The following is a 57,267-nucleotide window of genomic DNA, read 5'->3' as shown; positions in this document are numbered from 1 at the left end:
CGGCAGGTACGGGTCGCCGAAGGCGTTCACCGAGCCGCGGGTGTCGCAGCCCCGGCAGGTCCAGGTGAAGCCGTCGACCTCGTACCAGCGGTCGCTGATGTAGGGGCGGCCCTGGGCGGTGTAGTTGGTGGTGAACCGGCGGGTCGTCAGGTCGACGTGGGCGCCGCCGACGGTCAGGTAGCGGGCGAGGACGCCCTCGGGCCAGGCGGTGGCCCAGGTGGTGCTGGTGCTCATCGGGGATTCCCTTCCGGGTTGGTCGCTGGTGTCGGTCAGGCGGTGCGGTGGTGCCGGATCTCGTCGAAGCCCTCGTTGGGCAGCGTGAGGCGGGCGGCGCGGGCCATCGCGTGCTGCCAGCGCAGGACGTCCTCGGGCACGCGCTCGTGGTCCGGGCGCAGGGCGTTGCGGGCCAGGCAGGTCGGCAGTGGCGCGTCCACCCAGGCCGCGACGCAGCGCCGGCCGTACTGGTGCGCCAGCTCCACCAGCTGGAGGCGGTGCAGTTGCTCGACCGAGGTGTTGTCCACGATCGACGTCCTGGCCCTGCGCAGGCGCATGCCGAGGATCTGGTGCTGAAGCAGGACCGCGTCAGCAGTTGCGTCCTGATCTCCCGGGGCCGAGGCAACGGCGCGCAGCCGGTCCAGGCTGACGATCTGGTGCGCGGGAACGGCGGCGAGCAGGCTCGACTTGCCGCTCGCCGAGCAACCGACCATCACGACCAGGTCGCCGGGCTTGATCGGGCCGAGGACGCCTTCGGGGGCGGTGCTGTGCTTCATGGGGCTGGCCTTCCAGATGTCGGCGGGCGGGTGTCAGCGGGCGAGGACGGCGGCGGCCACGGTTTCGAAGGCGTGGTGGACGGCGCCGTCCATGCAGTACGCGCCGTTCATGCCGTGGTCGGCGAGGCGGTAGAAGTTGCCCTTGCCGATGGCGTCGGCGAACCGCTGGAGGAGCCCGCCCGGAACCCTTCGGTCGATGGCGTAATGCGTCAGACCCGAGATGGCGAGGGCGGCGGCGACCTGGCCAGGGCGCAGCCGCATACCGAGCGCGCGGGCGCCGAGGAGGACGGCGGTGGCCTGGGTGGCCGAGTAGGTCAGGCAGTGGACCGCGCACGCCTTGCGGCCGGCGGCGGTGCCGTGGACGGTGCCGTCGTCGCCGGTGACCGGTGCCGCGTCGGTGGCGCCCTTCGTACGGGCGCAGTGGTCGCTCTGCACGAGGTGGTCACCGACGTCGGCTCCGGCGCGCAGCAGGGCGTAGGCGGCGGCGAAGCGGGCGGCGGGAGCGTTGGGGGTGGTCTTCACGGGTGCCTCCGGATTCGTGTGTCGGCCGGGCGGCCGCGCCGCGCACCACGGCGCCCCGCCGTCCGGGCCTGGTGGGCACGGAGGCGGGACGCGGTGGTGGGCAGCGTCAGGGCCCGGACGAAGGTCAGAGGTGCTGGAGCTCGGGGGTGCTCTTGGCGGCGGGCAGGGCGAGGGAGGCGGCGGCCGCCACGCGCTGGCGCAGGTCCTCAGCGGTTCGCAGGGCGTCGAGCAGTTCCCGGTAGAGCGCGTACTGGCCCGGGTTGCCGAGGTCGAGGTTGATCTCGGCCGCGGCCGCGAGGCTGCACAGGTAGACGACGATGTCGGCGCTCTCCTGGTGCAGGTCGACCAGCCCGGGCTGGAACGCGAGCAGGCTGGTCATCTTCCGCAGGGCGGCGCGGAGGTCGGCATCGTGGCCGGCGCGGGCAGCGTCGAGGTTGGCCTCCAAGGCAGCGGCCAGGGCGGCCGGGTCGTGCAGGGCGAGCTCGTAGCCGAGGCGGCGCATCAGGCGGGCGGGCAGGAAGCGGAGCAGCCGGTTCACGGGATCTCCAGGAGGTGGTGGCGGATGTCGGCCGGGCGGCCGCGCCGCGCACCACGGCGCCCCGCCGCCGGGCCTGGTGGGCACGGGGCGGGGCGCGGTGGTGGGCAGCGTCAGGGCCCGGGACGGCGGTCAGTCGAGTCCGGCGCGTAGCTCGTCGGCGCGGGCCTGGGCGGCCTGCGCGGCCTGGGGGTTGAGGGCGGCTCCTCGGGCCGCGGTGGGGCGGCGCGGTCGCAGGCCACCCGCCGCCACGGTCAGTCAGTGGTGGCCTGCTGCTCGAAGTGGTCGGCGAGGTGGCGCAGGATGCCGACCACGGTGGCGGCCGGGATCCTGCCGTGGACGTCGGCGACGCTGTTCTTGTCGACGGTGATGATCAGCGGGTAGTCGTCGGTGTTGATCACCTTGACGTCGAAGTCGGGCACGGTTGCCTCTCGGTGAGCTGGTCGGGGCAGGGGAGCGGCCGGGACCGCGCGGGCGGTCCCGGCCGGGGCGGCTGGTCAGAAGTCGTGGTCGTCGCCGAGTTCGCAGGCCATGTCGTAGCTGTCGCGCAGGTGGCGCGCGGCACGGCGCAGCAGGGCGGGCTGGTCGGCGTGGTGGGCTTCGGTGAGGAGCCGTGCGGCGGATTCGAGGGTCTCGGCGTCCTGGTCGTGGCGGACTCGGTCGAGGAAGGCGGCGGCGTCGTTTACGAGCTCGATCAGCGTGGTGGTGTCGATGCTGGTCGGGTCGGCGGGGACGGTGGGGTTGCTGTCCTGGCGGGCGATGTAGGCGAGGTGGCGGCCGTGGCGCTGGGCCAGGCTGGCGAAGGTCCGGGTGGCGGTGGTGGTCTTGGGCACGGTGGCTCCCTGGTGGCTGGTGTCGGCCGGGTGGCCGCGCCGCACACCGGCCCCGCCCCCTGCGGCCCGGCTGGGTGCCGGGCTGCGGGGTGGGGCCGGTGGTCAGCGTGATGACCCGGACGGGATCAGTGGGAGAGGCTGTAGACGAGCAGGGCGAGCACCGCCAGGGCCAGGAGGACGGCCTTCGGCGAGATGCCTCTGGAGGCCTCCAGGCGTTTGATCTCGGCGTAGATCGCGTCGCATTCCTTGGTCAGGCCGTCGTGGGCGAAGGTGCCAGGCACCGAGTTGGCGAGGGTCGCGGAGCGGGCGTGGTGCAGCTGGCGAAGTTCGGCAAGTCGTGTGTCACGGGATATGGACCAGGCCATCGGGCGGGTGCCCCTTTCGGATGGGCGGATGGGTGGGTGTGGTGGCGGCCGGCCCGGCACGCTTGGGCGCGCCGGACCGCCCGGGTCGTGGTGGTGCTACTGCTCCCGGGCCGGGTCGGTGTCCTGAGCGGGACCGGGCTGCGCGGGGATGGTGACGTTGATGGTCGGAGCGGCGACCTCGTTGCGGGGCATGTTGTAGATGACCGGGCGCAGCGAGAAGGACAGCCCGCGCAGGGCGAACAGGGAGACGAAGGCGATGGCGGCGGCGGTGATGCCGACGGCGACCGGGCGCCCGGCGGGGTCGGTGCCAGCCCAGACCATCGCGAGGGCGGCGCACGACCAGGCGGTCCACGCCAGGCGCGCGGTGGCGCCCCTGGTGACGAACGCGATCAGAGCGGCAGCCAGGCCGGTGGCCTTCCACAGGGTGTAGGCCGCGGTGCCCGTGACGGGCAGGACGCCAGCCGTGCGGGCAGCCAGGTAGCGGTGAACGGGGTCGGTGACGGTCCGTACGAGGCCGGTGCTGTGGGCGGGCAGGGTGGTCGGCAGGTGAACCGCGTTCACCAGGTCGGTGAGCGCGGTCAGGAGGATGCCGCCGGCGGCGGCGAGCAGCAGCACGCCGGCGGTGAGGGCGAGCAGGTAGACGACGGCCTTGATCCACGGCTGGGCGTCGTCCCAGTCGCCGTTCAGCGCGGCGAGGACTTCACGGCGGCGCCGGTCCAGGACGCTGCCGGGGGCGGTGAGCTTGCGGGCGCGCTGGGCGGCGGCGGCACGCAGCGTGCCGGGGGCGTCGCCGGCCTTCGGGTCGGGCTGCTCCTGGCCGAAGGGGGCGAACGGGTTGGGCCGGCTGGGCTGGTTCATGGCGTGGTCCTGTTCTCGGGTTGGTGGCGCGGACGCCGGGGCGGATGCACATCGGATTGGGGTGTGGCCGGTCGGCCGACGTCGCCCCCGGACGCACCGCGCCCGCCCGGCCGATTCGGCGGGGCGGGCGCAGGCGGGCCGGGGACGAGGCCGGGCGGCCGGTCAGTCCTGCGCGCCGCCGGGCAGGGCGGGGGTGTCGGTGCCGGTCACCGCGGTGGTGCGCTGGGCGGCGATCCACGCACCGGCGGCGGTCATGATCCGGCCGTCGTCGAGCGCGGTGAGCGGGGCGGTGTCGATGTCGTGCATGAACTCGGCCGGGTCGAAGGGCCGGGTGTACAGGACGGGGGCCTTGTCGATGACCGCGCCGCTGGCCAGGACGAGGAGCTTGAGCTTCCCCGGGGCGTACAGGCCCCAGTCGCCCAGGACGCGGCAGATCAGGGTGTGGTCGTTCTCGCCCTTGAGGTAGCGGTCGATGTCGCGGTAGAGCACGTAGTCGCCCGTGGCGGGGGTGGAGGTCTTGGTGCGGGCGGGCTGGACGGAGGGCTGGTTCACGGCGGTTTCCCTTCACACGGCGGGGTCGGCCGGTCGGCCGGCGACGTCCCCGGACGCGCCGCGCCCGCCTCGCCGGTTCGGCGGGGCGGGCGCAGGCGGGCCGGGGGCGAGACCGGTGGACCGGCTGGTCAGCCGTTGTGGTTGCTGATGGAGCCGCGCCAGCCGGCGGACTGCTTGCCGATGGTCGTGGTGTGGGTGCGGTGGACCAGGGCCAGCACCGTGCCGGTCGCGCTGGCGCCCTCGCCGGCGGCGTTCGCGCTCGCCCCGGCGCCGGTGCCGGCCGCAACGGAGCGCAGCTTGCCGAGCAGCCCGGAGACGCCGAGCACGACCAGGGCGACCAGGAGCGCGGCCCACTTGAGGAGGTCACCGATCTGGCCGGCGTGCGGGGCGACCTCGGCGACGGCGGCGCCGAGCATCCACACCGCGCCACCGGCCGCGAGGGCGGCGATCGAGCCGTACAGGACGTACTGGCGCACCGCCAGCGACAGGCCCGGGTCGACGGCCGGCGCGGCCGCGACGGGGGCGGGGCCCAGGGCGTCGATGGCCCGGCGGTGGTCGGCCATGCGGGCCGCCATGGCCTCCAGATGGGCGCTCACGTCGAAGACGGGCACGGCGGTGGCCTGGCCGTCGACGATCGCGGGCACGCAGGTTGCGTCCCCGCAGTCCGCGTTCAGCGGCACGGCGACGAGCTGCCCGTTCATGGTGGTGGGCGCGTAGCCGCGCTCCAGGAGGATGACCTGCGAGTCGTGGTTCGGGGTGTGGTCGGTGCCGGGCACGGGGTCTCCTTCGGGGAAGCGGGTGGGCGGGGCGCCGCGGCGCCTTCTCGGGCCGCCGGATGTGCCCGCGCCGGTGGCGGGCGCATCCGGCGGCCCTGGGAGAGGCCGGGAGCGGTTACTGCTTGGGGAGGCGGCGGTCGCCGTTGATGCGGCGGGTGGGGCCGGCGGCGAGGATCTCCCGGATCAGGCGGGCTGCTTCGGGGGACTGCTTGCCGCTGCGCACCTGGCCGATCAGGAGCTCGGCCTCGTCGACCATGACGATGGTGTGGGGCGGGCCGGGCTGCAGCTGCGGCCGGCGGGGCGCGGCGGGCAGTGCCCTGCGGTGGCGCAGCTGCATCGCCTCCCGCAGGGCGGTGAGCGCCCGGACGGTCTCCTCGGCGGTGTTGTTGAAGGGGCGGGGTCGCATGCGCGGGTCGTGGGCGGCCTCGGCGAGGAGCAGGTCGACGGGCCCGAGCGGGGCGGCGGGTGTGCGGCGGGTGTCCATGGGCGGGGTCCTTCCCGGTCGGTGCGGGGGCGGTTGGCGGGTGGTCAGAAGCGGATGCTGGCGAGGAGGTGGACCGCGCCGCCGAGAAAGGCCTGGATCGTCGGGGCGGCGCCGGTGGTGGCGAGGCTGAAGCCGAAGGCGCCGACGGTCAGGCTGGGCAGGATCCGCAGCCGGCCGAACCGGTAGAGAACGACGACGACGATGCCGAGCACGGCGGTGAGGGAGGCGGTGACGATCACGGTTGGCTCCTGGCGGCGTGTGGGAACGGGTGCGGGTGAAGGGCTGCCGGGCGGGCCGACGGTGCGTCAGGCAGGTGGCCGGCAGACGGTGGAGCGGGAGAGAGGGTGCACGGCGTGGGGTTCATCCGGCGTGAGGGGTTCGTCTTCGAGCAGGTGGTCTCGGACGACAACGTGATCTACGACGCGTACACGGACGACGACGGGGTGGTGCACCTGTCGGACGACTACGAGCCAGGCCTGGAGATCCGCGTGGCCGGGGTCGTGATCGGCGGGTTCATCTACGAGGCCCGCACCGACGAGTGGGGCCGGGTGTACCTGGTGGACGACGAGGACTACTGCTGAGCCCTCGCCGTCCCGCCCTTTACTCGCGCAGGCCCCGCAGGGCATTGCGGACGCTGCCGAGGCCGACCTGGCGGCCGCCGTCGGCGTTGACGGCCGCGAGGATCTCGTGGATGTCCAGGTCCTCGCCGTCGGTGTTCTCCAGGACGGCCTGGACGCGGCCGGCGAGGGTGAGGCGGGAGGCCGGCCGCGGCTCGCGCACCGGGGTGGGGATGACCGGGACCGGCGCGCTGCGCGCCCGACCACCGCCGTTGCCTCCCCGGTTCCCTCCCCCGCCGTTGCCGGCCCGTCCCCGGCCGCCTGCGCCGCCGCCTTCGGGGTCGTCGACCTTCTCCGGGCAGGCCAGCTGGTAGGCCTCCAGGCCGTCCAGCTTCTTGACGTAGGCCTCGCCCGCGGCCTCCCAGGACTCCTCTTCGAGTACCTGGTGCGGGCCGTCGCCGTACAGGGCGAGCATCTCGGGGTCCAGGCCCTCGGTCGGCACCGGGGAGCCGACGCGGAAGAACCGCATCCGCGCCGTCGGCGACGGGCCGGACAGCAGGTAGCCGCTGCCCTGGGTGCCGGGCCGGTCCTCGTCCTCCACCGTGGTGTCGAACTGGGAGACCAGTTTGGCGGCGCCCGCATACTTCGGGATGGAGGCGAGCTTCTGCCCGGCGGGCAGCAGGCCGTCGGAGACCAGCTGGCGCATCAGGTTCGACGTCCAGCGCAGGAGGATGACTTCGCCCTCCTTGAGCATGGAGCGCAGGGTGTCGGAGCCGCCGAGCTCCTCGAGGTGGCCGGCCTGGGCGAACAGCGCGATCCCCATCCCAAGGCTCCGGCCGGTGCGGCCGATGTCCTTGATGTAGAACGTCGCCTCGTCCCGGTACGGGGCGCCCTTCTCCAGCAGCCGGTTCGCCTCGTCCACCACCATGTACATCAGCGGATCGGGCCGGTTCATCAGGAACTTGGAGCGCCCGGCCTCGGCGTAGCGGCGCTCGCGCTCCTTCATGATGTTCCAGTAGGTGCGCAGCTGGGCGATGGCGCCTTCCTGCGTGTAGACGCACCAGTCGACGTTGTCGCGGGCCTCGGGTGCGGACTGGCCGCCCTTGAGGTCGGCGTAGAACACGCCGACGCCGGAGCGCTTCATGGCGGCGAGGATGATCTGCCCGCCGGTGGACTTGCCGGCGCCGGTGGTGCCGAAGAGCAGCATGCGCTGCGCCGAGCCGGACTTCGGGTCGTACAGGCGCAGCTTGGTGGGGCGGCCGTTGTGGTAGCTGCCGATCCAGATCCGGCCGGTGACGTCCATGACCAGGCAGTCGGGGTCGGGCATGAGGACGTCGGCGAGCGGGTCGTAGGGGTAGATGGTGACCAGGGCCCGGCTGCCCATGATCTCGATCGACAGCCGGGAGGGGTCGTCGATGTTCATGGCGTCGGCCAGGCGGGCCGGGTCGCAGGTGATGATGTCGCCGGGCGGGGCCTGGACGGTCAGTTCGTAGATGGTGCCGCTCACGGGAGTTCCTTGGTGAGGTTGGTGACGGGGACCTTGCGGATCTCGGTGATCTGGGTGCCGGGCATGCCCTTGGGGGCGATGTTCTGGACCCAGTTGGTGTAGGGGTCGATGACCTGCTGCGGCGCGATGCCGACGTACAGGCGCCGGATGCTGGCGCCGTGGCCCTTGACCTTGGTGACGGTGATCTCCTCCTCGTCCCAGTCCAGGAGCGCCGAGAGGGCGGTGATGGAGATCGTGGGCACCGGCGTGCCGGGGGCTGCGGCGCGGATCAGCGCGGTCATGGACTTCTCGCCGGTGCGCTCCACGTCGGTCAGGACGGTGCCGGGGGCGACACCGCCCTCGACGGCGACCCGCTGCGCCCACCACAGGGACATCGGGTGGTTGGAGCCGGCCACCGCGAGGTCGGCGGCCTGCTGCTCCTGGACCTGCTGGACGGCCTGCGGGGTGAGGGAGCGTTCGCGGCCGGCCAGGACGCGGGCCATGCGGGCCGGGCGGACCTTCCAGGTGGCGACCGCCCAGAGCGCGTCCAGCGCGAACTCCCACCAGGTGGGGCTGGCGTGGACCAGGTGCTCGGTGACGAGCAGGCCGGCGGCGCTGACGGGGGAGGCGAGGTAGAGGGCGGTGGCGGCGTCGCGGACGCGGCCTGCGGGCAGGGTCGCGGACCATGCCAGGCCCCAGGCGGTGGCGGCTCCGGCGCCGGCGAGTGTGACGGCGAAGGGGAGGGTGTCGGTGGTGAGGGCGCCGACCGCAAGGCCTGCAGTGCCGGCGAGGGTGGCGGTGCGGCCGACGTAGCCGCGGGCGACGGCGATGCGCCCGCGCAGCGGGCCGAGGGACATCAACGGGGGTGCTCCTTCGCGGGTGCCGCCGGGGAAGCGGCGGGGATTCGGGGGTGCGAAGGGGCGGCCGGCACCGGCCTGGCGGGGCGGCACCGGCCGCCCCGAGGGGGTCAGCGGTTGGCGTAGAACTCGCGGTCGGCCATGTCGCCTTCCTTGTTGGCGATCGCGTCGTCGACCGGCCCGTAGTCGGCCTCGTGCGCATCCGCCGTCTGTTGGAAGAGGGTGGAGAGCTCGGCGGTGGCGGTGGCCATGGCCTCGGCTTCCTCCAGGACGGAGAGCATGACCGCGGCGGCGTCGCGGTGTTCGCCGACGGTGTCCCGGTCGACGTTCATCCCGGCGGCCTGGTCGGCGAGGCGCTGTACCGACGTCGCGCAGCTCTCGACGTACTCGTAGGTGCCGGTGACCTTCTCGGACAGGTGGGCCAGGCGCGCCGCGGCGATGGCGAGCTGGGTGATGACGACGCCGTAGCTGACGGCGTCGTGGATCATCTCGCCGGCGGCGGCGAGCGCCCCGCCGGTGGAGGCGACCTCGCCGCCGGGGGGCCGGTCGGTGGGGGCGTCGTGGACGGCGGCCGGCGCGTGGCTGGTGACCGGCGCGAGGTCGGTGTCGGACATCAGGCGGGTCCTCCTTACTTCTGGTGGTAGTCGCGCTCGGCGGGTGCGGCGTGGCCCATGTCGCGGGTGGTGTCGGCGACCTGCTGGTCGCGGCGGGCCGCGTTGGTCCCGGCCACGGCGATGGCCTCGGCGGCGGCCGGGATCTTCTCGGCGACCGCGTCGGCCTTCGCCTTGACCTCCTCGGCCTTCTCGATGAGGGAGGCGACCAGGCCCTCCAGGACGCCGGGCACCTTCAGGGCCAGGACTTTGGCGTGCAGGGCCTCCAGGCGGCCGAGCAGCTTCTCGCAGCCCTCCGCCGCCTCGCGCGCGTCGTCGGCGCCCGCGAGGATCTCCTCCGCCATGTCGGCATCCGCCTCGATGACGTCGTAGATCGTCAGATCCGAGTCGCCGGCGTACTGGGCTCCGGCCGCCGCTCTGGGCGCGGGGATGGTCACGGGTCGTCCTCCAGTCGGTGATGCCGGGGGCATCGGGTTGGGGCGGGTCGTGCCCGGCCGGGTGTGCGGGTTGCTGTACGGGGCGCGGGGCAGGGCGGCCTGGCCGCGGCCGATGGCGGGGGCGGCCTTGTCGGGGTCGGGCCGGTCGTAGCGGCGCACCTTGTGCTCCGGGCTGTGGAACCAGCCGGGCGGCGGGCCGAACCCGTCCGTCCCCGTCCCGGCCGCCTGGCCCGTCGCCGTGCCGGTGGCGCGGCCGGTACGGCGGGCTTTCTGCGAGCGGCGGGTGTTCGTGCGCTCCGCCCGCTCGCGGGTCTGCCGCGCCCGGCGTTCCTGGCGTTCCTGACTCTTGCGGGCCTTGCGTTCCTGGCTCGCCTGGCGCTTTCGGGCCCGAAGGTCTTCCGGGCTGCCGGGTGCGGTGGTGCCGGGCCTGCGCAGCCGCCAGGGCCGCGATCCCGGCGCCCCGCCCGGGGTGAACAGCCGCCGGAAGCGGCGACCCTTGCGAGTGCCGGCCGCCGACGCTGTCCCGGCCGCACCCGCCGGGCCGCTTCCGGTGCCGGGCGTCCCGGGCCGCACGGCCAGCTCGGTGCTCGGCGTGGCCGGCTGCGCCGCGGCCGTCGTGCCGTCCTTCGCTTCCTTGGGCTTCTTGCCGTTCAGGATCCGGTCGACCGCCCGCTTGCGCAGCGCGCCGCGGATGGTGTCCGGGGTGGCGCCGCCGCCGTTGTGGGCACCGGTGGGCTTCCAGCTGCCGGTGGTGATCCGGTCGGCGACCCGGCGCCGCGCGGCGCCGCGCACGGTGTCCGGCCCGGCCGCTGGCCGCTCGGGCCGCGTCTGCCGGTCGGCCTTGGTCTGCCGGTCCGGCTTGCTCCGGTCGGGGCCGGGCGGCCGGTCCTTCGGGCCGTTCAGGATCCGGTCCGCGGCGCGCTGGCGGGTCGCTCCGCGGATCGTGTCCGACCCGGCGAGCTGGCGGCCAGGACGGTCCTGACGGGAGTTCAAGGGACCGTTCCGGGGCCCATTTTGGGGCCCGGAATTGCGCTCCAGACGGCTATTTCGCCCGGAGGCCTCCAGGGCGCCCCTGCGGGCCTCCTGGACCCGCCCGGGCCCGGTGTTGCCCCCAGACCCCGGGCCGCCGTCCTGCCCACCTCCACGGCCCGTCTCGGGCTTCTTCGGCTGCGGACCGGTCGGCCCGGTGGGCGCGGTGGAGCGGAACGTGGAAGGCACCGGACCGTTAGTCCGGCCCGAACTCTGGGGGGAATTCGGGCCGCCATTGCGAGTGTTCCGGCCGAATTCCGGGCCGGACTGGAAACGGCCCCTCTGCTGCGCCGCCAGGGCGGATACGCGGGCCTTTTCGAGTTCCGTGTTCGCCTTTCCGGCGGCGGCGCTCTGCTGGTCCCGGACGGCTTTGAAGTGCTCCGCTCGGGCTTTCAGGTAGCCGACGGCGTGATAGGCGCCACGCAGGGCGGCGACCGTGATTCCCGCCATCATCACGGTGGACATGGCGGCGGTCCCGGCGAAGGAGCCGGACCCGGCGGCCGGGGCGGCCTCCATTCCGTTGGCGGTGGATTCCTCCCGGCCGGAAAGGTCGGGGCCTTCCTCCACGGAAAGGGAGGCGGGCGGCGCGAATTCGGTCGTCAGCGGGGCCAGGGTGGGCAGCCCGTCGCCCGGGCCGTCCTCGCCCACGACCCCCGGCAGGCTCAGTCCGGGGAGGGTGTGCACGGTCCCCCCGGTGGTGTCGTCGGCCATCCGGCCGCCTCCAATCAGTCGTCACTGTCCGTTACCGATCCGGGGTCTCTCGCGTGCGCGCACAGTGCGCGCACGTGGAGACCCCGGATCGCGGCATCGCGGCGGTTTCGGTGAGCGCGAAGAGTCACCCCGCCGACAGGGTCGTCAGGAGCCGGCGCGGGCCTGCGTCCACTGGGTGAGCAGGCGCACCAGGTCCGCCCAGGCGGCCTCGTCCTTGCCGGCCACCACGCGGGCCAGGTCCCACAGGACCGGCGCCCGTTCCGCATTCGTTCCGGCCGCCAAGACCCGCGCATTCCAGTGGGCGAGCTGCCCCGGAGTGAGCGGCATTTCATGCCTCCTTCAGGAAATCCAGGAACGTCGCCGGAGGCTGGTCCTTCGGAGTTCCGTCACCGTTTCCGTTCGGGTTCTCGGCGAGCCCGGCGGAAATTCCGTGCAGGTTCGCCGCCGTGTTCACCGCCTGGATTCCCTGCGCGTTCTGGGTCCCGGCCTTGTTGGCCTTCTGGAGCGCCTTCGCCTTCGCGCGGGCCTCGCGCTTGACCGGGAGTTCCACGTAGAAGCGGTTGTAGGAGGCGTCGATCTTTCCGGCCGCGTTCACCGCGTCGCGCAGGTGCTTTTCCAGGGCGGCCATCGGCCGGGTCGCGCGGAATGCGCGGACCTTCGCCTCCATGGGCTTGTCACCCTCGAATCGGATGTTCTCCAGGGCCGACTTGTACTCGTGCAGCAGCGCCTGGACCTCGTTGGCCATCTGCCGCAGCCGCTCTCGCTGCTGGGCGGCGTACAGGTTGGTGCCCTGCGGCCGGAGCAGGTGCTCCGACGTCCACCCGTTCTTGTGGTGCTGGTTCATGGGGTCCTCCAGGAAGGGGAAGTTGACCGACCCGGGCTCCGGCCGGATGCACGGGTCGCTACGGTGGTGCTCGGTGCCGTCGGCACCTTCGGAAAGCCACCAGGGCGAATCCCGCGCCCTGGTGGCCACCGGAGCGGCCGACCACATGTGTTGCTCTCAGTGACGATCCGGCGGGGACCGGGCCGCTCGTCCGTCGCACCGTCAGGTTCGCGGGACCGGCCCGGTCTCAGCCGGTCTGCTTGAAGCGGCCCCGGGCGGTCTCAAGCCGCCGCCCGGCCGTCGCCCGGGACTTGCCGATGACCTTCATCGCGTCGTCCAGTGAGACCGCGTCCTTGTCGCCCCGGCGGTACATGAGACTGAGCAGCGCAGTGACCTCGCCCTCGATCTCCAGCTCCTGGGTCGCGGAGCGGCGCCGGGTCTCACCGGTGCGCTTCACCAGCGCCGCGCCCGGCCCGGTCTCAGCATCGGTCTCACGCTCTGACCTGCGGGTCTCACGCTCGCCGTCGCCGGTCTCAACCAGTCTCATCACCGGGGCGGTCTCACCGGCCTCGGTCTCATGAAGGCCGGGCCAGGTCTCAACCCGGTCTCGCGTTCCGTTCACGTCAGCCGTGAGACCGGCGGGGAGGGCGGCGAGGCCATCGGTGAGACCGACGTACAGCGGCCCGTCGATCTCACCCTCGCCCTCGCCGGTCTCACTCTCACCGGCGTCCGGTCCGGCCTCGTCGGAGCCGTCCTCGTCCTCCTGGGTGATGTGGTGCAGGCGCCACATCACCCACGGCGCGATCGCCGCGACGGTCACAATGAGCCACCACTTCGGATGCCCGTGGACATCGACGCCGAACAAGCCGGCGTTGGCCAGGTGGTAGACGGCGTTGGCGGCGACCATCAGCACGATCGCCCCCAGCACGTCCCGGTGACGGCGGAAGCTCTGGACGACGTAGACGTCGATCGACAGGGGCAGCGCCCACGCGATCCCCGCGGGCCAGCCGGACAGCCGAGCGAGAGCGAACTCGCCGGACGCGGTCAGCACGATCGTCGCGCCCAGCGCGACCCTCGGCCCCCAGAGGTCGACGAACTTCTGGCGCACCCGGGCCTTGGCGACCAGGGCCTCGGCCCGCTCGGCCTCCCGACGGATCGCCGCCAGCCGCTGCTCGGCCGCTTCCTGCTGCCGGCCACTGGCGAGATCGAGCCCGCGGGCCCGCCCCTCGGCAGCGGCCACCAGCTGGAAGGCCTCGTCCTTGGCGGCGACCAGGAGCTGGGCGGCCTCGGTCTCCGCCTTGGCGATCTCGCCGGAGGCCTTCGCCTCCGCCATCGCCCGCACCTCGGCAACCGCGTCCGTGGCCTGCGCCTCAGCGCCGGCCAGCAGCTCGGCCGCCTCCTGGCGGAGCTGGTCGGCCTCCACCTCGGCCTGCGCCGCGATCCCGTCCGCCCGCTCCCGCGCCTCGTCCAGCAGCTGCGCCGCCTCCTCCGCGGCGGCCTCGACCTGCGCGCGGGCCTGCTCGCGCAACGCCTCCGCGTCGGCCCGGCCCTCCTCACGGGCCTTCGCCGCCAACTCGCGCCGGGCGGTGGCGTCCTGCTCGGCGGCGGCGACCAGCTCCTCGGCGCGCTGCCTGGCGTCGGCGACCAGCTGCTCGGCGTGCGCGGTGCTCGCCGCGGCCTCCGCCTCGGCCTGCTTCTTGGCCAGCTCGGCCTCGGCGATGAGCTGCTGGGCCCGCTCACGGCCGGCGGCCACGATCCGGCCGGCCTCCGCCTGCGCCTCGCCGTGGAGCTTGGCGGCGACCTCGCGACGGTGGGCCACCGTCTGCTCAGCGGCGGCCAGGTCGGCCTCGGCGATCGCCCGGGCCCGGGCCACCGTCTGCTCGGCGCCCTGGAGCTGCTGCTCCGTCAGCCGCTGCAACCGGGCAACCGACTGCTCGGTGGCGGTGCGCTGCTTGACCGCGTCGGCGAGCTCGTCGCGCGCCGCCTGCAACCGCTCCTCCAGCTCGGCGCTCCGCTCGGCGGCCTGCTGCTCGGCGCCGGCCAGGACGGCGTCGGCCTGCGCCTGGATCTGCTCGGCGTGCTGCTCGGCGTCGGCCACCCGCTGGCGGGCCGCCTCGAGCAGCTGCTCGGCCTCGGCCTGCGCGGTGGCACGCAGCTGCTCGGCCTCGGCCTGAGCCGCTTCCACAAGGGTCGAAGCGGCGGCCTGGTCGAGCTCGGGCTCACGGGGCGCCGGAACAGCCTCCGGCGCGGCGGTGGTCATCGTGGTGGTGGTCTTCGTCCCCGCCGAGCGTCGGGCCGGGGTGCGTCGGGTCGCCACAGGGGCTCCTCTCAACTGCGCGTGATGGGGATCGGTCAGGCCGGGATGGCGGTCAGCCTGGTCACGTCGAGCGCGAGCTTCACCGCCTCGGCCCAGCGACGCAGGTCACGGGCAGCGCCGGTGGCCTCGACCGCCCGGCGCGCGGAGGTCAGCTCGGCCAGGGCCGCGGCCGCGTTGCGGTGCGCCTCGGCCGGGTGGTGGACGTGCTCGGTGCCGGCCAAGGCGTCGATCAGGTTGCGGATGCCGAGGTTGAGGTCGACGGCCAGCGCCCGCAGCACGCTGTCGTCGGCGTCGGTGCCCAGGTGGTTGGCGGTCGCGGCGATCCGCAGCCGGGTCCGCTCGGCAAGCTCTTCAACCAGCGCGGCCAGGCCAGCGCGGCCGCGCGCGTCGGCCACGCGCTCGCGCAGCTGGACGACGCGCTCGGCGGGGGCCTTCTCCCGCCCGTACTGCGCCTCCTCCAGCGCGCGCTCGGCCTCGATCAGGTCCATCTCGCGGGCCAGGCGGGCGGCCTTCCAGTCCACCCTGTTCTCCGTGCTGTCCAGCCAGACCAAGAGCTGGCCAAGCGCGGCCAGTGGCACCGGCTTCAAGGTGTCGGTGTGGGTGAGCATCCAGGTAGGAAGCGCCATCGAAGGTGTCCTCTCTTATCGGGGCGGTGCGTCGGGCACCGTCGAACGCCCCCGCGCTGGCGTCCGGGGCGGGGGCGAACGACAGCAACCGCTGCGAGGGTCAGGCGGTGCGGGCGCGGTTGCGGGCGGCGCGGCGCTTCATCGCCCGCCGCTCGTCCTCCGACATCCCGCCCCAGACGCCGGCGTCCTCACCGGCCGTCAGCGCCCAGGTCAGGCACTCCTCCATCACCGGGCATCGACGGCAGACGGACCGGGCTTCCTCGATCTGCAGCAGGGCCGGGCCGGTGTTGCCGATCGGGAAGAACAGCTCCGGGTCCTCCTCGGCGCAGACAGCGCGCCTCCGCCAGTCGGTCTCGGCGGCGGTCGTGAGCATGATCTTGCTCATGGTGCGGGCTCCTCTCGGTCAGCTGATGCGGGCGGTGTGGGCGAGCTTCTGGAACGCGGCGGTGCTCACCGGGTGGGCGATCTCGTCCAGGACGTGCTGCCAATCCGGGCTGTCCGCCTCGCGCGGCGTCCACGGGTCGGGGTCGTGGGTCAGCTGCCAGGCCGCCCAGGCCTGGGCGAAGTTCTCGTCCTCGGGCTGCTTGATGACGACGTCGCGCTCGTGGTCCCAGGCGGTGCAGTGCCGGCGGATCCGGTCCTCACCGACGGTGCGCACGGTGATCTGCCAGGTCGGCCAGCCCTCGCGCGGGCCCGGGTCGATCGCCAAGACCTCGTAGGGGGCGTCGCCGGCGTAGGGGCCGCGGTAGATGCCGCCGACGCGGCGCGGGCCGATGCACCGGGCGATCCAGCGGCGGGTGCTGTCCGCGCAGTAGTACGCACGGCGGGCGTCAGTGGAGATGCGGGAACGCTGCTTCATGGTGGCCTCCGGCCGGGAAGTTCAGGAGCTCCCGCTGCGCCCCGGGCCGGGGTCCGGGGCGCAGCGGGAGCGTGGGGAGGGGTGGTTGGTCAGCCGGCCGCGGGGATGCGGCAGCGGATCGCCTTGCCGATGGGCGAGGGCGTGACGGTCCAGCCGGGGGCGAGGATGTCGAGGAGGAGCAGGCCGCGGCCGGACTCCGCCTCGTCGCTGTCGGGGGTGGTGTCGGTGCGGCGGGGGCCGGCGCCGGCGAGCGGGTCGTGGACGGTGACGACCGCGTCCACTCCTCGGGAGCGGTAGATCTCCACGACCAGCGGGACGTGGTCCCCGCAGGCGCGCACCGCGTTGCCGATCAGCTCGGACAGGACCAGTTGCGCGGACTCGGCGGTCTCCAGGTCGACGCCGTGGGCGACCAGGACGGTCAGCGCCAGGGCCCGCACGGTCTGCACGGTGTCCTGGTCGGCCGTCAGGTGCGCGGTGATCCCGCCGAGGCGGGGGACCAGGTACAGGCCGGGGCGCGGGGCGGGCAGGATCGGCTCCTGGGCGGTCAGGCCGGGCACGGTGCCGGTGCCGTAGGTGGTGGTGGTCATCGCTTGCCGCCCTTCGGCTTGGCCGGCGTACTGGGCTTGGTCACCGGCGTGCCGCCGGCGAAGCTGCGGGCCGTCATCACCGGCCACCGCGGACGCGGCGCAGGGCCTCGTCCATGTCCGGGTCGCTGTCACCCGGGGCGAGGTTGAGGGCGGGGCGTGCAATGATGTTGTGCAGCACAGTCGTTGCCTCCTACTTAGGCGCGACGTTGACGGCCTCGGGAGGGCAATCCCGGGGCCGTCGCTTTTTGAGGGCAGCTCCTGCCGTCCCCCCGCCGTCCCCGCACCGGCAGGCCGGGGCGGAGGCGACGGGCAGCGTCGCAGGAGAAGAGCTCTGTTCAGGCGGCAGAGCGCAGCGCGGTTAGGTGTGCGAAGGCGAAGCTGGTGGTGGCGGGACGCTGCGGGCGAGCGGCCGGCCGGTAGTCGGTTTCGCCGACCGCGTTGGTGACGACCTCGGCGACGTCGGCCGGGTCCGCGGCGGTGCCGAGCCGGCCCGCGAGGATGGGCGCCGGCTGGTTGCGCAGGCGGTTCACCAGGACGTCGGCGCTCCAATCCAGGAGATCCAGAACCTCGGTGAAGGAGAGACAGCGGGTCGCGGTGAACTCCGCCGCGTGCAGCCACAGCTCGCCGCACAAGTCGTCGACCGTGTCCTCGTTGATGTCCAGGCCGGCCTCGTCCAGCAGCTCCCGCACGAGGTCCCGCAGGCCGGTCGAGTACCAGGTGTAGGCGTCGGTGAGCAGCATGGTGGCGGTCGTTTCGGGCATCGCGGTCTCCTCGGTACGGGTGTCGGTTGTACGGCTATGCGAAGCGGCGACCCGGAGATTCCGGGCCGCCGCGGGCTGATGGAGTGCTGTTCAGTTGAACCGGGCTGAGCCCGGCGTGGTGCTGGTCAGGTGGAGAGCTGCTGGCGCTTCCGGATGGGGTTCTCGGCCAGCACGTCCTCCGCGCTGCGCACCGCGCCGATCGGGCGGGCTCCGACCGGCACCGCTGCGCCCTTGATCGGCTCGACGAGACGGCCGGTGATGTGCTGGGCCCGGCGGCGCTTCGCGAGCAGGAAGTCCACCCGCGCGTCCGGCCACTCGGCGGCGCGCTGCTTGACCTGCTCCTTCGCCTGGCGGCGCTCGGCAAGCTGCTGCTCTTCCTCGGCCCGGGCCTGGGCGGCGCGGCGTTCCGGCTCCTGACGCAGCAGCTCGAGGTAGGTGACGGCCAGGCGCTCGCCGTCAGCGCAGTGCACGACGCGAAGCCTGCCGTCCTTCTTGCTGGTGGTGCAGGCCGCGCACCGGGTGCGGTGCGTCTCGTAGGTGCGGCGGGCGGTGTCGGCGGTGGGCGCGGCCGGGGTGAGCTGGTGGATCGCCTTGGGCAGCGGGGCTTTCACCTTGCGCAGGACCTTGGTCGGCCGGCGGGCGGCGGCGTCGGCGCTGGCCTCGACCCGCTTCTCCTGCCAGCGGACCAGCGAGGGGATGTCGATGATGACCAGCCGGTTGGAGTTGCTGCAGCGGCGGGCACCGGGGGTGCCGGCGCGCTCGGTGTGGTGCGGGGCGATCTTCCACTCCTTGGTGCCCTTGTTCAGGGTCAGGGGGCACCAGGTCTGGCAGGCTGGGCAGGCCAGGACCTCGGCGCGGTGGGTGAGCTGGACCAAGGCGATGGGGAGCTTCGACACCCGGAGCGCCGGCTGGGAGGAGACGTTGGTCGTGCGGGTCCGGCGCTTGCGCTCCCGGGCCGTGGGGATCGCGATCGAGGTGGTCATCAGGTGCTCCTCGTCTGTACGGAGAAGGTGAGGGCCGCGTTGCGGTGCTCTCTCCGCCCGCCAGGCCGACCGGAACTCCCGGCGCCCTGGAGAGCGGACAGCGCATCAGCGCTGCTGCGTGGCAGCCGCATGGGTTTGGTGGAGCTACCCGGCACCCGGACTGTGGGCGGCGACTACCTGCGGTTGGGCACGCCGAATAAGCCCTGTAAGGGAGCCATTTCGGGGGCCTTGGAGAGCCGCTAGGCGGCCTCCTGATTTCACTAGTGAACAGGTTTGGGGCTTGACCGTCAAGGCCTTCGCTAGTGAAATTGCTTCAGCGATGGCCGTGGGTGCTTCACCCGTGACTGTTCGTCAATCAGGATCCACAGCACCATGGGTGGGCGCGAGCCTTCCGCGTGGCACTGCTGTGGAACCGGGCAAGGCCCACACCAGCGGGAACAGACGGGGAGGCGGCCGTGGACACGGCGATCCGGTGGACTGGCCAGAAGGCGCGGCTACTCCAGGAGACGCTCGGGCTTTCGATCCGCGAGTTCGCGAGGAAGCTGGGCGTGGACCCACGCACCGTCACCAAATGGCGGAAGCACGGGGAAAGCCTCACCTGCAACGATGAGATGCAGGAGGTGCTGAGTCGGACGCTGGACCTGGCGTCCGACGAGCAGCGCGAGACCTTCTACAGCCAGCTGGCCCGCCAGCCAGCGGGCACCGCCCCGGAGCCTGGGCAGCAGGCCGGACCTTTCGTAGTGGTCTCACACAAGTTCATCCCGGCCTACGTGGGATCGCGGCTCCGACCCGTGTTCGAGAAGGCTCTCCCTCATCCGGAAGGCCCCGGAGGGCTGGAGCAGCGAGTGCTGCCACTGGAGCACCCGGCAGGGGGCTCCGCGACCGCGCACCTGCTGGCGTGCGGCGTGGCCGTGGTGCACCTGGCGGAGGAGCTGACGCTCGAGAGCATCACCGAGCTCGCTCTCTGGCGCTACCGCACCTACCCGACGGATCGAGCGTGGGTTGGCGCCGGCCTCAACGCTCTCCTGGAAGCCGCGGTCCCCGGCCAGCCCAAGATCGAGGATCCGCAGTACGTCCTGTCGGTCTACGAGCTCCGTGAACAGAGCTGGCCGTCGTCGGCGCTGCCGACGGCACTGCACCTCCTCACGACTCCTTCCGTGCTGGTCAACCGGCAGAATCCTGAAGCCGTCGAACCTATCGGACCCCATGTGGAGACGGAGAAGTTCACCACGGCCTGGACCCACCCCGACGTCGTGGCCTTCCACGGCGGCTCATCGCCGGGCCTCGCCGGCTGGTCCGGCGTCACCTACCACCCTCAGCCTGACGAACGTGCCCTGACGGTCCGCGAGATCGTCGCGCTGGAGGTTGACGTCCAGGGCCTGTGGGCGCTCTCCTCTCAGGTCCTCGACTCCATCGAGGACGGAGAGGATCCGGTCATGCCCGAGGAGTACGGCTGGCGCTACCTAAGGGGCGCGTACTCTCGGCTTCGAGCGTCCCGCCCGGCCGAAACCGCACAGCACCGGGCCATGCGAGAGGCGGTCTTGAGCACGAGCGATCTGCCCGACCGCCTCCGCGACGCCCAGGAGGCCCTCCGAGACAGTCGTGTGTGAGCAGGCGAGAGAGGCAGAGATGGACCCTCGAACCACGGCATTGATCGTCATCGACGTACAGCAAGGATTCATCAACGCGCACAGCGCCGGAGCGGTCCCGGTGATCGTCCGCATGGTCGAAGCGTGGAAGTCGGCGGGCGCCCCCGTCGTGTTCGCCCGTTTCCAGAACCTGCCGAACTCTCCGTACGAGAAGATCAGCGGGTGGACGCGGCTGCGGACGCCAGAAGAGCAGGCCATCGTCGCGGAACTCCAGCCGCACATCGGAGACGCAGCCGCAGTGGTCGACAAGGGGACTTCCTCCGTCTTCGCTAACGGCGCTGGACGTGCCCTGGCGGAGGCCGGCTGGACTGACCTCGTCTTCGTGGGAATCGACACGGACTCGTGCGTCTACGACAGCGCCATTGACGCCTATCACTCCGGCTTCCGCCCATGGATCGCCGTCGACGCCTGCGCATCAAGCGGGGGCGATGAGTACCACTCGGCGGCCTTGTTGCTGGCCCGCCGCAACATCGGCAGCGCTCAGCTCATCACAAGTCACGACGCCATCGCGCGTCTGACCAGTACCGAAAGGGCCTACTCGTGAGCACTCCGTTCGGCGACCCGGATCTTGTAATCGTCGGCGGCGGACCAGCCGGGTGCGCAGCAGCGCTGATGGCGGCCAGCCTGGGCCTACGCTCGGCACTGATCGAGAGCAACAACATCGGCGGCCGGCTGCACGTCATCGGGGCACTCTCGAACGTCCCCGGCGACTGGGCTGACGGGCCGTCGCTCGCCCAGGCGCTTGCCCGGGATATCCGCCGGATCCAGGAATCAGGGCACTGCACGGTCATCACGGGCCGCGCGACTGCGGTATCCGCCGACAGCCGGTCGGCCAGCGTCACTCTGGCAGACGGCTCTACGGTCACAGGAAACGCAGTGATCGCCGCTACGGGCGTCGCATCCATCACTCCGGCAGAGGCCGGCTGGATCTCCGCGCCGGCCGACCTGGACCCGGCGCCGCTCTGGCGAGCCCGGCCTGCAGACCTAAAGGGCCGCGCGTGTGTCCTCGGCGGTGACCGGCCGTTGGGAACCTGGCTGCGCGCCCATCCGGACGTTCAGCGGCAGCTCCTCGTCGTCCATCCCGCCACCGACGACTACAAAACCGCTGAAGTGCAGCAGGACTCCCGCGCCCAGCTGCGCCGTGCTCGCCACGTCACGCTCAACCCCGCTCCCTGCGGCGGCTACATCGTCGACGTTGAAGCAACGGACGGCTCGACCACGGCCTACGCCTGCGACACGTTACTGACGAACATCGGCAACCGGCCCGCCGCGCTCCCCGGGCTGACCGCGGACGAAGACGGCTACTGCCCATCCGACTCGCAGGGGCCGCTCATTGCGACGGCCGGCGACCTGCGGTCGGCCCGGTTCCAACGCATCGTCACAGCCCAGGGTTCGGGCGCGCAGGCCGTTCTGAGCTGCTACTACTCCACTGCGGTGCGGGCCACGGCGTGACGGGGTGGGCCTGATGCGAGTTCCACACCAAGTTCCACGGAGCTAGCTGGAAGTCCGGGTGATGTCGGTACCAAGCTGGCTTTCGGAAACATCAGGCCCCCCTCCGCAGACTTCGCTAGTGAAATCGGGTACCCTCCTCGCATGACTGCTGCTCGTGATCATCGGCGCCCAGGCGCGGCCGACAGGATCGCGCAAGACCTGCGCGAGAAGATCGACTCCGGTGAGCTGGGGCCTGGCGACCGTCTCCCGCTCACGCGGGAGCTGACGGAGCAGTACGGCGTCACGGGTGAAACGGTGCGGCAGGCAATCATCAAGCTCAAGGCCGCCGGCGTGGTCAGGTCCAAGCAGGGCTCTGGCGTGTACGTCCGCGAGTGGAAGCCGCTGGTCTACCGACCTCAGAGCGAGTTCCGGCGCAAGCCGCCCGCCGTTGATATCTTCACGAACCTGCTCCAGACAGAGGGGCGGGACGGCATGCAGAGCATCATCGAAGTAGACGTCGAACTGCCGGACGAGGCCGTCCGGCAGCGGCTGCAGCTCGCCCCCGGTGAGCCCGTCGCGTTCCGCCGGCGGACGAGCTTCGTCGACGGCTTGCCCTTCGCCACCGACGACTCCTACGTTCCCCTCCGGATCGTTGGGGGCTCGGAGTGGATGACCCCGGGCAGTGTCGAACGCGGCACCAACCAGGTTCTGGCCGAGCTCGGCCACGAACTGGTCGAAGCGCTCGACGAGATCTACCCGCGGATGCCTCGACCCGCGGAGATGGAACGGCTTGCCCTCCCAGCTGGCACCCCAATAGCCGAGCTGATCAGTACCGGACATGACCGCGAGGGCATGCCTGTCCAGGTGACGATCTGCCTGCTACCCGGCGACCGTCACGTGGTCGTGTACGAGCGGCACCGGCGGACCGAGGAAGACTCGGAGCCCGCAAAGTGATCATCACGCGCGCCGAGATCACGGACTTGGTCCGACTGACACAGTTCCGCGTTGACGCCGCGAGGTGGCTCGCCGCACTCGGCAGCGACCAGTGGTCGACCACTTTCCCGAGCGACCAGATAGCGCAGAGCATCCGGTCCGGCGAGGTCTTCGTCGTACGCGACTCGGCAGATGCCGATGACCTCGCGGCGACCATCACGCTTGACGGTGCGGCCGACCCCCTTCTCTGGACGCCTCAGGAGCGCCAAGACAAAGCTCAGTACGTCCACAAACTCACGGTCGACAGGAAGTTCGCCGGCCTGGACCTCGGGACTCGACTCCTGGACTGGGCTGGTGATCGGGCGGCGCGCCACGGAGCGCAGTGGCTGCGGCTGGACGCCTGGACCAGCAACATCCGGCTCCAGCAGTACTACACAGAGCGGGGCTTCCAGCACGTGCGCACGATCCACGATCCAGAGGCGGGGGGATCCGGCTGGGTCGCGCAGCGCCCTGCCGAGCTCGCCCAGCACGGCTTCGACGACCGGACAGGGAAGTAAAGAGGTGAACTTGTCGGGCTTTCAGCTCGTTGGAGCGTCAGATCGACACGGTGAACGTAGCGCTACTCTGCGTCCTAACCGCAGGGGTAGGCTGTGCGCAGCAGTGATCAAAAACGACTTCGCCGCCCGGACCGTGGGGGTCCGGACGGCGGTGAAGTGGCTCGGCGCCCCCTGGCAGGGGCCCGTCCCGGTCAACCACGAGAAGGGTGGTGACGTGATGAAGGGTACCCGTAGCCGGGTCCTGGCATACGCGCGGCACCCCGCCGTGGAGCGACCGAGTCGGTCTCGCTCCGGGCGGGGTGCCGTCGTCGTGTGTGTGGCTGGGCCTGCTGCCCCCGTGTGGGGGTGCGCCGTGACCTAGCCGTCTGTGGCGGCGCCCCGACCTTTCCACGGGTCCGAGCTCCGCCGGCCGCTCTTCGGGATTTCCACCCCGAATCGGCCTACCTGCTCCACCCCGCTCTCGGGCTTCCACACCGTTGAGCGGGTTGCTGGGGGATCGGCTTCCAACCGACCACCAGCGGTTTCTTCCCAGAGGAACCACAGCCGGTCATCCAAGACCGGTCGCAGTACCCGGCTCCCTATCCAGGAGCCGTTCCGCAGTCGGGGCCCCGGCAAGGGCCTCGGCTGCACCCACCGCCAACTACCAGGACCACTCCGCGAAGACGGAGAGACAGGAGGTCGCCGATTGGGTTTCGCCCCCGCGAGGGGGCCTGTGTGTCCACACCCACGAGAGGTGCTTCTTGTCAGCACTCCCGAGGGGGTGCTGCCGCCCTACCCATCTAGCAGCAGGGAGCGTTGTCATTATTGAGCAGGTCAGCGGGCCTTTCCAGTCTTGCGGTGCCCCCGTCGTCGCCGGTGGTGTCCCCGGTTTGAGCTCGCACGATGGGGGAGGGGAGGGGCGAGAGATCTCCTCCCCCGCTCCAGCCTTGGGTTCTGTGGGCGGACCGGTTGGCGGACCGGTTGTCGGATCCGCCACGCTCGCTGTCGACAATGTGACGCACATCACTCGTCTGGGTGAGGCTCCAGGTGTCACACGGTCGCGTCCGAACCAGATGATTCCGGCCGTGCCGGTCGTTCCCGGCCAGCGCCAGGCGCTGGCCGAGGTCACCGCCGTGGTTCCGACCCGGGTGGCGTGGGTGCCGCTGGAGCACCAGCTGGTGTCGGGGGCGGCCGGGCGGATCGCGCTGGACGGGTACTCGTGGATGCAGGCGGTCCACTGGGTGCACGGGGCCGGCCTGTACGTCCCGCCGCCGCGGCGTCCCGGGTTCTGTGAGACGACGGTCAAGTTGGCGGAGGTGCTGTCGAGGCTGACGCCGTGTCGGCCGTCGATCGCCTATCTGATGCGCGAGCTGAAGTGCAGCCGGCGGACCGTGCAGTACCACCGGGACATCCTCCAGGCGACCGGCCTGCTGGCCTGGCGCTCGGTCGGCACCCGGCTGCCGCTGGCGCCTGGTCGGAAGCGGGTCACGTGCCTGGCGTCCGAGTACGAGCGGCTGATCCCGGTCAGCTACGACCAAGCGCTCGGGATCCGCACTGCGGGCGAGGGCCTGGAGCGGCGGATGACCGGCATCTCGGAGGAGGGCCGCTCCGTCATCGCGGAGCTCGGAAAGAAGGCCGCCCGGAAGCTGCGCCGTCCCCGTCGCACCGTTCGTCACAGCCGTGCCCGACAGTCCGTCAGCACCCCGCGTTGCACCCCATTGGAGGGTGGTACCACTGACTGCCTGAGCTCTCCCTCCGTGCGTGATTCAAAAACTACGGGCGCGGCCCGTGAGACGACGTCCAGCACCAGGAAGAAGCGCGCTGCGCGGCAAGCCGGGCAGCGGCGGCGCACGGTGCTCGGGCAGGTCGTCACGGCGGCGATGATGGTGGCCGGCGACCAGCTGGCCCGGGTCGCGTACCGGCGGGTGCCGTGGGTGCGGCAGGCCTCGCACGACCAGCTGCGGTGGGTCCTCAACGACCTCGCTGAACGGGGCTGGAGCCAGGACCAGGTCATGGCCTGGCTGGGCGAGATCGCAGCTCAGTACGGGTGCGCCGGGGTGCTGTGGCGCCCGGAGCGGCCCCACTCGCTGATCGCGCACGCCCTGCGCCAGGACGTCGAGCAGGAGCGGCACGACCAGGCGGTGGCCGAGCGGGCCGCCGTCCGGGTCGAGGACACCTCCGTGGCCGCTGTCCAGGAGCTGGCCGGCGAGCTGGACTTCATGGCCGACCTGTTCGGCGCGGCCGCCACTACCGCGCCCGTGACCAGGCAGGACCTGCAACAGGTCGCCTACCTGCCCGCGGCCGCGCTCGCCCAGATGGAAGCCTCCGGCGACCAGGCCTTCGAGCGCTTCGGCGCCGGCCTGGTCGCGCGGTACGCCTCCCTCGACGCGAACCCGAACATCCAACTGGGAGTGACCCGGTGACCGACGACGTCCGATTCGAACTACGGCGGGCCTTCCCCTGGTGGACGCACACCGCCACCCCGGCCCTGGCCGCCCACACCGTGCCGGTCTACGACCCGAAGACCGGCGAGCTGCTGGTGCTGTGCGACACCAGGGCCTACCTGCTCCAGACCAAGCTGCTCACCCACTCCCTGCTAGCCAAGCTCAACCGCCTCACCGACGCTCCCCAGGTCACCGCGCTGCGCCTGGTCCTCGCCTCGACCAGCGTCGTCGTCACCGGCCCGGCCGGCTGGGCCGACAAGCAGCTGGTCGAGGACGTGCTGCTGGAGACCTGGCACGACATCGTCCAGGACCGCGGCCCGCTCCACCTGCTGGCCGTCCGACACCTCGAGGCCGCCGGCGAAGTCGGCGACCTGGCCCACCGCTGGGCCGAAGCCCACGGTCAGCCCATCGAACCGGTGCTCCGCGACGCTCGGTGCGGGTGCCTCGACACCGGCGTCGACCACAGCCACCCGCCGCTCACTGACGAGGAACTGGCCGCCCGGCTCGTCACGGACGCCAGCCTGGTCCTCGCCTTCATCGACAACCGGGCCCTCGACGAGCTGATCGCCGACGCCGCCGAGCACGCCCGCATCCCCGTCAGGAGGTTCACCGCATGACCAGCACCACCCAGGAGCCCAGCGGCGCCGACCTGGCCCGCACCGCGCTTCGCGCCGCCCGCCGCACCGCCCGCCTCAACGGCAACGCCCCCGTCAAGAAGACCGTCCCGACCCGCCAGCAGATCGCCCGCGCCGGCCGGGACGCCCGCGACCCCTCCACCCTGGCCTCCGTCGTGCCCGCCATGGCCACCGCCCAGGGCTGGGCGCTGGGCACCGCCCAGGGCACCATGCGCACCAACTGGACCCAGCTGGTCGGCACCGAGGAAGCGCTGCACTGGTTCCCGGCCGGCTTCAACGCCGACACCCGCACCCTGCGCATCACCTGCGACTCCCCGGCCTGGGCCACCAAACTGCGCCTGGAGCAGCGCCAGCTCCTCGCCAAGCTCAACACCGCCAAGCCCGGCACCGTCCGCGCCATCGACATCCGCGTCGGCGCGGCCGCCGTACCCACCCCGGCGCCCGACGTCGAACCGACCACCGCCCCGGCCCGACAGCACTCCGCCCCGGCACCCGCGCCGACCGCGCCCCCGCTCGCCGACAACACCGTCTACCAACAGCTCCGCCAGCAGATGCGCGACCAGGCCCAGGCCCGCCAGGCCGCCCTCGACGAAGCCGCCGCAGCCCGGGAGGAGATCCTGCGCCGGCACTACAACCGCCCGCGCGAACCCGAGGAAGCCCACCGGCCCTGCGTCGAGGACGAGGAGGCCCTGGCCCGAATCGCCCGGGCCCGCGAAGCCCTCGCCCGCCACCACGCTGCCCTCGCCGTCGCGCGCGGTCACGCCGTCCCCCTGCGCACCAACCACGTCCAGCAGCCGGCCGCCCTCTCCGGTGCCGCGTGACACCCAGATCGTTGCCGGCCACCGGGGCCGGTCCGCCGTACGACGGCCCGGCCTGGCCCCCGCCCCAGTGGGCTGGGTACCCTCCGCTTCGCCGATGCCTGCCCGAACCGCCAAGCCGGTTCCGGCCTTGCCGCTGCCGACTGCGGGTCGCAGCCCCCTGAAAGTTATCCCTGCACAGAACTTTCTGTGCAGGCAACGGCATGTCACCGCACGCTGCTCAGATCACCAACCTCGGCCAGCTTCCTACCTCGGCCTGACGCCGCCGACTACCACGTGGGCCCGCCAACCTGACGGGCCCTGGGCGTTACCACCACGTGTCGCGTTTGTCCTGTGGCGGGTGCAGAAGTGCCGGATCCTGTGGGGCCGGGGAGCAGCGTCTACAGCAGGCCACCCAGGGGCCAGACACGCTCGGCGAGCCGGCCGCGCAGCAGGCCGTCGGCGGTGTCGGCTTCGGTGAGCCAGTCGGCGGCGACCAGCTGGGCGGCGTGCTCGCTGCTCTCCTCGACCGGCAGGGCGCAGAACGCGGCGGCCGCCTGAAGCGGGATCCCGCCGTCCTCGGGGTGGCCGAGGCGGCCGTCGGGGCGGGTGTGGGCGGCGGTGTACAGGGCGAGGAGCCGGGTGGCGGCACCGGCCTTCTTCTTGCGGAGCTTGCGGTCGCCGACGGTCTTCTGGGCCCAGCCGGAGAGCTTGGGGCGGGTGGACTTGCCGAAGGTGAACGGATACGGGTCACGGGGCAGCAGCGAGGGCACCGTAACCAGGGCGGGGCTCTCGGGCCGGGAGGCCAGGGCCTCGGTGACGGTGCCGGGCAGACGCAGCCAGTCGGCGGCGACCAGCTGATTCAGGACCCGTTCGGTGTCGTCTGCGAGCCAGCCGGTGAGGTCCTGGCCAGTGACGTTCCCGGTGCCGGTGCGCGCGGTGCGCAGGGTGAGCATGAGGACGGCCAGGTGCACTTGGGGGTCGTGGTGCGGGGCATGGGCGGCGACGTAGTCCAGCACGGTGCGGGCGCAGGCGGCCTGCTGACGGGTCAGCAACCTTTCCACCACGACCTCGCGCTGGCCGTCGGTGCCGTCGGGCACGTAGGCGGTGCGGTTGCGGTGGGTCTCGCGTTCGGTTTGCGCCGCCTGCCGGGCCCGCTGCGCCTCCAGGCGCAGGTTGGCGTCGCCAGTGACGTCGGCCCACAGGTCGAACGCGCGGGCCTTGCGCTCCTGGAGCTCGGCGAGCAGCGCGTGGTCGGGTTCGGGGCGCTTTTGGTGGTCGCGGAAGGCGTCGCCGAGTTCGACGAGCTCTGCGCGCAGGGAGTCGGGCTGCAGGTTGGACGGCACGACCCGCTGTGCGATCTTCCCCCACCGCTTCGGGCTCTGCGGCGCTTTGGCCGGTGCAGCCGTGCGGGCACCGGGCACGGCCGGTGCGGCGGTGGGGGAAGGCGACCCGGTCGTGGGGGAGAGGGTGTGGTCGGAGAACGCCGCCGCCACGCTCAGGCCCGCGGTGCTGTTCGCGCGCTCCTCCTGCGCGGTCGGCTTCCCGCCCGCCTGGTCTGCCGCGGCGGGCGCGGTGCAGGCCGTGGGCACAGCGTGGGCCAGCACCCGGCAGCCCGGGGTGGCGGCCGCGCAGCGCGCGCACGTCTCCGCCAGCCGCCACAGCCGTCCCGCCCGGTCCGCGTACACCGCCAGAACCACCGGGCCGCCGCACCGCACCGCCCCCGCTACCGCCGTCGGCCGCGCCCCGCCGTGCCGTCCGGCGCTCGCATCCGGATCGGCGACATGCCACGCGCAGCCGCCGGCCAGACAGGCGCAGTACGCGTTACCTCGCGGCCCCCCGCCCGTACGGACGCGGGCGACGTGCAGCTTGACGTGCTCCACCGCCGCCCTGCGCCCCTCGGCGGTGCTCGGGAAGCGCTGGTCGGCGCAGGCCGCGGCGGAGCAGGACAGCCGGACGGTGCCGGCTGTGGGGCGGCCGTAGGGGTCCAGGCGCACCGTGAACGCCCGTCCCATGACGCGTTCCTGCTGCGTACCGGTCTCGGCCTGCATCGTCACCTGCGACTCCCCGCGCTGTGTAGGCCCGTTGTCCCGGGCGAATTCCATCATCGTGGAGCCGGCCCATCGGATGGGGTGAGTGGCGACACGCCGCGCCAAGCGGATCGCCCCTCACCGGCGCCGCATGACCCTAGCCCGTGACCGCGTCCGTGACCGGCCCGCTGGGTCGGCCGGCGGGGGTAGCGTGGGCGGCCGCGGGATGTTGATCGACGGGGAGGGGTAAGCGGTGCGGTTTCCCAGCAGGGGGCAGCTGGCGGTCCTGAGCGAGGCCGAGTTCGAGGCGCTCGCCTCGTTGCACTTCGCGATGACCGAGGTGCGGCACGAGTGGGGCACCTCCAGGGCGGCCCTGGACCGGCTGTTCGCCTTGTCGGATCACGCCGAGCACCTCGATGACGGTGCCCGGTTCACCTTCCGGTCGCGGGCGCTGGACGAAGTGCGCCGTGCCTCCTACCAGTACACCGATGCGGTGGAAAAGGTGATGTGGCCGTGCGTCAGCGCCTACACCGTGCTCGGCATCGCCGTCCTGGAACGAGTGGTCGACGGCAAGGTTCCGCTGACCGACCAGGTGGTGGCGGAGCTGGCCGAGGAGCCGACGCTCGGACAGCTGCACGCCGCACTGTCCGTTCCGGTTCCGGCCCTGCTGACTGCACGCGACGCCCAGTCCGTCGAATCCGCCCAGGAACGCCGCGAGCAGCTGCTGGCAAGGGTGGAGGTCATCTACGAATGCCTCGACGATCCGATGTTGCCCTCACCGCTGACCCGGGAGCAGGCGGCCGTTAGCCGGCTGACCGAGGCGCAGCCCGAGGGCACCGACGCGCTCTGGGAGGGGCTGCTGGAGCCTCTCGTGCTCCTGGCCGGCCAGACACCCTCCGATGTCGCCTTCCACCTTCGCCAGCGCGGCTGACCATCGTCCGAGCGTCGGCGCCGGTAAACATAGACTCGGGCGTGCCGTCACCGGGCGATCTGGGTATTTACGCCGCCCGGAGGCCCGGCTCGGTGACACGATGCGAGTGCGGCTGACCCCCACGAGTGCCGGGAGGATCTCCGCTGTGTCAGACCCAGCTGGGATGCCGGCGGCTGACCCCCGCGAGTGCGGGGAGGAGTCGGCCGCTGTGCCCCCGTCACCGTCGACGTGCGGCTGACCCCGGCGCGTGCGGGGAGGAGGCGGCAGAACGCCCGCGTTCGCCAGTGGGCCGCGGCTGACCCCCGCGGGCGCGGGGAGGACATGTTGCGGACCATGCCGGAGAACGTGCTCATCGGCTGACCCCTGCGGGTGCGGGGAGGACCGGCAAGCGATGATCACGCCCGCCCCCACGGCCGGCTGACCCCGCGGGTGCGGGGAGGACATACCGATGCTGGCGAACTTGAGCGCCTCCTCCGGCTGACCCCCGCGGGTGCGGCGAGGGCTGGGATTCAGTGGGAGGGCTGGGTTCAGCGGATTACGACCCGTACGCCGTCGGCTGACCCCCGCGGTTGCGGGGAGGACACGCGGTAGGAGCTGCCGACGCGGTCCGCGACCGGCTGACCCCGCGGGTGCGGGGAGGACCAGCCCACCGAGCCGCGCGAGCCGCTGCACGTCGGCTGTCCCCCGCGGGTGCGAGGAAGACGCCACGAGGAGCCCCGAGTTCGGGTTCGTCTCCGGCTGACCCCTGCAGGTGCGGGGAGGAGTGGCGTCCCGGTGGTGCACCTACACCGAATTGCGGCTGACCCCCGCATGTGCGGGGAGGAGGAACGCCGCCTGCGCCTCCGCTGCCTCCTTCGCGGCTGACCCCCGCATGTGCGGGGAGGAGCCCGCGCTCGCGGGGGTTGCTCCCTCGTCAGCCGGCTGACCCCCGCATGTGCGGGGAGGAGCCAACGGCCAGGCCTGCCAAGGGGAGAGGGGGCGGCTGACCCCCGCATGTGCGGGGAGGAGGCTTTCTGACCTGCGGCGCAGCAGCGGCTTTGCTAAAGGGCCTCCGCCAGCCGCACCGTCAACGTGCTCGGCTGACCCCCGCCTGCGCGGGGAGGACCCCCCGATGACGGTGACTTCCGCAGCCCCGCCCACGCCCTGGTCGGCTGACCCCCGCGGGCGCGGGGAGGACCTCCTTGAGGGCGCCCGGGCCCGCATCGCTCACGGCTGACCCCCGCGGTGCGGGGAGGACCGGTGTCGTTCCAGTGCGTGTGCATGCGGGTCCGGCTGACCCCCGCGGGTGCGGGGAAGACCTCAGCCCTGTTCGGGCGATCCACTCGGCGAGCGGCTGACCCGCGCGGGTGCGGGGAGGACTGACTCCTGACGGAGTCCTCCGAGGCATGCCGCGGCTGATCCCCACGGGTGGGGGGGGAGGAGCCCGGTTCGGCTGAATGCTCGCCTTGCCCAGCTGGCTGACCCCCGCGGGTGCGGGGAGGACGACGCCGACCCTCGACGGCCCGGCCTCCCGCGTGCACCGCGGCTGACCCCCGCGGGTGCGGGGAGGACGCGCGCTTGACCAGCGCGGTCGGGTCGAACTCCGGCTGACCCCCGCAGGCGCGGGGAGGACTCAACGGGCAGGCGCCAGAACGCGTAGACCGCCGGCTGACCCCCGTGGGTGTGGGGAGGAGCCACACTCGGCTCGGCCTCAACCTCGACGACGACCGCGGCTGACCCCCGCCCGCGCGGGGAGGAGGACGCCTACAGGCGCCAAATCCAGGACGGAACCGGCTGACCCCCGCCCGCGCGGGGAGGAGGCTTTCTGACCTGCGGCGCAGCAGCGGCTTTGCTGTTTCTCGACTGGTCTGCGCCACTTGGTGTGCTGTTGTGGTGTCAAGGTGCGAGTTCTTATCGTGTCACGCGGCGCATGGTCGGCGTTTGACAAGTCCGCGGCGGGCCCGTGCTGGTGGGGAAGGCCGACGGGGGACCCCGCAGGCGCGGGGACGGCGGTGCGGGGAGGACCACGGCCACCGCAGCATCACGGTCAACGGCAGCGGCTGACCCCCGCGGGTGCGGGGAGGACAGGGGGACCTCTGGCGGCGCACCATCACCTGACGGCTGACCCCCGCAGGCGCGGGAAGGACTCCGCGACGCTCCACGGCGGGGGCGGTGAAGCGCGGCTGACCCCCGCGGGTGCGGGGAGGACGAGGCCGGCTACTACCCCGACGAGGCCCGCGGCGGCTGACCCCCGCGGGTGCGGGGAGGACCAGGGCCGCGACTACCGCGAGACGTTCCAGGTCGGCTGACCCCCGCGAGTGCGGGGAGGAGTTCCTCGGTCAGTTCCGTGGCCCGGGCCTCGGCGGCTGACCCCCGCGGGTGCGGGGAGGACTCTGCAGGGACTTCCTGGTCGATGATGAACCCCGGCTGACCCCCGCAGGCGCGGACGGACAGGGACATGGAAGCGCGGTTCCGCCGGCTCGGCGGCTGACCCTCGCCTGCGCGGGGAGGACAGTTCCGGTTTCCCTGGTTAGGAACCCTCGCTCGGCTGACCCCCGCCTGCGCGGGGAGGACTTCCTTGCGGTTCGGGAGTCCAGCACTCTCGGCGGCTGCCCCCCGCCTGCGCGGGGAGGACACCGTGACGATGCCCCGCACGAGGTTCAGCCGCGGCTGACCCCCGCTCGCGCGGGGAGGAGCGCCGTTGTCCACGGCGAGTTTGAAGATCTGCGGGCTGACCCCCGCTCGCGCGGGGAGGAGACCGCCGGCACCGTCACCCCCGCGAAGGTCTCCGGCTGACCCCCGCTCGCGCGGGGAGGAGGACGGTCCCGCGACGATCGTCCCGACGCCGGCCGGCTGACCCCCGCTCGCGCGGGGAGGAGGCTTTCTGGCCTGCGGCGCAGCAGCGGCTTTGCTGTTTTCTTTACTGGCCGGTTGGGTGTCGGCTGGCCTCGTGTGGTCAGAACGCGGTGGTGTCCAGGGTCAGATTGAACGGCTCGGGCAGCCGGAGCGCGGTCCCGAACGGGTGGGGGCCGTCGATGACGGCGTAGCCGAGGTCGTGAGGCTCGGAGAACAGGGTGCAGGTGCGGTTCTGCCGGTCGGCGAGCAGGTAGAGCGGGGCACCGTACTGGGCGTAGCGCTTGCGCTTGGTGACACGGTCGGTGTCGCCATTGGACTCGGAGGTGACCTCGACGACCAGGAGGGTCTGGTCGGGGGTGAGAGCGCCCGCGCCTTTGGCCAGGTCTTCGGGGATGACCGCGAGGTCAGGCATGTACCAGTTGGGGGAGCCGGGCAGGTCGAGGTTCCCGGACCCGCTGATACAGCCGAGCTCATCGACGCGGCGGTCGAGCTGGCGGCGGATCTTCGCCGCCACGTTCTCGTGGTCCCACGTGGGTGACACCAGGACGATCCGCCCCTCGATGACCTGGGCCCACCGGTGATCGATGAGCTGCACGGCGTATTTCAACGCGGCCTCGTGATTCACGTCCGCGTACGCGATCGGCTGCGCGCTCAACGGTTCGCCTCCTCCGGCCTGGCTGTGGTGTGTTCGACCGGACACCCACGGCTCCTACCGTAGCTGTTCGGGAGTCTGGCGGGGAATGATCCCCGTGCCTGTGAGGAAGAGGGGCGGGCGTGATGCCGAGCGGTCATGCCCGGCTGACCCCCGCGGGTGCGGGGAGGACCTCTCCGATCCGGCCTCCATCGGCTGACCCGCGCCTGCGGGGAGGAGGACCAGCGCCGGGTGGCGGCTGACCCCCGCGGGCGCGGGGAGGACATGCAGTTCCCTCCCTGAGTGCTGTATGAACTCGGCTGACCCCCGCGGGCGCGGAGAGGACTTCTTCGGCAACGCTGCCGCCGTCGTCGGCCGCAGCGGACCCCCGCGGGTGCGGGGAGGACGCGCGAGGCCTCGCTGCGGTCGGCGCACTCCACGGCTGACCCCCGCGCCTGCGGGGAGGACCGCCGGGCCACGTCCCACTCCTCGGGGCTGACCGGCTGACCCCCGCGCCTGCGGGGAGGACGACGGCGAGAACCCCGAGGTGTGGGTGTCCGGCGGCTGACCCCTGCGCCTGCGGGGAGGACGACGGCGAGAACCCCGAGGTGTGGGTGTCCGGCGGCTGACCCCCGCGCCTGCGGGGAGGACGACGGCGAGAACCCCGAGGTGTGGGTGTCCGACGGCTGACCCCCGCGCCTGCGGGGAGGACGACGGCGAGAACCCCGAGGTGTGGGTGTCCGACGGCTGACCCCCGCGCCTGCGGGGAGGACCGGCCGGGGGTGACGGCCCGGGGGTGACACTTCGGCTGACCCGCGCGCCTGCGGGGAGGACGAGGACGGTGCGCTGGGACGCGCCGAAGAGCGCGCTGATCCCCGCGCCTGCGGGGAGGACGCTGAAGGACGCAGGCCTGGACGAACGGCTGGCGGACGGCTGCCCCCCGCGCCTGCGGGGAGGACGGGGCCCCGTCGCGTTTCATCTCGCCTCCGAGCGGCTGACCCCCGCGCCTGCGGGGAGGACTGTGCCGCGGCCGCAGCTGCGGCCTGCTGCTGCGGCTGACCCCCGCGCCTGCGGGGAGGACCCCTCCAACGAGGCGGTGGTGCGGCCGAGGTCCGGCTGACCCCCGCGCCTGCGGGGAGGACGAGCAGGCCCCCGGCGTCCCCGGTGACCACGCCGGCTGACCCCCGCGCCTGCGGGGAGGACGACGGCAACGGTCGCCACGAGCACGTCGTCAACGGCTGACCCCCGCGCCTGCGGGGAGGACCTCGGCGGCGCGGACGGCGGCGAGCGCGGCAGCGGCTGACCCCCGCGCCTGCGGGGAGGACCCCGGACCTTCGCGTAGCCGAACCTCGTCAGCCGGCTGACCCCCGCGCCTGCGGGGAGGACACCCCGGGCACCGCGTACAGGGCCCGGCCGTCCGGCTGACCCCCGCGCCTGCGGGGAGGACGGGGCGAGGCAGATGACGTTCGTCGTCGCGGCCGGCTGACCCCCGCGCCTGCGGGGAGGACATGACCACCTACTCGCCGCCTGGTCACAGCACCGGCTGACCCCCGCGCCTGCGGGGAGGACGCGGTGGCCAGGCTTCGGCGCTGCTCGTACGGCGGCTGACCCCCGCGCCTGCGGGGAGGACACCCCGGGCACCGCGTACAGGGCCCGGCCGTCCGGCTGACCCCCGCGCCTGCGGGGAGGACGGGGCGAGGCAGATGACGTTCGTCGTCGCGGCCGGCTGACCCCCGCGCCTGCGGGGAGGACATGACCACCTACTCGCCGCCTGGTCACAGCACCGGCTGACCCCCGCGCCTGCGGGGAGGACGCGGTGGCCAGGCTTCGGCGCTGCTCGTACGGCGGCTGACCCCCGCGCCTGCGGGGAGGACACCCCGGGCACCGCGTACAGGGCCCGGCCGTCCGGCTGACCCCCGCGCCTGCGGGGAGGACGGGGCGAGGCAGATGACGTTCGTCGTCGCGGCCGGCTGACCCCCGCGCCTGCGGGGAGGACATGACCACCTACTCGCCGCCTGGTCACAGCACCGGCTGACCCCCGCGCCTGCGGGGAGGACGCGGTGGCCAGGCTTCGGCGCTGCTCGTACGGCGGCTGACCCCCGCGCCTGCGGGGAGGACACCCCGGGCACCGCGTACAGGGCCCGGCCGTCCGGCTGACCCCCGCGCCTGCGGGGAGGACGGGGCGAGGCAGATGACGTTCGTCGTCGCGGCCGGCTGACCCCCGCGCCTGCGGGGAGGACATGACCACCTACTCGCCGCCTGGTCACAGCACCGGCTGACCCCCGCGCCTGCGGGGAGGACGCGGTGGCCAGGCTTCGGCGCTGCTCGTACGGCGGCTGACCCCCGCGCCTGCGGGGAGGACACCCCGGGCACCGCGTACAGGGCCCGGCCGTCCGGCTGACCCCCGCGCCTGCGGGGAGGACGGGGCGAGGCAGATGACGTTCGTCGTCGCGGCCGGCTGACCCCCGCGCCTGCGGGGAGGACATGACCACCTACTCGCCGCCTGGTCACAGCACCGGCTGACCCCCGCGCCTGCGGGGAGGACGCGGTGGCCAGGCTTCGGCGCTGCTCGTACGGCGGCTGACCCCCGCGCCTGCGGGGAGGACGCCAAACATCCGTCAGAACGGCGCCTGGGCGCCGGCTGACCCCCGCGCCTGCGGGGAGGACGAAAAGTGGGTGCATGGTGCACCGGGTTGCGACGGCTGACCCCCGCGCCTGCGGGGAGGACTACACCGAGGACAACCACGAGTACGTGTCCGTCGGCTGACCCCCGCGCCTGCGGGGAGGACGTGCGAAACCACCGGGGAATTCAGCTCTGCAACGGCTGACCCCCGCGCCTGCGGGGAGGACCGGTTGTGGAAGTGGCGGGTGGCGTAGACGAGCGGCTGACCCCCGCGCCTGCGGGGAGGACCGATCCGAAAGGCACCCGCCCGTGAACATCACCGGCTGACCCCCGCGCCTGCGGGGAGGACGTCGACGACCAGGACGTCGATGCCGGCGAGGCCGGCTGACCCCCGCGCCTGCGGGGAGGACTCCGCAGTTGTCCACGGGCCCGCCTCGCACGTCGGCTGACCCCCGCGCCTGCGGGGAGGACCCCGTAGCAGGGATGGGAGCGCGCGCTTTTTGCGGCTGACCCCCGCGCCTGCGGGGAGGACCAGGTCGTCAACGCCCGCAAGGGGATCACAACCGGCTGACCCCCGCGCCTGCGGGGAGGACTGGCGGGGCTTGCCGAGGTTGACGGGCGTGGGCGGCTGACCCCCGCGCCTGCGGGGAGGACCGCGTCGCGCTCGGGGCAGGCCTTAGCCGTCTCGGCTGACCCCCGCGCCTGCGGGGAGGACGACTGGATCGGCGCTGCTGCTGCGGCCGTCGTCGGCTGACCCCCGCGCCTGCGGGGAGGACCGTACATGGATGCCTCTCTAGGCCCTTGCTGTCGGCTGACCCCCGCGCCTGCGGGGAGGACAACGCCTCAGCACCCGGGAGATCAGGCTTCTCCGGCTGACCCCCGCGCCTGCGGGGAGGACCGGGCGGCCAAGCACAGCACCACGGCGGCAAGCGGCTGACCCCCGCGCCTGCGGGGAGGACCAGTTGATCAAGGGTGCGACCAGTGAACTGACCGGCTGACCCCCGCGCCTGCGGGGAGGACACTTTCCGACCTGCGGCGCAGCGGGGCCTTTGCCGTTTCTTGACTTGGCTGCACACGGCGGGCCGTGACGGCGGGTGTGCTGTTGTGCTGTTGTGCTGTCAAGGAACCGTGTCTCATCGTGCCACGCCAAAGGCGACGTCGTCCGGCTGCGCGGAGGACTCGCCCCGCCAGCGAGGCCCTGGACACAACCGCAGTGGCGCGGGGAGGACACCCACCTCGGGCACCTGGAGAGTGCCGGCCTCGGCTGCCCCCGCGGGCGCGGGGAGGACTACATCTGCACCAACTCCCAGTCCGGGCAGCTCGGCTGACCCCCCGCCTGCGCGGGGAGGACCAGCCCACGGCGCCCTGCACGTAGTTCGGGGACGGCTGACCCCCGCCCGCGCGGGAAGGACGGCGCGCTCCCGCGTCACGACGCCCACGGCCGGGGCTGACCCCCGCCTGCGCGGGGAGGACAGCGCGCCGCCAGTGTTGAAGGCGGTGGTCGTCGGCTGACCCCCGCATGTGCGAGGTGGAGGGCAATGACCTCGTGGGCGGCCTTGGCCAGCGCGACTGGCCCCCCGCGGGTGCGGGGAGGACTTCTGCGGCACCTTCTACCCGATGTGTAAACAGCGTGGGCAGGGAAGCGGAACAACGCTCTGGAGATCGAGATCTCCAACATGCTCAAGAGCGATCTTCGTATCGAACCGGACCTGTCCCGCTGGTTCCCGCTCTGGGGCGCCCCGGCATGGAGGACTGAAGGGCGCGGCGTCAGCCGCCAGCGGTCGAGCGGTACGCCGTCATCGCCGCCGAGAGAACGGTTTCCGTGTCCGACGACGGATGGTCCTCGACGACGTGCTGCACCATGAGGATCACATCGCCCATGCGGACGAAAGCGGTTTCGTTGACGAACTGCTGCCCGCCGTCAGGAAAGGCCGACGTGAGGTGGAGCAGCAGGCTGTCATCGGCCGCGACCCCGGCCGCCGTGACGGACGCGGTATCCCTCAGCGGTGTGCCGTCCGCCAGCGTGTCGGTGGAGGAAGCGCAGCGCCCGGCGACTCCACGGATGGCGGCCATCACCTCGGCCGCCTGTCCGGGCGCGTACCGGTCGAGCGACTCCTGGCCGAACCAACCCATATCGTCGTCGCCGACCGGCGTCCGTTCAACCCCCACCGCCGCGTCCTCCACGGGGTGAGCGTGAGCCGTCATGAAGGACTCGACACCGAGTTCGGAGCACGGCATCGACGCGATGGAAACTGCGGACGGGGTATGCGGAGCACCGGTCGTCGTCGAGTTGACGTCCGCCGTGTTCAACTGGAACCCCTGGGGGAGCCGGTCCAGGGTCAGCAGGCCTTCGCGTAGTCGAGCCTGAGGATGCGTCCGGTCGGAGGCCGCGCCGGTCGCCGGTCTGCCCTGCGGGTCGGCGGAGCAGGCTGACACTCCGAGAACCGCCAGAACGACCCCAACCACCGCGCGATGACGTGTGCGCACTGATCCACCCCCAGGATTCATGATCGCGTCGTACTCTCCCACACAGGCAGTTCGGGGCACTGACGCCCCCGGGCAGGTACGGGCAAAAGAGCCGAACCGCGGACGGTGATACACATTCGCGTCCCCCGGCTGACCCCCGCGTGCGGGGGAGGACCCGTGACGACAGCCGGTGCAGTACCACCACGTCGGCTGCCCCCGCCTGCGCGGGGAGGACTTCGGCTCGGCGAAGCTCCTCCGCCGTTTCCGCGGCTGACCCCCGCTCGCGCGGGGAGGACTCTTTGGCGGCGCGGCGCGTCGTCAACCGTCGGCTGACCCCCGCGAGTGCGGGGAGGACTTGATGACGACCTGGCTGTGGTCGTCGATGCCCGGCTGACCTCTGCGGGCGCGGGGAGGACGCTGCCCCGGGGAGGACTACCCACTGCGCCCTTCTGCGTGGACCTCGAACGGCTGACCCCCGCAGGTGCGGGGAGGAGTGCTGGGCCATGCGGAGCACCGCGCTGAGCGTCGGCTGACCCCCGCAGGTGCGGGGAGGAGTGTTTCACTCGCAGTGACCCGCTTTTGATCCGCCGTCCGTGGCCCTCGTTTCACCCGTTGCCGACAGCTGACCCCTGCGGGCGCGGGGAGGACCTCTTGGGCCGGTACGGGCCAGTCTGCCCGCTCGGCTGACCCCCGCCTGCGCGGGGAGGACGCGAGCGGCGCCTTGACCGCGGCGGCGGGCTACGGCTGACCCCCGACTGCGCAGGGGAGCAGTTTTCGACAGCCGGAGCGACCGTCTGGGCGAGCGGCTGACCCCCGCAGGTGCGGGGAGGAGGCGGCGGCCGAGCGGGTGCGGACCTGGCGGACCGGCTGACCCCCGCAGGTGCGGGGAGGAGATGTTGTAGCGGCTGGGGAGGAGGGTCGAGAGCGGCTGACCCCCGCGGGCGCGGGGAGGACGCTGACCGGCCGCCCCGCCCCCCACACCGCTGCGGCTGACCCCCGCGGGCGCGGGGAGGACCGGGCCCGGGTGGCCTTGATCTGGTCGCCGATCGGCTGACCCCCGCGGGCGCGGGGAGGACACCTGGGACGCGGTGAGCGGGCCCTTGCCCCACGGCTGACCCCCGCGGGCGCGGGGAGGACGGTGGGCGGCGGCGGGATGGTGGTCACGGCTGCGGCTGACCCCCGCGGGCGCGGGTAGGACCACCCGCAGCTACCACCGTAGGTACCCCTTCGCGGCTGACCCCCGCGGGCGCGGGGAGGACGCCGACAACGCCCCAACCGTGGCGGCCCGGACCGGCTGACCCCCGCGGGCGCGGAGAGGACAGCGCCCGCCAGCCGGCAGAGCCGCAGCCCGCCGGCTGACCCCCGCGGGCGCGGGGAGGACTCGGCGGTCTCGGCCTCGGCGATCGGGAACGGCGGCTGACCCCCGCGGGCGCGGGGAGGACTTGTTGAACGCCCACGCGGGAACGTGCGACGGCGGCTGACCCCCGCGGGCGCGGGGAGGACACGACAGAGGCCCGGACCATCCCGGTCCGGGCCGGCTGACCCCCGCGGGCGCGGGGAGGACCTGCTTGAAGTCGCTGTCGGAGAACAACTGGGCGGCTGACCCCCGCGGGCGCGGGGAGGACGCAGCCACCGCCGGCGCCGGGGTGGCGGTGCCCGGCTGACCCCCGCGGGCGCGGGGAGGACTCCTCGCGGTACTCGGTCAGTCGGGTCATGGTCGGCTGACCCCCGCGGGCGCGGGGAGGACACTTCCTGACCTGCGACACAGGAGGGTCTTTGCGACTTCTTGACTGTGCTGCAAGATGGGATGTGATTGGCAGTTCATTGTTGTGGTGTCAAGGTGCGGTCTTCATCGTGTCACGGCGCAGGCCTCGTCGGACGGTCCAAACTGCAGATGGCCCTGCACCTGCGGGGAGGAGGCAGCGCAGTCTCCTCGGCGCCAGTGCGGCTGGCCCCCACCTGCGAGGAGTGCCCTAGCGAGCGGACCCCCTTGCTCTCGGCCCATAAGCTTCCAGCACGACCTGCGCGTGCCGGTTGACCGAGGCGCAGCCGGAGGGCACCGACGCGCTCAGGGAGGGGCTGCTGGAGCCTCTCGTGCTCCTGGCCGGCCAGACACCCACCGACGTCGCCTTGTACTTTCGCCGGCGCGGTTGACCATCGTCCGAGCGTCGGCGTCGGCCAGAGACTCCTGCGTGCCGTCAGCCGGACGATCTGGGCATTTACCCCGCCCGGGAGCCCGGTCGGTGGCACGATGAGATGTCCATGGTCAGGCGCCTGTTGGGGGGTTGTCGTTGCCGGGTGACAAGCGGCGGATCCAGACGGCGGTGCTGGGCAGCGCGGAGTCGGACGAGCCACTGCTCCTGCCCCTTGAAGCAATCGAACTGGACGCCTTCCGCCGGCAGCACGCCGCGGACACCTTCTGGTGCGGGCTGCTGCTCGGCGGCTGCGGCACCCAGCTGACGACGAAGCTCTACACCGACCGGGTCTGCCACTTCGCGCACTTCCCCGACCCCACAGGCCTGCATGTGTGCGAGCGCCGGGCCCGGGACGTGACCAGTGCCGACCACCTGTACGCGAAGTCCGCGGCCGCAGCCTGGCTGAAGGCGCGGCGCCAGCGGGCCAGCATCAGCTACGGCACGCCGCTGGGCTCCACCGTAGACATCCTGTGGGGGCGTCAGGCTCGCGGGTTGCGCCTGCATCTGGACAGCGAAGTGCCCCCGGTGTGGGACGACGAGGCGGTCGAGCCTGTCCTTGGCGTGTCGGTGCCGGTCGACGACGAGACGCTGGTGCACCGCTGGTACGTGCACCGGGTGGGGTTCGACACCGTCGGCACAGCCAGGCGGGTCCGGATCGGCACACAAGCCTTCGCGCGGGAGACCGAGTGGTTTGGCCTCGACGAATGCTCTATGACGCCAGACGGCTTCCGCACGCCGGCCGTCGAGCGCATCATCGCTGCCCGCCGTACCCACGCTCCGCAGGGTGTCTGGAGGCCACCCGCACCACAGGGGCAGCAGACACAGAGCGCGCACAGGGTGCATCCCGCGCTGCGCCGTCTGGAGGCCGCGATGGAGTTCGGTTCCCGGGTTGCTGTCCAGTCCGCGTGCCGCGACCTCGAGGCAGCTGGCCCTGACTGGGGTCCCGCCACCGAGGAGATCACTACGGTGCTGGATCAGGCGCAGTCGTGGCTGGTCGAACATCACCGGGAACGCGAGGAGATGTTTGGGCAGTTGCGCCAAGCCGTCCGGGACTCTGATTGGGAGGCGGCGCGCGCCCTGCTGAACTGGGTCGACGCCCATGCGGCTCGGGACCGGACCCCGGAGCACCACGTCATCGCCACCCAGGCGGAGGCATACCTCCAGGACCAAGGCCGTCAGGAGAGGTGGGCCCGTGAAGCCGAGGCCCGTGAGGCTGCCGCTAAGAACGCGCGCCGGAGCAGTGCCCGGAACGCGAGCCGCGAGCGCAGCCCTGTACCTCGCTCAGCGAGGTCCGTGTCCCCGCCGCCTACGGCTGTTGATCCGGCTGAGGCCGCGCATCAGAGGGTTCGGCACATCCTCGGCGACCTGCGGCGGCTGGGGACCAGTATGGGACCCCGCACCATGCTGCACATGCTGGACTCGCTGGCCACCACGATGAAGAGCGCGGGGGCCCGGGTGACCCCGGCACAGCGTGAGGAGGCCCAGCTGTGGCTGGCGCGCGGTAGGCGGCTGCGCGGCGCGACCGCTGGTAAGACTGTGGCGGTGCCGAGGAAGGCGGCGGGTGTTCCGACGCCTCGACTCGGGGTAGAGGCCGGGACGGCTGGGCGCGGCGCAGCCACTGGCCGGGTCACGCAGGGCAAGGGAAACGCCGCATCGGTGCCCGCCAAGGGTCGCACCGCGTCCGCCGAGCGGCCGGAGCGCTCGAAGAAGAAGACGCCTGCGAGCCCGCCCCGGCTGCCGGCCAGATCGATCGCTTCGGTCGCGGCCGCCGTGGCCGGGGCGCTCAAGAAGGCAGCCCGGGAACGTTCCACCAGCTCCTGGTCGCGGCTGCACCGCCAGCTGGGCAGCGCGCTGCCGGACTTGCACCCGGACGACAGGATGGAGGTGCTGGTCTGTGTGGAGGCGGGCACGGCGGCCGAGGAACCGCTGCTGTCCTCGCTGCTTGCCGCGGACGGCAGCAGCCCGCCCGCCCTCTACCAGGGCCTGGCCCGTCGCCTGGGCCGGACGATTCCTGCCGACACCCGCGAGGCCCGCGCGCACTGGCAGTCCGAGGTCCTGCGCCTGCACCAGCTCTTCCGTTACCGCTGACCGGCCCGCTGGCTCCGCTTAACGCCATCCTCTCCAACGCTCCGGCTGAGCGAGCTGGACTCCCTGCACGGCGTGACTGGATGCCAGCCCTGCTGGTGAAGGTGCTGGGTGACCTGGGGAAGCCGTTCCCATCCGTCTGGCGCGCGCCGGGCCGCAACCGGTCGACCGGCGTGCAGGTCGTCCTAGTGAGCTGGTCGCGCGCGCGAGTGCGATCGCGCCCCTTGTCGGAAGGGGCTGCGACGCGAGGACGAGCAGGGCGGCGACGGGCGAGTGAGGGGAAGACGGGAATGCCCGTCAGAATGGCGCCCGGGCCCCGGCTGACCCCCGCGGGTGCGGGGAGGACGGTGAGTTCGCACCTCACCGGAGCCGGAAGGGCGCCTGACCCCGCGGGTGCGGGGAGGACCCGGATCTGGATCGCCAGCGCCCCCGCGCTCGCCGGCTGACCCCCGCCTGCGCAGGGAGGACCAAACGAGAGGTTCGGATGCCCGAATACAAGCGGCTGACCCCCGCCTGCGCAGGGAGGACAGTTCCGGTTTCCCTGGTAAGGAACCCTCGCTGGGCTGACCCCCGCCTGCGCGGGGAGGACACCGACCCCGAGCAGCCCGGCGTGTGGGTGTTCGGCTGACCCCCGCGGGCGCGGAGAGGACATCACCGACGCCGCGTGCAGCGCCGCCCCGTCGGCTGACCCCCGCCCGCGCGGGGAGGACCCGATCCGGCGGAGCTGCCGCAGCTGGCGGACCGGCTGACCCCCGCCTGCACGGGGAGGACGGCCGCAGTGCTGGCGAACAACTGGCACTGAACGGCTGGCCCCCGCCTGCGCGGGGAGTACTTCGTGGCGGTGGACGACACCGCAATGGACACCGGCTGACCCCCGCAGGCGCGGGGAGGACTTTGTGGTTTCCCGATTCTGCGTCGTCGGGGCCAGCTGACCCCCGCAGGCGCGGGGAGAACTGGGCGCGACGTACGTGCCCGCGACGGTCTCCGGCTGACCCCCACGGGTGCGGGGAAGACTGGCCGTGTCGGACGCTGCAGCGGAGCCCCGACGGCTGACCCCGCGGGTGCGGGGAGGGCTCCAGCACCTCGGCGAGCACCGTGCTGGCGGCCGGCTGACCCCCGCGGGGTGCGGGGAGGACGAAAGGGACCAGATCGGCTGACCCCCGCCTGCGCGGAGAGGACATCACCGACGCCGCGTGCAGCGCCGCCCCCGTCGGCTGACCCCCGCCCGCGCGGGGAGGACCGCTCCGGGAAGTCGATCACCGTGAACACGATCGGCTGACCTCCGCAGGCGCGGGGAGGACTGCGACCCGGAGTCGATGCGGGAGTACATCACCGGCTGACCCCCGCAGGCGCGGGGAGGACGGCCCGGCGGCCGGCGGGGCGGCCGCCACGGACGGCTGACCCCGCAGGCGCGGGGAGGACCTGAGCGCGGTGCTGACCGTGACCGTCGTCGCCGGCTGACCCCCGCAGGCGCGGGGAGGACAAGTGGGAGGACTACAACCCGAACTGGGTGGCCGGCTGACCCCCGCAGGCGCGGGGAGGACCCGAAGCGCCCTGACCCGGTCGAGTGCGACGACGGCTGACCCCCGCAGGCACGGGGAGGACGTCGTCGGGTCGACGCCGCGTGGGACGCGGACCGGCTGACCCTCGCAGGCGCGGGGAGGACAGGATGTCCGAGTTGGCCCGCAGGCTGCCAGGCGGCTGACCCCCGCAGGCGCGGGGAGGACCTGATGATGCCGCCGGTGCCGGTGTCCTGGCCCGGCTGACCCCCGCAGGCGCAGGAAGAACGGGTCCGCACCCTGACCGCCCCTGGCGGCTGGCGGCTAACCCCCGCAGGCGCGGGGAGGCCGTCGTTCTCGGCCTGCTCGCGCAGCCGCTCGGCGGCTGACCCCCGCAGGCGCGGGGAGGACCTCGACATGGACCTGACCGCCGGTCTGGACGCCGGCTGACCCCCGCAGGCGCGGGGAGGACCCTACTACGGCACACCCGCCGCCCAGCGTGTTCGGCTGACCCCCGCAGGCGCGGGGAGGACCCTACTACGGCACACCCGCCGCCCAGCGTGTTCGGCTGACCCCCGCAGGCGCGGGGAGGACCTGGCAGGTCCAGGTGCGGTCCGTCTGTGCGCCGGCTGACCCCCGCAGGCGCGGGGAGGACAAGATCGCACCGTAGGGGGGAACCATGGACATCGGCTGACCCCCGCAGGCGCGGGGAGGACCCGGGTCGGCCAGATTCAGCATGACCCGGGTACGGCTGACCCCCGCAGGCGCGGGGAGGACTCCGAGGTGCCGGACGCGCTGTCCGGTCTCACCGGCTGACCCCCGCAGGCGCGGGGAGGACCTGCTCGACGGGGTTGCTCACTGGTTCTCCTGCGGCTGCCCCCGCAGGCGCGGGGAGGACCGGCGGCGGTAGATGCCGGTAGCGAGTTAGTGCGGCTGACCCCCGCAGGCGCGGGGAGGACGTACCCGTGGTCAGGCTGTAGATGGGCGACATCGGCTGACCCCCGCCTGCGCGGGGAGGACCCCTCCCCGGCGCGCCCGATCCAGATCGAGTGCGGCTGACCCCCGCCTGCGCGGGGAGGACGGGTTGGCGACCGTGGGGCCCTGCTTCCAGAACGGCTGACCCCCGCCTGCGCGGGAGGACGAGGACGCGGGTGGCGTCGGACATGGCTGTCCCGGCTGACCCCCGCCTGCGCGGGGAGGACATCACCGGATACGCACCCGGCAGACCATCGTGCGGCTGACCCCCGCGTGCGCGGCGAGGACCTTTCTGACCTGCGGCGTAGCAGGGCCTTTGCTGTTTATTGACTGTGTTGTAGGGCGGGATGTGATGGTGGATGCGCTGTTGTGGTGTCAAGGAGCGAACTTCATCGTGTCATGGCGCAGGCTCCACGTTGGGTGTGTGCTCGGTTTGGGCGGGAGTACGTGCGCAACTTGTCGGCGCGGTCGAACGTGTGCGTGAGCCCGCCTGACTGGGGAGGTGTCTTGTCCCGTGAGGCTGACCCTGTGCTCGCGGGGAGGACCACGCTGTCTCCCGCGGTTCCTGCAGCTCCCGGCAGCCGGACAGAACTACCCGAAGACAGCGCAGCAGGGCGTCAGTCCGTGGCTGAGCCACGACCTCCGGGACCTGAGTGTCAGCATCGGTGTCAGTGGTGGCTGATAGGTGTTCGGCCATGACTGACAGCTACCTCGTCGGTGTCTCCGGACCTGAGCGTCCAGATCGGCGTCTGTGGGGCAAGAGCGCGGGCTTGCCCGGTCCGTATCCCGTGATCTGCCATCTCCTGGACACTGCGGCCGTCGCGGGTGCCCTGTGGGACGCGGTCCTGAGCGAGCGCGTACGGAGGCGGCTTGCGGTGGCCATGGGTGTCGCGGAGCGTGAGGCCCGGGAGATGGTGATGTTGTGGGCAGGGCTGCATGACATCGGGAAGATTTCGCTTCACTTCCAGCAGCAGGTCGCCGAGGAGTTCGCGAAGCTGCTTGCCGATCCGGCGTACGCGGAGGACAACCCGGCGGCGAAGCGCAGTGGTTACCTGAGGCACGAGACGGCGACGCACTGGGGCCTGGTCGAGTTCTTCAGGAAGTGCGGCTACCCGCTCAGCAAGCGGGTGAAGCAGTCGCCGGCCCACCAGGTCGCCCAGCTCCTCGGTGGCCACCACGGCTGCTTCGCTGAGGCGTTGCTGGCCAAGGAGATCGCCAAGCCATCCGGCTACCAGCCCGGTCTCGGCACTGCCGAAGGCTGGCAGGCACAACGGCTGGCCCACGCGCATGCGGTCAGGCGGACGGTCGGTGCCGAGAAGGCGCTGGAGTCCGTGCTCCCCGGTGAGCTGGCGGTGGTGGTCGTAGGGCTCGTCGTGCTGGCTGATTGGCTGGCCAGCCAAGTCGACGTCATTGAGCCCCGAATGCCCGGCGAGGCCTGGAAAGCCTGCGACGCAGAGCTCACCGAGCACTTCCAGTCGGTCATCATGGCGGCACCGAGGTGGGTGCGTGACGCCGGGCTCGGGCGCGCCCTCTTCCCGAACAAGCCGTTTTCTCAGCAGTTCCCGTTCCCCCCGAACGCACTGCAGTCCGACATCGCGGAGCACCTGCCCAGTCAGGTGAAGGGGCCCGGGCTGCTGCTGGTCACCGCTCCGACCGGAGACGGCAAGACCGAGACCGCCCTCCACGCGGCCTCGGTGATGGCGCGGGCCTCCGGCGCCTCCGGGGTCTACTTCGCGCTGCCGACGATGGCCACGGCGGACGCCATGTTCACCAGGGTCCGCGGGTTCGCGGAGGCGAACATCGAGGGCGACCGAGCGCTTACCCTCATGCACAGCATGGCCTGGCTGAGCCCGGACTACGCCGCTGGCCAGGGCTCGACGGACGGGACCGCCGTGCTCGCGGACACCGAGGCCGGCCAGTGGCTGCGCACCGGGCGGCGGGGTCTGCTCGCGCCGCTCGCCAACGGCACGATCGACCAGGCGCTCACCGGAGTGCTCCCGGTCCGCTACGGATTCCTGAGGCTGTTCGGCCTCTCGGACAAGGTGCTGGTGGTGGACGAGGCACACGCCTACGGCCCGTGGATGCACAGCCTGCTGGTGCGGCTGCTGGAGTGGCTCGGGGCATTCGGCGCCCCGGTCGTACTGCTGTCGGCGACCCTGACCGGCAAGGCGGCCTCATCGCTCGTCGACGCCTACCGGCGCGGCGCCGGATACCACGAGCCCACAACCGTGGAGCCCTGCTACCCGGGCTGGCTCTTCGTGGACGCCAACAGTGGAACGGTGGCCGAGCCGCGCAAGGTCGGCAGCAGCCGGGCCCGCACCCTGCGGATGGAGAGCCGCCGGGTGCACTGGGACGTCCGGGACGCGGACGGTGCCGCCAAGAAGCCCGGGCAGCAGGGACGCCGTGCGGCGCTTCGCGAGATCCTGGCCCCGGCCACCACCGAGGGCGGCTGCGTCCTCGTCTGCTGCACCACCGTGGACGAGGCCCAGCGCACCTACCGCTATCTGCGGTCCGTCCTGCCCGAACTCGCTGCCCGGGACGGCGGCCTGCGGCTGCTCCACTCCCGCTTCCCCGCCCACGAACGGCAGCGCATCACCGCCGAGTGCGAAGCCGCCTACGGGAAGCCCGCGAACAAGGCGGCAGCGGCCGTACCACGCGAGGGCTCGATCCTGGTGGCAACCCAGATCGTCGAGCAGTCTCTCGACCTGGACTTCGACCTGATCGTCTCGGACCTCGCCCCGCTCGCGCAGCTCCTCCAGCGCGCGGGCCGCGGCAAGCGCCACGAGCGCCCCAACCGACCGGCGTGGACAGGAAAGCCCAATGAGCCGCGCATGATCGTGCTGGAGCCGCTCGACGACAAGGACCGCGTGGCCGCACCCCGTACCTGGGGCACCGTCTACGACGCTTCCCTGCTGCGCCGCACCAGCCTGCTACTCGAAAAGCAGGCTGCGGGCGCGATCCGGGTCCCGGAGGACGTCCAGTCGCTGATTGACGAGGTCTACGCGGACGATTTCGGGGCCGGCCTGGAGCCGGCCGCCGCGCGGGAGCTCGAGCGGATGGACGCCGAGCGGATCGCCTCGGCCGTCGCGCAGGAACAGGTGGCGCAGCTGACGGAGATCGACGCACCATACGACGTCGTCGACGACCTGTTCCGGCTGAGCGAGCGAGGCCTGGGCATTTCGGAGGACCTGCTGACCACCCGTCTCGGTGCCGACAGCGGACGGGCCGTGTGCGTGTTCGAGCGCGAGGCCGGGACGTGGAGCCTGGCCCCCGATCACGACGTGCTGCTGCCCCCGGGCACCGTGGACAGGGATGCCGTCGCGCTGGTCATACGGCACACGGTGCCGTTGCCCGGCAGCTGGCTCGCCGGCCGTACCGACGAGAACGCCCCACCGAAGTCCTGGACCAAACGGCCGCTGCTGGCCGACCTCGCGCTGCTGCGCATGCGGCGCGACGGCGAGCGCTGGACAGGCCAGCTGGGCGAGCGGCAGATCGAGTACTCGGACGTGGGCATTTCGGCGAACTAGCCTCGTAAGCACCGCACTTGGCACTACGTTGAGCGTGCTGCTGCCGAACGGGTCGGTGCCCGTCCGGGTGCAGTGTGACCCCCGCCTGCGCGGGGACTGTTTCGCCGATGCGGTGGCTTCGTAAGCACCGCACGGCTCACCCCCGCTCGGCGCGGGGACCGCGCAGAGCCTACCCACCGTTGTGATCACCCGTACCTGCCTCGCCGGAGGCCGCATGTCATCCGCACCACCCACTTTCAACCTCGTCGACGAACCGTGGATCCCCGTCCGGTGGCTCCCCCGCATCGAAGGGGACGATCAGCCGGAGCACGACGGGACGGCCCGCCCGGTCGAGGTCGGACTGCACGAACTCCTCTTGCGCGCCCATCAGATCGAACGCGTCGCGATCGCCACTCCGCCCGCCCTGTCCGCGCTGTACCGGATCCTGTACGCGCTGACCGCCCGCATGACGGGACTCGACGAAGCCCGGCCCGGTAACTGGTCGACGCGCCGAAGCGACCTCGTGGACCGTGGACGCTTCGACCCGACGACGGTCGCGGAGTTCACCGGGCGCACCCGCGACCGCTTCGACTTGTTCGACCCCGTGCACCCGTTCCTCCAGGACCCGCGCCTGGCCGGGCAGTGCGACCCGGCGAACACCGCCGGCGTCGACAAGCTCATCACCACCCGCCCCTCGGGCAACAACCACTCCTGGTTCCAGCACGTCAACAGCGCGGCTCCCGACCTGCCCACCCCGGCCGAGGCCGTCCTGCACTTGCTTGTCTGGCACTACTACGGCCCCTCCGGCCGGTGCTCCAGCCGCACCGTAGGAAGCGTCAAGGCCGCCAACAGCACGGCGGGCCCGCTGCGCAGCACGCTGTCGTACCACCCCGAGGGCGCGTCGCTGTTCGAGTCCCTGTTGGCCGGGCTTCCCGAGCCCGGCCGCGATGTGCGGCGCGGCAGTGACCTGTGTCCGTGGGAGCGTGAGGAGTTGCCCGATCCGGTGGCGGCGCCGCCGGCGCTCAAGGGTCCGTGCTCCGGGCTGACGGCCCGGTCCCAGCACGCGCTGCTGCTCGTTCCCGACGACACGGGCCGCCTGGTCCGGGACGCGTTCATCACGTGGGCGTTCCGCGACAAGATCCCGCGCGAGGGTGATCCCTATCTGATCTGGCAGACCAGCAAGGAAGGCAACGCGTATCCGCGGCCGGCCGACTCCCGCCGGGCCTTGTGGCGGGACCTGGACGCCCTGCTCCTGCAGGAACCGGCCGGGAGCGCGAAACCGCGGCGGCCCGCCGTGTTCTCGACCGCCTCGGAGGTCTCGGAGGAGCTGAGGGTGCGTGCGCTCGGCTTCGAACAGGACGGGCAGGCCAAGGACGTGCAGTTCGTGGACGCCACGACGCCGCCCGTGCTCGGCTTCGTCGAGCGTGATCAGGGAGCGGCGATCGCGATCGAGATCGGCCGGCTGCGTGTGCTGGGCGAGCGGTACGGCAACCGTCTCAACCGGGCGGTTAAGAAGGCCTGGGCCGGTTTCACCGACGCCCCCAAGATCCGCGACTGTACGTGGGCCGTCGACGCTGCGGCCCGATACTGGCCGGCCGCCGAGGCCGAGTTCTGGAAGCGCCTCGGTGATCGCGACTTCGACGCAGCGCCCGCAGCCTTCCGCGTCCTTGCCGAGCGGGCCTACGACACCGTCACCTACGGCGCGCTGGGAACCATGCGCGGGGCCAAGGCCGTCACGGCCGCGCGCATCGAGCTGTACGGCGGGCCCGTGAAGCAGGCCGCCGGGACAGGCGGCACCAGCACCCGCGCCACGAGCACGAAGGAGGACATGTGAGCAATACCGCCGCCATTCCGGGGCCCGCCAAACCCGCCGACGACGAGGCCCCCCGCCCGAATGCCTCCGACGTGGTCCCCACGCTGGGGCGGGCCCGCGCCTTCACTAGCAGGATCGACCTGCGCAGCCATGAGGACGCCGGGGTGCGTGCGGCCCTGCGCCGCGGGGTGGGCAAGGACCTGGACGCCGTGCCGTTCATGCACCGTTTCGTCGCATCGTGGCTCACCGACGAGCAGACGCGCAACCGCGACGTCCAGCGCGCCTACTACACCGTCGCGTCCCTGATCGCCGCGCAGCGCCGCGACCAGTACGCCGCCGCGAAGAACCAGGCGCAGACGAAGGACGATCCGGCAGGCGGCCCGGACCAAGACGCATCGGGCCCGCAGAACGACCCCGGCCCCGCCGCCGCCAAGCGGAATCCTCCGCGCAGCCTGGGCCACGCGTTCGCCGACGGCGTCCTCAAAGGCGGCCAGGGCAGCGGCCTGCGAGAGACCTCCGCCGAGACCCGCCTCAACCTGCTGACCCGTCAGAGCGTCGACGGGCTGCACCGTCACCTGCCGGGCGCCGTCCGCCAGCTGCGCGAGCGGGACGTCGAGATCGACTGGGCCCGGCTCCTCGTCGACCTCTGCCAGTGGCGGCGCCGCTCCGCGACCATCAAGCGGATCTGGCTCCAGGACTACCACCGGACCCTGCAGAAGGACGGCGAACGCCGGGCCCGCGACCAGGACGACCACCAGGCCGACGGCGCCGACGACACCGGCAGCACTGACGCCTGACCACGTCCGGCCCGCACGACCACCCGTACACCCGCCTCGAAGGAGAAGAGCATGCCCGTCCCCGACCGCACCACCGCCCGCTTCCTCGACATCCACGTCGTCCAGAGCATCCCGTTCGCCAACCTCAACCGGGACGACAACAACTCCGTCAAGACCGTCCGCTACGGCGACACCGAACGCACCCGCGTCAGCAGCCAGTCCTGGAAGCGCGCCGTCCGCGAGTACTACCAGGACAACTTCGGCGAGCAGGCCCTTCGCACCCGCCGCATCGGCGCCCGCGTCACCCGCCTGCTCGAGGAGGAGCACGGCTGGCCCGCCGAACTCGCCCAGCGCGCCGGCCAGCACATCGCCGCCGGCAGCTCCATCAAATTCGAGACCGCCAAGGACTCGCCCGTCATCACCACCAACGCCATGGTCTACGTGCCCGAAACCGCCGTCGCCGAACTCGCCGCCCTCGCCGCGGCCCACCGCACCGACCTCGAGAACGCCAAGGACATCAAGAAGACCACAGACAAGAGCGTCCTGCCCAAGGACGCCATCGACGCCATCCTGCGCTCGCGCAACGGCATCATCAACCTCTTCGGCCGCATGCTCGCCGAAGTCGACGACGCCGGCGTCGACGGCGCCGTCCAGGTCGCCCACGCCCTCACCACCCACCCCACCGACGTCGAACTCGACTACTTCTCCGCCGTCGACGACGTCACCTCCGCCTGGGGCGACACCACCGGCAGCGCCCACATGGGCCACGCCGAATTCAGCGCCGGCGTCTTCTACCGCTACGCCACCGTCGACCTCGCCGACCTCGCGCACAACCTCGGCGACGACCACGCCGCCGCCCGCGAACTCGCCGCCGGATTCGCCGAAGCCTTCATCCTCTCCATCCCCCGCGCCAAGAAGACCGCCACCGCACCCCACACCATCCCCGACCTCGCCCACATCGCCGTGCGCAGCGACCGCCCCCTGTCCTACGCCGCCGCGTTCGAACAGCCCGTCCTCTCCCGCGACCACGGCGGCTACGCCGCCGCCTCACGCGCAGCCCTCGCCCGCTACGCCACCGCCGCGAACAAGCTCCTCGCAGGGCGCGGCACCGTCGCCGCCGGGTGGGCCAGCCTCGAGGAGAAGGACCTCGCAGGCCTCGGCACCCGGGTCGACTCCTTCTCCGGCCTCATCGACACCGCCATCGAGGCCGCCTTCGCCCCCGCCCCCGTCAAGGCCGGCGCATGAGCCCCGACGCCACCGCTGCACGGGGGCTGCTCCTGCGCCTGGCCGCGCCGCTGCAGTCCTGGGGCGAGATCAGCGAGTTCAACGAACGCGACACCGCACCGTTTCCCACCCGCTCCGGCGTCATCGGACTGCTGGCCTGCGCCCTCGGCCGCAAGCGCGGCGACGACATCAGCGACCTCACCGCCCTCTCACTGACCGTCCGCGCGGACCGGCCGGGCGCCATCCTGCGCGACCTGCACACCGTCGGCGGCGGCCTGCCCGCCTCCCACACCGTGACCACCGCGGAAGGCAAGAAGCGCTCCGGCGCCACCGCCACCCTGCTCTCCCACCGCTACTACCTCACCGACGCGGCCTTCACCGCGGTCATCACCGCCGAATCCAGCCTCCTCGACAAGTGGGCCCAAGCGCTGCAAAACCCGCACTGGCCCCCCTACCTCGGCAGGCGCTCCTGCCCGCCTGAGGGCCCACTGCTCCTCGGCCTGGTCGACGACCCCCTGCACCACCTCGTCAACCTGCCCATCGCCCGCCGCACACCCACCGACGACACCACCGTCGACCTCGTCTTCCACAGCGACCAGCCACTCGACCGGCTCGGCGAACAGTCCCAGCCCGGTGAGAACAGCGGACACACCCCCGCAGGCGAGGTGACCGACGACCCCCTCACCTTCCACCCCCGCCGCCGCGCCTACCGCTCCCGTCCCCGCTACCAGCGCACCCTCACCCTGCCCGGCAACCGCTGCAAGGGCCTCGGCGCCAACTACCTCACCGCCCTCGCCGACTACCTCGGCCGGCATACGACCCGCCCCGAAAGCATCCCCGCATGAACCTGTGGCTGACCCGCATCATCCCCGACCCGCGCAGCCGCGACGCCCGCCGCGACACCGCCGGAGCCGTCGACCTGCACCACCGGCTGATGTCGCTCTTCCCCGACAACCTCCCCGACCCCGAACCGCGCCGCCGGCTCGGCATCCTCTTCCGCAGCGAGACCACACCGGCAGGCCACCAGATCCTCCTCCAGAGCACCCAGCCACCCGACCTCAGCCGCCTCCCCGCCGGCTACGGCCAGGCCGCTACCAAAACCCTCACCCCCTTGCTGGACGCCCTCCGCCCCGGCCTCCACATCCGCTACCGCATCGCCGCCAACCCCATCCGCAAACCCGGCCGCACCACCCGCGAGCTCTACCAGCTCAAAGCCATCGTGCCCCTCCAAGGCACAGCCGCCGACGACTGGTGGGCCCGGCAGGCCGAAACCAGCGGCCTGCGCCTGGGCACCCTTTACTCCAGTCCCCTGGACGCCGCCAGAGGAGCCCGGCGCAGCGACCGCAGCCAGGTCCAGCACCACAGGATCCTCTTCGAAGGCACCGCCGTCATCGCCGACGCCGACCGCCTGCGCACCCGCCTCACCGACGGCATCGGCAAGGGCAAGGCCTACGGCTGTGGCCTCCTCAGCATCGCCCCCCACCGGGAACCCGCGTGACCACCCGACGCCGTCCCGCTCCGGGAGCCGCCCGCCGGAGCCTGGCGGCTCCCACCGTCGCCATGCTTCCGCGCATCGCCGACTCCCTCTCCTTCCTCTATCTCGACATCGTCCGCGTCGTCCAGGACGACACCGGCGTCTGCGCCGAAATCACCAGCGTCGACCGCGGAACCGAAACCGTCTACCTCCCTACCGCCGCCCTTGGCTGTGTCCTCCTGGGCCCCGGCACCTCCATCACCGCCAGAGCCCTCGCCACCCTCGCCCGCCACGGCACCACCGTCGTCATCGCCGGAGCCGGCGGCGTCCGGTGCTACGCCGCTGTCCTCCCCGACTCCCTCACCACGGTATGGCTGGAACGCCAAGTCCGGGTGTGGGCCGATGACACCAGCCGCCTGGCCGTCGCCACCGCCATGTATGAGCAGCGATTCGGCCGCGGCACCGCTCCCGCGGGCAGCAACTTCGCCCAGCTCCGCGGCTTCGAAGGCGACCGGGTCAAGGCCCTCTACCGTCTGCTCGCCCAGCAACACCGCATCGGTCGCTTCCGCCGCAACTACGACCCCAAGTCGTGGGACACCCAGGACCCCGTCAACCTTGCTCTTTCCTCCGCGAACACGTGCCTCTACGGCATCGTCCACGCTGCCATCCTCGCGCTCGGCTGCTCCCCTGCGCTCGGATTCATCCACAGCGGCAACCAGCAGGCCTTCGTCTACGACATCGCCGATCTCTACAAGGCCGAACTCACCATCCCGCTGGCCTTCTCTCTCCACTCGTCGCCGTATCCGGAGGCCGAGGCCCGGCGCGGCTTTCGCGATGGCCTGCAGCTGTTCCGGCTCCTACCGCGCATCGTCGCCGACATCCAGCGCTTGCTCGCACCAGAACAGCAGATGGCCACGCCTGACCCCGAGGAACAGCTCGTGGACCTCTGGGATCCCGTCTCAGGAGTGCTGCCGGGCGGCGTGAACTACTCGACGGAGCAGACCCTTTGACCGCCTCCCTGCAGTCCGCTGGACAGTCATGGCAACAATGACCGTCCTGTCCGCAACCGCTGTCCCTGATCACGTTCGAGGAGCCCTGACCCGCTGGCTCCTCGAGGTCACCCCTCAGCTGTACGTCGGCACCATCTCCGCGAAGGTCCGCGACGAACTCTGGCACGCCGTTAGTGAATGCATCGGTAGCGGAGTGGCTGTACTGGTCCACCCGGCATCCAACGAGCAAGGCTTCGTGCTTCGCACAGCGGGTGAGCAGCGACGAAAGCCCGTCGACTTCGACGGGCTCACACTGGTGGCGATGACCCGCCGGCATCACCACCAAGGTCAAGAAATCGCAAACCCCTAGAAACATTGCAGGTCGGAAAGGGTCCTCCCCGCGCGAGCGGGGGTCAGCCGTGCGCCCCCTCCGTTACCGCAGTCGCGAGCTGGTCCTCCCCGCGCGAGCGGGGGTCAGCCGTTGCTCAACGTCTACGCCGCCCACGGCTGGACGTCCTCCCCGCGCGAGCGGGGGTCAGCCGACGGGGCGTACGTCGCGGACGTGATCGACCTCGTCCTCCCCGCGCGAGCGGGGGTCAGCCGGTTCCGGCCGCGTTCGCCAGGTCTTCCCGGGTGTCCTCCCCGCGCGAGCGGGGGTCAGCCGGGCGTCCTCAACGTCTCCGGCATCACCAGCGTGTCCTCCCCGCGCGAGCGGGGGTCAGCCGCCGAGACCGGCCGCGGCGGGCAGGCCGTGCTGGTCCTCCCCGCGCGAGCGGGGGTCAGCCGTCAACGCCCACGGCGTGCGAGGCGGGGGAGTCGTCCTCCCCGCGCGAGCGGGGGTCAGCCGATCCTCGGCGGCGGCCGCACCGAGTACCTCGTGTCCTCCCCGCGCGAGCGGGGGTCAGCCGTACTCTGGCGGTGTCTAGGCGCTAGGTGCTTGGTCCTCCCCGCGCGAGCGGGGGTCAGCCGTCCACGCCTACGGCATGTGAGGCGGGGGAGTCGTCCTCCCCGCGCGAGCGGGGGTCAGCCGACGAGACCGTCGCCGCCGCGATGATCGACCGACTCGTCCACCACGCCGAGGTCCACTCCCTCAAGGGCGAGTCCTACCGCATGCGAGGACGCGAACTCGGACGCGTCCCCACCGACGACAACGACTGACGCACACCATCCAACGAGACCAACGGATGGCCCACAACTGAACCGCTGGAACCGGCCCGTTTTGAGCCGTTGCCGACAGTCAGCCAGCTGCGCCGCCCCAGGCGCACCGGCTGGCGCCGTCCTCCCCGCGCGAGCGGGGGTCAGCCGACCTGGCGGCCGTTGGCGCGGGCCTCGTCGTAGTCCTCCCCGCGCGAGCGGGGGTCAGCCGGAACGGGCGCGGGCGATCTGACGCTCGGTCGGGTCCTCCCCGCGCGAGCGGGGGTCAGCCGTCACGGTCAGGGAAGGACGGAGGGACGGAAGAGTCCTCCCCGCGCGAGCGGGGGTCAGCCGGTCGGGTTGAAGGCGAGGACCAGGCCGTCGGCGTCCTCCCCGCGCGAGCGGGGGTCAGCCAGACCACCCGGAAGGCGCCTCATGAAACCACTCACGTCCTCCCCGCGCGAGCGGGGGTCAGCCGAGGACGCCCGCGAGGAAGAGGCCAAGGCCCGCGTCCTCCCCGCGCGAGCGGGGGTCAGCCGCAGCTGCAGGCCCAGATGGCTGCTGCGGCGCGGTCCTCCCCGCGCGAGCGGGGGTCAGCCGGGCGAGGGCTTGCCGTCACCGACGTCGTCGCGGTCCTCCCCGCGCGAGCGGGGGTCAGCCGTGGCAGGAACGTGCGTCGTTCGCACTCGGAATGTCCTCCCCGCGCGAGCGGGGGTCAGCCGGACGGCGTCCCGAAGTGGGAGGTGCAGGTCGTGTCCTCCCCGCGCGAGCGGGGGTCAGCCGACCGCCACCGACCTCGCCATCGAGGCGGAAAAGTCCTCCCCGCGCGAGCGGGGGTCAGCCGTTGGCCCACCCGCTCGCGAAGTTCACGTTCTGGTCCTCCCCGCGCGAGCGGGGGTCAGCCGCCCCTGCGTCTCAAGATCCACGACCGGCCCTGGTCCTCCCCGCGCGAGCGGGGGTCAGCCGGCGCGCGCACGGCGCGCGCGCGTGAGGGCTGCGTCCTCCCCGCGCGAGCGGGGGTCAGCCGAAGCGCATCAGGGACATCATCGGCACCGACCGGTCCTCCCCGCGCGAGCGGGGGTCAGCCGGCGGCCCGGGCCGCCGCGCGCGTGCCGGTGGCGTCCTCCCCGCGCGAGCGGGGGTCAGCCGTCCCTAGTCCCCCGTCGACACGAGGAGGGCGCGTCCTCCCCGCGCGAGCGGGGGTCAGCCGGCCCACGCCGAGAAGAACGCCGACCAGCTCGAGTCCTCCCCGCGCGAGCGGGGGTCAGCCGCAGAGCCCGGGTCCACTCCGCCGGATCCTTCGGTCCTCCCCGCGCG

At 72.5% G+C, this 57,267-nt stretch carries 48 protein-coding genes, 1 pseudogene and 6 CRISPR repeat arrays (2 of these 55 running past the window's edge); of the genes and pseudogenes, 21 read left to right on the top strand and 28 right to left on the bottom strand.

The features are described from left to right. From HS99_RS04240 to HS99_RS04190, 12 genes are all read right to left on the bottom strand, one after another. Positions 1–234, bottom strand: the 5' portion of a protein-coding gene (locus HS99_RS04240; protein WP_030557395.1) for a hypothetical protein. The gene continues 78 nt to the left of window position 1, outside the view; the window shows 234 of its 312 coding nt (coding positions 1–234); its start codon is at positions 232–234; the stop codon falls past the left edge of the window. Between the two features lie 35 nt (positions 235–269). Beyond that, positions 270–770, bottom strand: a complete 501-nt coding sequence (locus HS99_RS04235; RefSeq protein WP_050366270.1) for an AAA family ATPase — start codon at positions 768–770, stop codon at positions 270–272. Positions 771–803: 33 nt separating this feature from the next. Beyond that, positions 804–1,292, bottom strand: a complete 489-nt coding sequence (locus HS99_RS04230) for a hypothetical protein (protein WP_030557392.1) — start codon at positions 1,290–1,292, stop codon at positions 804–806. A 124-nt stretch (positions 1,293–1,416) separates the two neighbouring features. Beyond that, the gene (locus HS99_RS04225) at positions 1,417–1,830 is read right to left on the bottom strand and encodes a hypothetical protein (protein ID WP_030557390.1); all 414 of its coding nucleotides are present in this window, start codon (positions 1,828–1,830) and stop codon (positions 1,417–1,419) included. 251 nt (positions 1,831–2,081) lie between these two features. After that, positions 2,082–2,249, bottom strand: coding sequence for a hypothetical protein (locus tag HS99_RS44585; protein WP_157881888.1), 168 nt, complete (start codon positions 2,247–2,249; stop codon positions 2,082–2,084). A gap of 75 nt (positions 2,250–2,324) precedes the next feature. Then, positions 2,325–2,660 (bottom strand): hypothetical protein, encoded by a 336-nt coding sequence (locus tag HS99_RS04220; RefSeq protein WP_141763659.1) that lies wholly within the window; start codon positions 2,658–2,660, stop codon positions 2,325–2,327. Between the two features lie 125 nt (positions 2,661–2,785). After that, a complete protein-coding gene (locus HS99_RS04215; protein ID WP_030557387.1) occupies positions 2,786–3,025 on the bottom strand; it encodes a hypothetical protein in 240 nt (79 codons plus the stop codon). Positions 3,026–3,121: 96 nt separating this feature from the next. Next, positions 3,122–3,883 (bottom strand): hypothetical protein, encoded by a 762-nt coding sequence (locus tag HS99_RS04210; protein WP_050366144.1) that lies wholly within the window; start codon positions 3,881–3,883, stop codon positions 3,122–3,124. A gap of 162 nt (positions 3,884–4,045) precedes the next feature. Next, positions 4,046–4,435, bottom strand: coding sequence for a hypothetical protein (locus tag HS99_RS04205; RefSeq protein WP_046386822.1), 390 nt, complete (start codon positions 4,433–4,435; stop codon positions 4,046–4,048). Between the two features lie 128 nt (positions 4,436–4,563). Continuing rightward, complete coding sequence (locus tag HS99_RS04200) at positions 4,564–5,211, bottom strand: hypothetical protein (protein ID WP_030557383.1); 648 nt, start codon at positions 5,209–5,211, stop codon at positions 4,564–4,566. 115 nt (positions 5,212–5,326) lie between these two features. Beyond that, complete coding sequence (locus HS99_RS04195; protein ID WP_030557382.1) at positions 5,327–5,695, bottom strand: hypothetical protein; 369 nt, start codon at positions 5,693–5,695, stop codon at positions 5,327–5,329. Between the two features lie 44 nt (positions 5,696–5,739). Next, the gene (locus HS99_RS04190) at positions 5,740–5,934 is read right to left on the bottom strand and encodes a hypothetical protein (RefSeq protein ID WP_030557381.1); all 195 of its coding nucleotides are present in this window, start codon (positions 5,932–5,934) and stop codon (positions 5,740–5,742) included. Positions 5,935–6,048: 114 nt separating this feature from the next. Here HS99_RS04190 and HS99_RS04185 point away from each other — a divergent pair, with 114 nt between their 5' ends. Beyond that, positions 6,049–6,276, top strand: a complete 228-nt coding sequence (locus HS99_RS04185; protein WP_141763658.1) for a hypothetical protein — start codon at positions 6,049–6,051, stop codon at positions 6,274–6,276. Between the two features lie 19 nt (positions 6,277–6,295). Here the strand turns inward: HS99_RS04185 and HS99_RS45745 are convergent, their stop codons facing one another. From HS99_RS45745 to HS99_RS04120, 13 genes are all read right to left on the bottom strand, one after another. Then, positions 6,296–7,759 carry an ATP-binding protein gene (locus HS99_RS45745; RefSeq protein WP_030557379.1) on the bottom strand — a complete coding sequence of 488 codons (1,464 nt, stop codon included), beginning with the start codon at positions 7,757–7,759 and terminating at the stop codon, positions 6,296–6,298. Continuing rightward, entirely contained in the window at positions 7,756–8,595 is an 840-nt protein-coding gene (locus tag HS99_RS47645) for a hypothetical protein (RefSeq protein ID WP_030557378.1), read from the bottom strand. The genes HS99_RS45745 and HS99_RS47645 overlap by 4 nt, the downstream gene beginning before the upstream one ends. Before the next feature lie 110 nt (positions 8,596–8,705). Next, positions 8,706–9,209 carry a hypothetical protein gene (locus tag HS99_RS04170; protein ID WP_050366145.1) on the bottom strand — a complete coding sequence of 168 codons (504 nt, stop codon included), beginning with the start codon at positions 9,207–9,209 and terminating at the stop codon, positions 8,706–8,708. A gap of 14 nt (positions 9,210–9,223) precedes the next feature. Beyond that, positions 9,224–11,383: a hypothetical protein gene (locus HS99_RS04165; protein ID WP_030557375.1), complete on the bottom strand. Its 2,160-nt coding sequence runs from the start codon at positions 11,381–11,383 to the stop codon at positions 9,224–9,226. Positions 11,384–11,527: 144 nt separating this feature from the next. Then, the gene (locus HS99_RS04160) at positions 11,528–11,710 is read right to left on the bottom strand and encodes a hypothetical protein (RefSeq protein WP_030557373.1); all 183 of its coding nucleotides are present in this window, start codon (positions 11,708–11,710) and stop codon (positions 11,528–11,530) included. 1 nt (position 11,711) lies between these two features. After that, a complete protein-coding gene (locus HS99_RS04155; RefSeq protein WP_141763657.1) occupies positions 11,712–12,227 on the bottom strand; it encodes a hypothetical protein in 516 nt (171 codons plus the stop codon). Positions 12,228–12,453: 226 nt separating this feature from the next. After that, the gene (locus tag HS99_RS04150) at positions 12,454–14,523 is read right to left on the bottom strand and encodes a coiled-coil domain-containing protein (RefSeq protein ID WP_043481444.1); all 2,070 of its coding nucleotides are present in this window, start codon (positions 14,521–14,523) and stop codon (positions 12,454–12,456) included. A 35-nt stretch (positions 14,524–14,558) separates the two neighbouring features. Beyond that, entirely contained in the window at positions 14,559–15,149 is a 591-nt protein-coding gene (locus tag HS99_RS04145) for a hypothetical protein (RefSeq protein ID WP_141763656.1), read from the bottom strand. Between the two features lie 100 nt (positions 15,150–15,249). After that, on the bottom strand, positions 15,250–15,522 hold the full coding sequence (locus HS99_RS04140) for a WhiB family transcriptional regulator (RefSeq protein ID WP_030557369.1): 273 nt from the start codon (positions 15,520–15,522) through the stop codon (positions 15,250–15,252). Positions 15,523–15,552: 30 nt separating this feature from the next. After that, positions 15,553–16,008, bottom strand: a complete 456-nt coding sequence (locus tag HS99_RS04135) for a hypothetical protein (RefSeq protein WP_030557368.1) — start codon at positions 16,006–16,008, stop codon at positions 15,553–15,555. Positions 16,009–16,097: 89 nt separating this feature from the next. Next, positions 16,098–16,595 (bottom strand): ATP-binding protein, encoded by a 498-nt coding sequence (locus tag HS99_RS04130; RefSeq protein WP_030557366.1) that lies wholly within the window; start codon positions 16,593–16,595, stop codon positions 16,098–16,100. A 335-nt stretch (positions 16,596–16,930) separates the two neighbouring features. Continuing rightward, on the bottom strand, positions 16,931–17,356 hold the full coding sequence (locus HS99_RS04125) for a hypothetical protein (RefSeq protein WP_030557365.1): 426 nt from the start codon (positions 17,354–17,356) through the stop codon (positions 16,931–16,933). Positions 17,357–17,481: 125 nt separating this feature from the next. Next, the gene (locus HS99_RS04120; protein WP_050366146.1) at positions 17,482–18,339 is read right to left on the bottom strand and encodes a hypothetical protein; all 858 of its coding nucleotides are present in this window, start codon (positions 18,337–18,339) and stop codon (positions 17,482–17,484) included. A gap of 455 nt (positions 18,340–18,794) precedes the next feature. On the opposite strand from HS99_RS04120, the gene HS99_RS04115 reads away from it, so the two are divergent. The 8 genes from HS99_RS04115 (at position 18,795) to HS99_RS04080 (ending at position 26,788) form a co-directional block, all read left to right on the top strand. Continuing rightward, complete coding sequence (locus HS99_RS04115) at positions 18,795–19,949, top strand: helix-turn-helix domain-containing protein (RefSeq protein WP_030557362.1); 1,155 nt, start codon at positions 18,795–18,797, stop codon at positions 19,947–19,949. Between the two features lie 19 nt (positions 19,950–19,968). Then, entirely contained in the window at positions 19,969–20,532 is a 564-nt protein-coding gene (locus HS99_RS04110) for a cysteine hydrolase family protein (RefSeq protein ID WP_030557360.1), read from the top strand. Continuing rightward, entirely contained in the window at positions 20,529–21,440 is a 912-nt protein-coding gene (locus tag HS99_RS04105) for an FAD-dependent oxidoreductase (protein ID WP_030557359.1), read from the top strand. The genes HS99_RS04110 and HS99_RS04105 overlap by 4 nt, the downstream gene beginning before the upstream one ends. A gap of 141 nt (positions 21,441–21,581) precedes the next feature. Beyond that, positions 21,582–22,373: a GntR family transcriptional regulator gene (locus tag HS99_RS04100; protein WP_046385784.1), complete on the top strand. Its 792-nt coding sequence runs from the start codon at positions 21,582–21,584 to the stop codon at positions 22,371–22,373. Then, complete coding sequence (locus tag HS99_RS04095) at positions 22,370–22,909, top strand: GNAT family N-acetyltransferase (RefSeq protein ID WP_030557356.1); 540 nt, start codon at positions 22,370–22,372, stop codon at positions 22,907–22,909. Before HS99_RS04100 ends, HS99_RS04095 begins: the two co-directional genes overlap by 4 nt. A gap of 1,064 nt (positions 22,910–23,973) precedes the next feature. Beyond that, positions 23,974–25,311: a hypothetical protein gene (locus HS99_RS04090; RefSeq protein WP_141763655.1), complete on the top strand. Its 1,338-nt coding sequence runs from the start codon at positions 23,974–23,976 to the stop codon at positions 25,309–25,311. Then, a complete protein-coding gene (locus HS99_RS42235) occupies positions 25,308–25,949 on the top strand; it encodes a hypothetical protein (protein ID WP_030557353.1) in 642 nt (213 codons plus the stop codon). Before HS99_RS04090 ends, HS99_RS42235 begins: the two co-directional genes overlap by 4 nt. Next, complete coding sequence (locus HS99_RS04080) at positions 25,946–26,788, top strand: DciA family protein (RefSeq protein ID WP_050366148.1); 843 nt, start codon at positions 25,946–25,948, stop codon at positions 26,786–26,788. The genes HS99_RS42235 and HS99_RS04080 overlap by 4 nt, the downstream gene beginning before the upstream one ends. A 377-nt stretch (positions 26,789–27,165) precedes the next feature. On the opposite strand, the gene HS99_RS04075 is transcribed toward HS99_RS04080, so the two are convergent. Continuing rightward, a complete protein-coding gene (locus HS99_RS04075; RefSeq protein WP_030557350.1) occupies positions 27,166–28,815 on the bottom strand; it encodes a hypothetical protein in 1,650 nt (549 codons plus the stop codon). A gap of 232 nt (positions 28,816–29,047) precedes the next feature. Between HS99_RS04075 and HS99_RS04070 the strand changes: the two genes are divergently transcribed. Then, positions 29,048–29,725: a hypothetical protein gene (locus HS99_RS04070; protein WP_030557349.1), complete on the top strand. Its 678-nt coding sequence runs from the start codon at positions 29,048–29,050 to the stop codon at positions 29,723–29,725. Positions 29,726–31,760: 2,035 nt separating this feature from the next. Further along, a CRISPR array of direct repeats spans positions 31,761–32,096; the repeat unit is 29 nt. A 564-nt stretch (positions 32,097–32,660) separates the two neighbouring features. Here the strand turns inward: HS99_RS04070 and HS99_RS04065 are convergent. Further along, the gene (locus HS99_RS04065; protein ID WP_030557348.1) at positions 32,661–33,215 is read right to left on the bottom strand and encodes a Uma2 family endonuclease; all 555 of its coding nucleotides are present in this window, start codon (positions 33,213–33,215) and stop codon (positions 32,661–32,663) included. A gap of 139 nt (positions 33,216–33,354) precedes the next feature. Beyond that, a CRISPR array of direct repeats spans positions 33,355–36,834; the repeat unit is 29 nt; unit sequence CGGCTGACCCCCGCGCCTGCGGGGAGGAC. Between the two features lie 620 nt (positions 36,835–37,454). Between HS99_RS04065 and pspAB the strand changes: the two are divergent. Further along, positions 37,455–37,556, top strand: a pseudogene (gene pspAB / locus HS99_RS48340) (PspA-associated protein PspAB); the annotation flags it as partial. Positions 37,557–37,581: 25 nt separating this feature from the next. On the opposite strand, the gene HS99_RS04060 reads toward pspAB, so the two are convergent. Then, entirely contained in the window at positions 37,582–38,124 is a 543-nt protein-coding gene (locus HS99_RS04060) for a hypothetical protein (RefSeq protein ID WP_141763654.1), read from the bottom strand. A gap of 958 nt (positions 38,125–39,082) precedes the next feature. Beyond that, a CRISPR array of direct repeats spans positions 39,083–40,027; the repeat unit is 29 nt; unit sequence CGGCTGACCCCCGCGGGCGCGGGGAGGAC. Positions 40,028–40,571: 544 nt separating this feature from the next. Between HS99_RS04060 and HS99_RS04055 the strand changes: the two genes are divergently transcribed. From HS99_RS04055 to HS99_RS46225, 10 genes are all read left to right on the top strand, one after another. Continuing rightward, positions 40,572–42,563, top strand: a complete 1,992-nt coding sequence (locus HS99_RS04055) for a hypothetical protein (protein ID WP_141763653.1) — start codon at positions 40,572–40,574, stop codon at positions 42,561–42,563. A 1,450-nt stretch (positions 42,564–44,013) separates the two neighbouring features. Further along, a CRISPR array of direct repeats spans positions 44,014–44,897; the repeat unit is 29 nt; unit sequence CGGCTGACCCCCGCAGGCGCGGGGAGGAC. 832 nt (positions 44,898–45,729) lie between these two features. Continuing rightward, the gene (locus tag HS99_RS04050; protein ID WP_030557343.1) at positions 45,730–48,561 is read left to right on the top strand and encodes a CRISPR-associated helicase/endonuclease Cas3; all 2,832 of its coding nucleotides are present in this window, start codon (positions 45,730–45,732) and stop codon (positions 48,559–48,561) included. A 214-nt stretch (positions 48,562–48,775) separates the two neighbouring features. Continuing rightward, positions 48,776–50,374, top strand: a complete 1,599-nt coding sequence (gene casA / locus HS99_RS04045; RefSeq protein WP_043481441.1) for a type I-E CRISPR-associated protein Cse1/CasA — start codon at positions 48,776–48,778, stop codon at positions 50,372–50,374. Further along, positions 50,371–51,150: a type I-E CRISPR-associated protein Cse2/CasB gene (gene casB / locus HS99_RS04040; protein WP_050366222.1), complete on the top strand. Its 780-nt coding sequence runs from the start codon at positions 50,371–50,373 to the stop codon at positions 51,148–51,150. Before casA ends, casB begins: the two co-directional genes overlap by 4 nt. A 51-nt stretch (positions 51,151–51,201) precedes the next feature. Further along, on the top strand, positions 51,202–52,374 hold the full coding sequence (gene cas7e, locus HS99_RS04035) for a type I-E CRISPR-associated protein Cas7/Cse4/CasC (protein WP_030557338.1): 1,173 nt from the start codon (positions 51,202–51,204) through the stop codon (positions 52,372–52,374). Further along, the gene (cas5e, locus tag HS99_RS04030; protein ID WP_030557337.1) at positions 52,371–53,198 is read left to right on the top strand and encodes a type I-E CRISPR-associated protein Cas5/CasD; all 828 of its coding nucleotides are present in this window, start codon (positions 52,371–52,373) and stop codon (positions 53,196–53,198) included. Before cas7e ends, cas5e begins: the two co-directional genes overlap by 4 nt. After that, the gene (gene cas6e, locus HS99_RS04025) at positions 53,195–53,851 is read left to right on the top strand and encodes a type I-E CRISPR-associated protein Cas6/Cse3/CasE (RefSeq protein WP_030557336.1); all 657 of its coding nucleotides are present in this window, start codon (positions 53,195–53,197) and stop codon (positions 53,849–53,851) included. Before cas5e ends, cas6e begins: the two co-directional genes overlap by 4 nt. 62 nt (positions 53,852–53,913) lie before the next feature. Further along, positions 53,914–54,837: a type I-E CRISPR-associated endonuclease Cas1e gene (gene cas1e, locus HS99_RS04020; protein ID WP_046385785.1), complete on the top strand. Its 924-nt coding sequence runs from the start codon at positions 53,914–53,916 to the stop codon at positions 54,835–54,837. 28 nt (positions 54,838–54,865) lie between these two features. Further along, positions 54,866–55,186 carry a type I-E CRISPR-associated endoribonuclease Cas2e gene (gene cas2e, locus HS99_RS40615; RefSeq protein WP_078938611.1) on the top strand — a complete coding sequence of 107 codons (321 nt, stop codon included), beginning with the start codon at positions 54,866–54,868 and terminating at the stop codon, positions 55,184–55,186. A 21-nt stretch (positions 55,187–55,207) separates the two neighbouring features. Continuing rightward, a CRISPR array of direct repeats spans positions 55,208–55,846; the repeat unit is 29 nt; unit sequence GTCCTCCCCGCGCGAGCGGGGGTCAGCCG. A gap of 20 nt (positions 55,847–55,866) precedes the next feature. Beyond that, on the top strand, positions 55,867–55,974 hold the full coding sequence (locus HS99_RS46225; RefSeq protein WP_232543260.1) for an ATP-binding protein: 108 nt from the start codon (positions 55,867–55,869) through the stop codon (positions 55,972–55,974). Positions 55,975–56,091: 117 nt separating this feature from the next. Beyond that, positions 56,092–57,267: a CRISPR direct-repeat array (repeat unit 29 nt; unit sequence GTCCTCCCCGCGCGAGCGGGGGTCAGCCG); it runs 1,661 nt beyond the window's last position.

Source organism: Kitasatospora aureofaciens, assembly GCF_001188955.3.
GTDB lineage: Bacteria > Actinomycetota > Actinomycetes > Streptomycetales > Streptomycetaceae > Kitasatospora > Kitasatospora aureofaciens.
Note: the sequence above shows the minus strand (reverse complement) of the source record. Positions and strands in the feature narration are given on the sequence as shown.

What these genes read in the sequence shown, in the direction of transcription:
- HS99_RS04155 (WP_141763657.1), bottom strand. Translation starts at nt 12,227, where the DNA reads ATGAACCAGCACCACAAGAACGGGTGGACGTCGGAGCACCTGCTCCGG.
- HS99_RS04100 (WP_046385784.1), top strand. Translation starts at nt 21,582, where the DNA reads ATGACTGCTGCTCGTGATCATCGGCGCCCAGGCGCGGCCGACAGGATC.
- HS99_RS04145 (WP_141763656.1), bottom strand. Translation starts at nt 15,149, where the DNA reads ATGGCGCTTCCTACCTGGATGCTCACCCACACCGACACCTTGAAGCCG.
- HS99_RS04120 (WP_050366146.1), bottom strand. Translation starts at nt 18,339, where the DNA reads ATGACCACCTCGATCGCGATCCCCACGGCCCGGGAGCGCAAGCGCCGG.
- cas1e (WP_046385785.1), top strand. Translation starts at nt 53,914, where the DNA reads ATGCTTCCGCGCATCGCCGACTCCCTCTCCTTCCTCTATCTCGACATC.
- HS99_RS04165 (WP_030557375.1), bottom strand. Translation starts at nt 11,383, where the DNA reads ATGGCCGACGACACCACCGGGGGGACCGTGCACACCCTCCCCGGACTG.
- HS99_RS04130 (WP_030557366.1), bottom strand. Translation starts at nt 16,595, where the DNA reads ATGACCACCACCACCTACGGCACCGGCACCGTGCCCGGCCTGACCGCC.
- cas5e (WP_030557337.1), top strand. Translation starts at nt 52,371, where the DNA reads ATGAGCCCCGACGCCACCGCTGCACGGGGGCTGCTCCTGCGCCTGGCC.
- HS99_RS47645 (WP_030557378.1), bottom strand. Translation starts at nt 8,595, where the DNA reads ATGTCCCTCGGCCCGCTGCGCGGGCGCATCGCCGTCGCCCGCGGCTAC.
- HS99_RS04135 (WP_030557368.1), bottom strand. Translation starts at nt 16,008, where the DNA reads ATGAAGCAGCGTTCCCGCATCTCCACTGACGCCCGCCGTGCGTACTAC.
- casA (WP_043481441.1), top strand. Translation starts at nt 48,776, where the DNA reads ATGTCATCCGCACCACCCACTTTCAACCTCGTCGACGAACCGTGGATC.
- HS99_RS04050 (WP_030557343.1), top strand. Translation starts at nt 45,730, where the DNA reads ATGACTGACAGCTACCTCGTCGGTGTCTCCGGACCTGAGCGTCCAGAT.
- HS99_RS04195 (WP_030557382.1), bottom strand. Translation starts at nt 5,695, where the DNA reads ATGGACACCCGCCGCACACCCGCCGCCCCGCTCGGGCCCGTCGACCTG.
- HS99_RS04080 (WP_050366148.1), top strand. Translation starts at nt 25,946, where the DNA reads ATGACCAGCACCACCCAGGAGCCCAGCGGCGCCGACCTGGCCCGCACC.
- cas6e (WP_030557336.1), top strand. Translation starts at nt 53,195, where the DNA reads ATGAACCTGTGGCTGACCCGCATCATCCCCGACCCGCGCAGCCGCGAC.
- HS99_RS04125 (WP_030557365.1), bottom strand. Translation starts at nt 17,356, where the DNA reads ATGCCCGAAACGACCGCCACCATGCTGCTCACCGACGCCTACACCTGG.
- HS99_RS04210 (WP_050366144.1), bottom strand. Translation starts at nt 3,883, where the DNA reads ATGAACCAGCCCAGCCGGCCCAACCCGTTCGCCCCCTTCGGCCAGGAG.
- HS99_RS04160 (WP_030557373.1), bottom strand. Translation starts at nt 11,710, where the DNA reads ATGCCGCTCACTCCGGGGCAGCTCGCCCACTGGAATGCGCGGGTCTTG.
- HS99_RS04140 (WP_030557369.1), bottom strand. Translation starts at nt 15,522, where the DNA reads ATGCTCACGACCGCCGCCGAGACCGACTGGCGGAGGCGCGCTGTCTGC.
- HS99_RS04215 (WP_030557387.1), bottom strand. Translation starts at nt 3,025, where the DNA reads ATGGCCTGGTCCATATCCCGTGACACACGACTTGCCGAACTTCGCCAG.
- cas2e (WP_078938611.1), top strand. Translation starts at nt 54,866, where the DNA reads ATGGCAACAATGACCGTCCTGTCCGCAACCGCTGTCCCTGATCACGTT.
- HS99_RS04170 (WP_050366145.1), bottom strand. Translation starts at nt 9,209, where the DNA reads ATGTCCGACACCGACCTCGCGCCGGTCACCAGCCACGCGCCGGCCGCC.
- cas7e (WP_030557338.1), top strand. Translation starts at nt 51,202, where the DNA reads ATGCCCGTCCCCGACCGCACCACCGCCCGCTTCCTCGACATCCACGTC.
- HS99_RS46225 (WP_232543260.1), top strand. Translation starts at nt 55,867, where the DNA reads ATGATCGACCGACTCGTCCACCACGCCGAGGTCCACTCCCTCAAGGGC.
- HS99_RS04235 (WP_050366270.1), bottom strand. Translation starts at nt 770, where the DNA reads ATGAAGCACAGCACCGCCCCCGAAGGCGTCCTCGGCCCGATCAAGCCC.
- HS99_RS04110 (WP_030557360.1), top strand. Translation starts at nt 19,969, where the DNA reads ATGGACCCTCGAACCACGGCATTGATCGTCATCGACGTACAGCAAGGA.
- HS99_RS04075 (WP_030557350.1), bottom strand. Translation starts at nt 28,815, where the DNA reads ATGCAGGCCGAGACCGGTACGCAGCAGGAACGCGTCATGGGACGGGCG.